Here is a 48493-nt window from a genome sequence, read left to right on the forward strand (position 1 = left end):
GGAATAAAAGGTAATGTAAAATAATTACAAATATTCAAATTAATAACAGCTGTGCAACGCTAGTGGGACTGACCCCCAATATATTAAAGCGTTAAAGCGATGGGGGACTGACCCCCAGTGGTTTAACGCGCGAAAGGATGTGATTTGTTTGGATAAGAAATTTTTGCATGAGCACCCTAGTCAGCCTAGGACGAAAGATGAGAAGCAGGCGATTACCAACCGATTGAAGAGAATTGAGGGTCAGGTTCGCGGCATTCAGAAAATGGTGGAGGATGATCGCTATTGTGTTGATATTTTAGTGCAAATCAGTGCCATTCAATCAGCCTTAAAACAAGTCGGCTTTTCCATTACTGAACGTCATATTAAGCATTGTGTTGTTGATTCGATCAAAAATGGTGAAGGGAACGAATCCATTGAGGAATTAATGACGGTCCTTAAGCAGTTTTCAAAGTAGGAGGGGAGTAAGATGAGTGAGGCAAAGCATGCAACGCTTGGTGTAACAGGGATGACCTGTGCTGCCTGTTCCAATCGGATTGAAAAGGTTTTAAATAAAATGGATGGTGTCGAGGCTCAAGTTAATTTAACTACTGAAAGAGCAACCGTTGACTATGATCCAGAGAAGGTTTCTATTGAAGATATTTCGAAGAAAATCGAAAATATTGGTTATGGCGTTCTCACAGAAAAAGCTGAATTTGATGTATTCGGGATGACTTGTGCTGCTTGTTCTACCCGCATCGAGAAGGTCCTGAATAAACAAGAGGGAGTCAAGCAAGCTACTGTTAATCTAACGACGGAAAGTGCAATGATTGAATATAACCCAGGGTTAACAGATGAGAAAGCTCTCATCCAGAAAATCCAAAACATCGGCTATGATGCAAAACCAAAAGCCGAAGCTGAGGAAAAACAAACCTATAAAGAAAAAGAGCTGCAGCACAAAAAAATTAAGCTAATTATATCCGCGGTTCTTTCGGCACCATTATTAATTACGATGCTTGTTCATTTATTTGGCATGAGTTTACCAGATATCTTTATGAACCCATGGTTCCAATTTGCCTTAGCTACTCCTGTGCAATTTATCATCGGCTGGCAATTTTATGAGGGAGCCTACAAGAATCTGCGCAATGGCGGAGCGAATATGGATGTGCTTGTAGCCTTAGGTACAAGTGCTGCTTACTTTTACAGTTTATATGAAGCATTCAAGACCATTGGCAATCCGCACTATATGCCGCATTTGTATTTTGAAACCAGTGCCGTATTAATTACATTGATCTTGTTTGGCAAATATTTAGAGGCAACAGCCAAAAGCCATACAACCAATGCGATCTCTCAATTGCTTAATTTACAGGCAAGGGAAGCTCGTGTGATTAGAGACGGTAAAGAAGTGATGATTCCTGTTGAAGAAGTAACCGTCGGGGATCATCTAATAGTCAAACCCGGTGAAAAAATACCAGTAGACGGTATAGTGGTAAAAGGAAGAACATCTGTAGATGAATCCATGCTTACCGGCGAATCCATTCCAATCGAAAAAGATCCTGGAGCAAAATTAATTGGCTCTACGATCAATAAAAATGGTGCGATCGAAATGGAGGCCACAAAAGTCGGCAAGGATACAGCACTTGCATCCATTATCAAAGTAGTGGAAGAAGCCCAAGGATCAAAGGCACCCATTCAGCGACTGGCGGATATCATTTCCGGATATTTCGTTCCGATTGTTATCGGTATTGCCATCCTAACCTTTATCATCTGGATTGCTTTTGTCCAGCCTGGGCAATTTGAACCTGCCTTAGTAGCAGCTATTGCAGTGCTTGTAATTGCCTGTCCATGCGCTTTAGGCTTGGCAACCCCAACTTCTATTATGGTTGGTACAGGAAGAGCGGCAGAAAGCGGAATCTTATTTAAAGGCGGAGAGCACCTGGAACGAACACATGAAATCAAGGCGATTGTTTTAGATAAAACGGGAACGATAACAAAGGGAAAACCGGAAGTAACCGATTTTTCTGGCGATAAAGAAACATTGCAGCTTTTAGCTAGTGCAGAGAAAGGATCTGAGCACCCGCTAGCCGGAGCCATTGTTGCCTATGCGGAGGAAAATGATATCAGCTTTTTGGAAGTAGACGATTTTTCAGCAATACCTGGCCACGGAATTGAGGCGAAGATTTCTGGAAGACATGTCCTTGTTGGCAATCGGAAATTAATGATGGACCATCTCATTATCACCACAGGTGCTGAAGAGAAATTAGCTGAGTATGAAACACAAGGAAAGACAGCTATGCTGATCGCCATAGATGGAAAGTATCGCGGAACGGTTGCTGTAGCAGATACGGTTAAAGAAACGGCACCAGAAGCTATTAAGCAATTAAAAGAAATGGGTATTGAGGTCATCATGCTGACAGGCGATAACGAAAGAACGGCCCAGGCGATTGCGAAGCAAGTAGGAATTGATCAGGTGATTGCTCAAGTGCTGCCTGAGGAAAAAGCCGATAAAGTAAGAGAAATTCAATCACAGGGTAAAAAGGTTGCCATGGTTGGCGATGGGGTAAATGATGCTCCTGCACTTGTTACCGCAGATATTGGGATTGCCATTGGCACAGGTACAGAAGTGGCCATAGAAGCAGCCGACGTCACGATTCTTGGCGGAGAACTGCTGCTTATTCCAAAAGCAATTCATATTAGCCATGCAACCATTAAAAATATCCGGCAAAACCTTTTCTGGGCATTCGGATACAATACAGCAGGAATCCCCGTGGCCGCACTCGGCTTGTTAGCCCCATGGATTGCTGGTGCAGCCATGGCGTTGAGTTCAGTAAGTGTAGTGACAAACTCTCTTCGCTTGAAGCGGGTTAAGCTTTAATAAATGGATGTGTTAAAGTTTAAGGTTGATAACACCGCTTAGTTGATTGGAACGGAAATCAACGGCAACGTTTAAATCATCCCATATTAAGGAGGTGAAAAAGTCATGGAAAAGAAAACATTGGATGTTCAAGGCATGTCATGCGGCCACTGCAAAGCAGCAGTTGAAGGCGCATTGAAAGAATTAGATGGCGTATCAGGTGCTGAAGTAGATTTAAAAGCTGGCAAAGTAGATGTTACCTTTGATGAAGCAAAAGTAACTGTTGCTGCCATGAAGGAAGCAATTGAAGAACAAGGCTATGATGTTAATGCCTAATTTATTAGCTTCATAAATCCATATAAAAAGCTCACAAATGTTGATAAGACCAATGTTTGTGAGCTTTTTTATATAAGATGTTTATTAGAAATTACATAGGGAAATCTATTAGTAAAAACGAAGAGTAAGCAATATAGGAGGTTCATGGATGAAAAACAAACTGATATTAGTAATGTTGCTTTTATTTACTTTCTTGATTCTTGCAGCGTGTGGTGGAACTAATAATGCTGGCAATGCTGAAAATGAAGAAACTCAAGCCCAAAGTGAACCAGCGCAAGATGAGTCAACGCAGGAAGATAATCAGTCTGAAGGCAATATGGAGGGAATGGACCATTCAGCAATGAACCACACTAGTTCTGGAGAGGTTCCAGAAGGGTTAAAAGAAGCAGAAAACCCTAAATTCCCAGTAGGAAGTCATCCCATTATTCAAGCTGATCATATGCCAGGTATGAAAGGTGCGGAAGCTACAATTGTTGGAGCTTATGATACAACGGTATATACAGTTACCTATACCCCTACTACAGGCGGGGAACCAGTTACTAATCATAAATGGGTTATTCATGAGGAATTGGAAGGTGTAGGCAAGGAACCTTTGGAGCCAGGTGCTAAGGTAACACTTAACGCAGACCATATGCCAGGAATGAAAGGAGCAGCCGCCACCATCGACTCCGCTGAGCATACAACTGTCTACATGGTTGATTATACTTCAACAACAGGAGAGCAGGTAAAGAATCATAAATGGGTTACGGAAAGTGAATTAACAGCCCCATAAATTTCCATTAAGGTGCCCAAAACCGGGCATCTTTTTATTTTTGGCTTGAATGTCCTTTTCCTTTTAAAAAATAATAAATTACTGCAAACAACAGAAGGAAAAGCAGGCATAAAAGCTGCCATTCTGGACTAAGTGATAGCAGTTGGTCAACTGAGTATGCTTCAATAAGTAAAGAAGGGATCTTCCCTAATGTACTGGCGGTACTAAATGCGAGCAACCCCATTTTACTATATGCTGCAGCTAAGGTAACAGCACCTGAGGGGACAAACGGCAATACTCTGAGAATAAGTACAAGAAACACGGCTCCAGCGCCTTTGGTGTCTTTTAATTTATTTAAAAGTTTAACCTGTTTGTTAAAATTCCCTGATGACAATCGACTAAGGCCCTTTCTATATAAGATAAAACTAATAATTGCTCCAGCTGCCTCACCCGTAATAGAGACCAGCAGTCCAGCTTCAAATCCAAAGAGAATGATGTTTACTGCAGTAATGGCTGCACTTGGTAAAACACCTGAAATAGCAACTAATATATTCAAAAAAATACTAATTAAAAATGCCAAAATCAGGTTAGAAGGAAACCACTCTATTAAAAATGACTCCATGTCTTACATCCTTTCCAAACTGTTGTTTTTGAAGATTCTTATTCTGATTGACTGCCAAGCAATAGGCTGTTTAAAAGGTTTTCATTCTCCAGTAAGCTTCATAAAAGTGATTTATGTGATCAGTCAAGGATCAATATCTATTTTTTAGAATAAACTTTTATGATAAACTTCAAAAGATCAACTAATAGTTCTTTAAGTTTGTTTAATAACGGGAAGAATGTTTTTATGTGGGGTGTTTTGATAGAAAAACTAAGAACCCCTATAATACAAATTTTACCATAGAGGAAATTATGAATATAGAAACCCTTATAGATTATCTTAATATGTATGGCTATCTGATTATTTTTGCTTTATTATTTTTAGGTATTGTTGGAATTCCAGCTCCAGAAGAGTCATTGCTTTTTTTAATTGGTGTGTTAATTGACCAACACAGCCTAGAATTCTTCCCTGCTTGTTCGACGGCTCTTTTAGGAGCTTTTTCAGGCATGCTTTTTGCTTATGTCATGGGAAAATACATAGGAAGTCCATTTATCCATAAATATGGTAAATACGTGGGGATAACGGAAGAGCGCTGGGCCAAGGTGAAAAATAAGTATATGAAAAATATGCGTAAAACGATTATATTCGGATTCTATATGCCAGGAATACGGCAAATCAGCCCGTATTTTGCTGGAATAAACAACATTCCTCTTTTGGATTTTCTTCTTCTATCCTTTATTGGAACTGTTTTATGGATAAGTCCATTTATTTTAGCCGGATATTATACTGCAAGTTCCATACAAATTAACCCGGAGTATGTCCCATATTTAGGACTGATCTTTTTACTAATTTTCTTATTTTTTATCTTGGTGAATTTCTTTAAAAAAAGAAATGTATAACCTATAAATAAGCTGACTTCAGGTGTCAGGTTCCATGTGAAAAATTCACAGGGACCTGACACCTTTTAATTTTGGGGATTATTTAAAATTTCCTTTTCGTTTCATTAAAAATCAATGAAAATGGGAAGCTTTTAAAAAATTGGTGTTAAATTTAGAGCGTAGATTTACTATCCCAAATCCTCTTAATAGGAGATGAAATAGATATGAAAAAGATTGTATTCTTACCTTTTTTGCAAATGCGGTCAGGGCATCATCAAGTGGCTGAGGCATTAATGGATATTGTTAAAAAACAAACAAAAGGAATTTTAGTGAAGAAAATTGACCTTATAAGCTACGCGAGTCCAACCCTTGAGAAAATGATTACTAGCTGGTATTTAAAATGGATTCGTTACGCACCCGAAACATATGACTTTGCTTACAAAAGGTTTTTCTACTCCGCATCACATAATGATCATTCATTTAAATGGTACTCTTATTTTTTCTTAAAAAAAATGGAGCAGCTGCTCCTGGCAGAGAAGCCTGATTTAATTATTTGCACCCATGGTTTTCCATCCTATCTATTAAACCAATTAAAAAGAAAGGGAAAATGTGAGGTTCCAGTAATAAATGTTTACACAGACTTCTTTATTAATAATGTTTGGGGTCGAGAGGAAATTGACTATCATTTCTTCCCTAGCAAAGATACAAAAGATGAATTTAGTAAAAGATACCAAATGTCTGAAAAAAGGATGGTTGTTACCGGAATTCCAGTACATCAGGAAATTACAAAAAACACAAAGGCAAAAAAACGAGGAGATAGACCTAAAATATTAATTTCTGGTGGAAATAACGGTTTGGGTGGGATTATGAAACTATTAAGCAGATCTAAGGAACCTTCCCAATCTGATTTCTATGTGCTATGCGGGAAAAATGAAAAGCTTTACAACGAAATTCTTTCATGGAAAATTGATCACATCAAACCGCTGCCTTATATTTCATCTAGAGCAGAAATGAATCATTTATACGAAGAAATGGATGCAATTGTTACAAAACCAGGCGGGGTCACCATTAGTGAGGTTCTGCGAAAAAGGCTTCCTGTTTTTGTTCAATCCGCTCTTCCTGGACAGGAAGAGGTCAATTTGCGGTATTTAACAAAAAAGGGTCTGGTTTTTAAACTTAAGCAGCAAGAATCGCTGGAACAAGAATTAATAAGCATATTAAAGGATGATGAACAAATGAGTCAATGGGAACAATCTATTCAATCTTTTCAAGACGGTATAAAGGTGGAAGACCCGTTGGAAATGGCGGAAATCCTCGGTGGGATTCTTGACCAAAAGCAACTCAAGCCTTCTGGCCAAATGGAACATTTAAAAGTTTACCATTTGGCAAGAGCTTAGATATTACGGGAGGAGAAATTAGTATGGGTGCTATTTTGTTAGTGATCGTTTTTTTAATTTTATTATACACTGTCATCCCCTATATTCTTTCACGTGGTTTAGGGCTAAAAGTATGTAAGAGAGGGAGTGACCAGGAAAAGATTGCTTTCACATTTGATGATGGACCGGACCCAAATTATACCCCAATCCTTCTTGATTTGTTGAAGAAAAATAAGGTAAAAGCAACCTTTTTTGTAGTAGGATACAAAGCGGAAAAGCACCCTGAGCTAATTAAGCGAATGCATCAAGAGGGCCATTTAATCGGGATTCACAATTATATTCACCGTTCAAACTGGCTTATGTCTCCTTGGAAAGTTCGCAAGGGGCTGGAGGATACAGCGAAAATTATTGAACATTTCACTGGTGAAAAGCCTATTTTTTATCGTCCGCCATGGGGTATGCTCAATCTTTTAGATTTTATAAAAAAAGGTAAATATAAAATTATTCTTTGGTCAATTATGGCACAAGATTGGCGGACCTCTGGGGGCAGTGACAAGATTAAGCATCGTCTATCAAACATTAAAGGCGGAGATGTCATCCTGCTGCATGACTGCGGAGATACACTAGGAGCGGAAATAGAAGCTCCACGAAATACCATTAATGCATTAAAGGATGTATTAAAGACAGTGGAAAAAAGGGGTTTTACTTGTGTACGTGTAGATGATTTAGTTAATGATAATTAAGTAGGTGAATTAGTGGTGAGTTACGCGGGGCTTGTCTTTCAGGGGAAAAAGAATGATTGGACTGTGGTGCATTACAGCCATGACAATGAATCATATTTTTATTAAGCAGGAAATTATTTAATTCTTAGGCGGGAATTAACTATGCAGCATATAGATTACCTGATTGAGCATTTTGGATATTTGGGAATTATTGTGGTGTTAATTGGGGGTATTGTTGGTCTTCCGATACCTGATGAGGTTCTTTTAACATATGTTGGCTACAATGTTTCCCAAGGTAAATTAACATACATAATGTCATTATTAAGTGCATTTACAGGTGCCATAGGAGGAATTTCCCTTAGCTATTTTATTGGCTATAGGTTCGGCTTACCTTTGTTGAAAAAATTTGGCCCCAAATTTCATATCACTGAGCAGAAAATAGGTTTGACAAAGAATCTGTTCCAAAAAATTGGACCTACAGTTTTAATTATTGGCTATTTCATTCCTGGAGTTCGTCATCTCGCTGCCTATATAGCGGCAATAAATAAATATCCTTTTAGAAAGTTCATTGTTTTTGCTTATACTGGAGCATTTATATGGACTTTTACTTTTATCACTGTAGGCAAGAAGCTAGGGCAGGATTGGAAACAAGTTGAAACATATGTATCAAAATATAGTCTTTATTTCATTTTGTTCTTTTTAATCCTGTTCATTTTCTTTTATTATTTCTGGAAGAAAAGGAGCAAGCCCGCTGGCAATTGATCTGAAACTCGCAATCCTTTTAAAAATAATGATAAAAGAGATAAACAAAAACACCGGTTTAATCCGGTGTTTTTGTTATTTGTTCAATGTTTTCATGTCTTTATTTTCTGTTGTTTTCGGAACTATCGGAATCAGATTATAAATATGGATGATCCTGTTTGCGATTGGTTCAAGAAAGGGACGAAGCTTAAAAACAATATAACTAATGACTATTGAAATAATGAAGCTTCCTAAGATATCTAACGGGTAATGATGCCCAACATAAACTCGGGAAAGGCCTGTTAAGAGGGCAAACAGGAACATCCCAATTCCAATTTTTCGATGAACGAATAAAACAGCTAGTGCAAGGGCGAAGGCTCCAGTTGTATGGTCACTTGGAAACGAAGCATCCGCTGCATGTTCAACTAATAAGTTGACCGAGTGGGAAACAAACGGCCGAGGTTCAAAATATATATGTCCGATGATGAAGTTGATGAATAGTCCCAGGATGCCAGTAATCGCAGCGTAAACGACCGTCTTCTTATACTGTTCTTTTCCAAGTAACCAAATGAGAAGCAAAACTATGGCATAGATGTATAATGCGTAGTTCGTCACACCAGCCATTAATCCATCTAAAATCGGGTGATGACCTGCTAAGTTATTTATTGCTTTAAAAAGATTGTCATTCATATTGATCTCCTCATGCTTTGTCAGTATACAAGTACTTTTAATCCCAAATGGGTACCTTAACTATAAAAAATGAATCTAAACAGGTGATGAAAAAAACATTAATAAACCATTAAAAATGAGAAAATATTGCTATGTTGTGCTAAAGTGATGAAGTTAAAAGATATTTAGATAATAAGTCGGGGCAACAGCCTGGAAGTAATTTCGGAGGCTTCAATATACCTCTTAAACGTTGGAATGTAAAAGGGGGCAGTGCAGGGTGAAGACCCATATTTTAGTGGTAGAAGATGAAATTCAAATAGCCCGTGTTTTAAAGATGGAGCTGGAATATGAAGGATACAGCGTGACAGTGGAACATAATGGTAAGGATGGTCTTGAAGTGGCTTTACATACGGAAATAGACTTAATTTTATTAGATGTGATGCTGCCAAAATTAAGCGGGATGGATGTGTTAAGAAGATTAAGAAAGGAAAAGAAAAACCTGCCAGTAATTCTTCTGACTGCAAGAAATTCAACCTTTGATAAGGTTGCTGGACTAGACCAAGGTGCGAATGATTATGTAACAAAACCATTTGAAATTGAAGAGTTATTAGCAAGAATTCGTTCCTGTCTCCGCCATTCTTCTAAAAATGAGCACCTTGAGGAGGATTCTATTCTTTCTATACAGGATCTCGTAATCAACACTGATACACGGGAAATTGTAAGGGCTGGTACGACGATTAACTTAACTCCAAAGGAATACGACTTATTGGTGTATTTACTTTTAAATAAAAATAAAGTGGTAACTAGAGAAAATATCATTTTAAATGTTTGGGGCTATGACTACGAGGGAGAAACCAATGTGATAGATGTGTTTATCCGGCATTTGCGGAAAAAAGTAGAAGAAGACTTTTCTGCCCCATTAATTACTACTGTTAGGGGTATCGGCTACACCATAAAGGAGAACGCAGATGAGGATTACCATAAAAATTAATCTATTAACAACCGCTTGGATGCTGTTCATCTTAATTTTGATCAATTTTGTAGTATTTATACTTTTTATGACAACGACCGTTAATATGGAAGAGGATAGGGTGTTTCAAAAAGCAGTGGATATTGAGAAAAACATCCGCAACAATGACCGGGCCGATCAAATTAAAAGTGATTTGAAGAATCATTTAACAGAGAAATCCTATATTCGAATTGTGCTGCCCGATGGGCGCATTCTTTATGAAATAACCAATGATAAAGAACTTTCTAAAAAAGTGAAAGGAAAGTATGTACATACTAAGGAAGCTACAAGACGTGCCATTGTGATAGATCAGAAGGAAAAGCAAGTGTTAATTGTACGTGTTCCAATAGAAAACACACCCCACCTTAAGGGAAGTATCGAGATTGGAGAAGAACTGGAAGGGTTGGAAACAAGGAAAGATATTCTTTTGTGGATTCTTGGTGTTAGCACGATTTTAGCTGTTATTTTATCATTGCTTAGCGGAAAATGGATATCGAATATAATTATGCGGCCAATTTCAAATATGATCAATACCATGGAGGATATTGAGAGAAGCGGTGTACCAAAGAAAATCATCATTTTGAATGATACGAAGGATGAGCTTCAAACATTAGCCAATACGTTTAACCGGATGATTGACAGGTTAGAGGATAATTTTGCAAAGCAGTCTCAGTTTGTCTCTGATGCCTCCCACGAATTGAAGACGCCATTAACAGTTATAAAAAGCTATGCGAATTTGTTAAGACGACATGGGCTAGAAGATAAAGAATTGGCTGATGAAGCGATCCAGGCTATTCACTCTGAAGCAACAAGAATTCAAAAAATGACAGAAACCTTTTTGGATGTGGCTTCATTAGAAAAAGAAGTTGAGTTGGATCTAGAGGTAATCAATCTTGTATTATTATGTCAAGATATTTTAAAGCAAATGAAAGAGGTTTATAAAAGAGAAATCACCCTGCATTTTGAGCAGTCGCCTGTCCTTATTGTGGCAGATGAATTAAAAATAAAGCAGGTAATCATAATTTTGCTCGATAATGCTATTAAATATAGCAGTGGCAGAATTGATATTTTTTTAGAGAAAAATGATGTAAATGCCATCATTCGGGTGAAAGATTACGGTATTGGGATTCCAGAGGAAGAGATTGAGAATATTTTTGAACGATTTTACCGTGTGGATAAAGCAAGAAGCCGGGAAACTGGAGGTTCTGGTTTAGGCCTTCATATCGCTAAAAAGATTATAAAATTACACAAAGGGGAAATAAAAATTAGAAGTAAAGAGGAGGATGGAACGGAGGTAGAATTGTTTTTACCTGCAAGCTTCGGAATAGAATAAGAAAAAAACACGGCAGAAGTCGTGTTTTTTCTTGTTTTTGCAGTACAATCTATTAATCTTTAAATTTTTCTATTTTGTCTTTAACGCAAGCCTGACGGCAAAGTACACAACAAATCCTGTAACGGCGAGATTTAATAGCCACCCAATCAGTCCAAAACCCATCATCCCAAATCCATGTCTTCCCATCATGGCAGATCACTCCTGGTTAAAAGTTATTCATCATGTCTTGAGGGCTTGTGTTTTCCATTATGCCCCCTTCACCATGGCATGCTTGGTACATATCTTTCAACTCGTTTTCAGAGAAATTAGGATGCATTTTTTCCATAAACGGCTTCATTTGTTCAAAGTTTAAAATTCCTTCCTCATTTCCTTGGGCAAATGCATAGGATCCTGCTCCAAGAATAAATGCAGCGCTTAATATCCCAATCATAAATTTTTTCATTTATAACATCCCCTTTCTTGCTTTAAGATTACAAAAAATCTATGCAGAATTTATGAAGAATCTTTGAGAAACGTGTGAATGTTTATCGGCACTTAAGCGAAAGGCGGATTACTCCTAATTTTTATCAACCCATTTATATCCAACACCCCAAACAGTCACCAGGTGTTCGTCTGCAGGAAAACCTGCCTTTCGAAGCTTATCCCGTAAATTACGGACATGGGAATCAATGGTCCGGTCTTCAGTCGAAACCCCATACCCCCAGATGGAGGTAATTAAATGTTCGCGGGAGAATACTTTGTTCCTATTTTTTAAGAACATCTCCATCATGGCAAATTCCTTCGGAGTTAATGGGATCAGCTTTCCGCTATACTGAAGGACAAAGGAATTTAAATCCAGCTCTAGCCCTAAGAATGTAAACTTGTCATGATCACTTTGATTTCTCCTTAAAACTGCTTCAATTCTTGCCAGCAATTCTTCCTCATCAAAGGGTTTGGAGATATAGTCATCCGCTCCGATTTTTAATCCTTTGACAATATCAGGTTTTTCGCCTAATGCGGTAAGCATAATGATCGGAATGTCCCAATGATCTCTTATCTTTCTGCATGCTTCCCAGCCATTCATGTCAGGCATCATTACATCAAGCAAAATGAGGTCAGCGTGATGGGATTCTAAGTAGTCTATTGCCCCAATGGCTGATGTCATTTTTAAACAATCATAGCCTGCTGGAGATAAGTAAAGAGCTAGCAAATCCAGCATAAGTGGTTCGTCATCTACTAATAAAATGGTTTTCATCGTTTACTGCCCCTTAAAAGATAATAAAAATACTGTGCCTTTTCCGATTTCACTTTTAACAGCAATTTCTCCGCCATGCATATCTACAAGTTCCTTCACAATGGCTAGGCCAAGTCCAGTACCTCCTAATGATCTGGTTCGTGCCTTATCTACACGATAAAAACGGTTAAATATATATGGAAGATCTTCAGCCGGGATTCCTTTTCCTTCATCCTTAACAGCAATTTGCACAGAATGTTTATCCTTTGCAGCATAGATGGCTGTTTTGGTACCTTGTGTGGAATACTTCATGGCATTATCCAAAAGATTTAGGATGATTTGTTCCAATCTGGAGGGGTCCGCCAAGATATAAATATTTGAAGGACTGCTGATGCTTAAACTCATACCCCTTTCAATAAAAGCCGGTGATAATTTTCTCTCTATGGCTATGAGAAATTCATGCAAATGAATCTGTTCCTTTTCAATAGCAAAGGTGTTTTTATCAATCTTCGCTAAATCAAATAAATCCTTAATAAGTAATGAAAGCCGATTACTTTCCTCAAGAATAATATTTAAATATTTTTGCTGCTCCTCTTTTGGCAGGTTTCGTTTAAGGACAATATCAGCATATCCCTTTATATAGGTTAGCGGTGTACGCAGTTCATGGGAAATGCTTGCCAAGAATTCATTTCTCTCTTTCTTTAAATACTTTAAATCGTTTGCAAGTAATTGAATGGATTTAGATAAATCGCCTAACTCATCATTTCCTCCCTTTGCCAAAGTAACTTCAAAGTTTCCTTTGCTGATTTGTGAAGTAGCATCCTTCATCTTAATCAGGGGCTTTGTTAAAGCCTTTGATAAAAAGAAAATAATAATAACAGTCAGACTAACGGAAATGAATGCAGCCAATAAAAAATGTTCATTCAGACGATTGATTAACGCATGAACAGATTTAGTATCTTGAAACATAAAGACATAGCCTAGGATTCCTCCATTTTGTTCGATGGGGCTTACAGTGGCGATCAGCGGCTCCTTCTTCCAATGAGCCTCCACAACACGCCCACTTCTTGGGATAGAAGAACGGATTGCCATCACGTATTTGTCCAGATTGCGAATTTGATCTGAGGAGTCAAGAACCTTTCCCGAATGATCTGTAATCACAACATCCGTGTTGGCTTCCGATTCCATCAAGGTGACATGGGAGATAGTATCAGAGCTAAAACGTTTCTCTAGGATATCTCTGTGGGAATTTCCTCTTGCCTGCAAGGCCGAAAGCTCTTCTTCAACCCTTGAGTCAACAATGGCAGTATGTAAAAAGAAAAACATAAAGGTTTCCAGGCCAAAAATAATGATGAAAAATAAAATCCCGATTTTTATAGAAAGTTTGTTCATTCGATCACCTTTTGCCAGTGCAATAAATTTTCTCATCCTTACCTTACAATAAAAGTTTGAAGAAACTTTGCAGATTATAACATTTAGTTTGGTTTACATGGGATTGAGTTAAGTAAAAGACTCATTTTATTTGATAACTTTGCAGATTTTATGGATTTTCAAGGAATTGTAAAAAATTCGTTTGCTTTATTTTCTAAAGTGAAGTTAATCACATGATCCTTGATCATGCATCATTAAACTAATTTTGTCATTCAAATTCGAGGAGGTAACCTTCATTATGAATAAAGTAAAAGCAAGTTTATTTACAGTTCTGCTGATCGTGGGACTGATTTTGACAGGATGCAGTGATGCCAGCCAGGAGGGAAAATCAGATGAACCGACTGAATCACGGAACCAAACATCTGATTCAGCTCCTGATAAGGAACAGAATACGGAAAAAGAAATGGCTGCCTATTATTTTACAGCCGATGAAGGCGGCAGCATAACAAAAATAGATGCAAATACAAATCAAGTAGATTCCACTATTAAGGTTGAAGGTACTGCCCATAATGTACAGGTTTCACCAGATGGAACAATGCTTGCAGCCACGATTGTTCCGAAAATGGATCACGGCCATGGAGATGCCATGGATATGGACATGCCGGGTACAGCATTGTTTCTGGATACAGCAACCAATGAAGTTTTAAAAACAGTTGAGGTTGGAAACCATCCGGCTCACATCGTATTTACAGATGACGGAAAGTATGTCCTTGTTACAAATAATGAGGACAATACCGTGTCTGTGATTGATATAGCAAGCTTCGAAGTGACAGCAACAATAGGGACAGGAAAAGGTCCGCATGGCTTTAGGATCTCATCTGACAGTTCAACGGCCTATATTGCTAATATGGGTGAAGATACTGTAAGTGTTGTTAGTCTTAAGACAATGAAAGAGGATAAGAAAATAAAGGTTGGCAAGGCCCCGGTCACAGCAGCGATATCCTCTGATGGGAAAACACTTATTGCAACCCTTAATTCTGAAAATGCTTTAGCCGTTATTGACCTTGAAACTGAAAAAGTTGATATGGTTCCTGTTGGAATTGGACCAGCACAAGTCTATCTAGACGGTAATGATCAATTTGCCTATGCAGCAAATCAGGGTACAGAAGAGAATCCATCCAATACAGTGACAGTTGTTGATATACATTCTAAAAAGGCAACAGCAACAATTGAAACAGGAAAAGGGTCTCATGGAGTAGTCACAAGCCCAGATAATAAGCGTATTTATGTAACAAATATGTTCGACCATACAGTCAGTGTGATTGATGCAGAGCAGAATAAAGTCATCGAAACGATTCAGGTTGGTAAAACGCCTAATGGTATTAGCATCATGAACTAAATAAAGTGTTATCACAATTAATGCCTCTAGTTTATCCTAGAGGTATTTTTATTGCACAAATTCTTGATATTTATATCTTATAATGAAATTACATTTATTCTCGTTAGAAGGGGAAGAAGGTATGTATGAATTCTTTAGCCAAATAAGCAATTTATTTTCTCAGCCTTTGATCAATATCGGAATTAGTACGAAAGGAATCCCGATTTTATCTGCTTTTGTATTAGGCATTGTTGGTGCTGTTGCACCGTGTCAGTTCACAGGAAATTTAGGAGCTATTACGGTTTATGGCAATCAATCTGTTCAGCAAAAGGTTGCCTGGAAGAACGTCTTATTTTTTACATTAGGAAAGATCGCCGTTTTTTCTGGGCTGGGTCTTTTAGTTTGGATTGTTGGCAGTGAGGTAAGAACATCATTAATTACATACTTTCCATGGGTAAGGAGAATTGTCGGCCCCATGTTTATTGTCATCGGGCTGTTCATGTTAGGCATCATTAAAGTATATAAGACCATTTCCTTAGGAAGCGCCTTGGAGAGATTCCAAGCAAAGGGGAGCTTAGGTGCATTTTTAATGGGGGTAAGCTTTACGCTTGGATTTTGTCCAACCATGTTTACGTTATTTTTTATTACTCTCATGCCAATGGCCGCAGCTGTCAGCTACGGGGCTGTTCTCCCTGTCTTTTTCGCCATTGGCACATCTTTGCCATTGATCATTGCGATATTCCTAATCTGGTATTTGGATTTAGGGGGATCATTAATTAAAAAGAAAGGCCGGAAACTGGGAGCGGCCATTCAAAAGGCAGCTGGGATTGCCATGATAATTTTAGGGGTTCTTGATACCATTACCTACTGGAGTATTTAAAAAAATGCTCAAAGAAGTAATCCGAAAGCTAGCTTAGGTTGTTAATGCGTTATTTTCGGCTTCATCATTTTACATAAAAGCTCACAATGTTGATGAAATCAATGTTTGTGGGCTTTTTATTTTTAAGGTTGATTTAAGGTTAAGACAATGGAGCTTTAAGGTACGGTGGTTAGAATGACTGTAACGAAATATTATATTGGAGGAAAAATTGATGACATACATTATTGAAACAACAAATCTAACGAAAAAGTTTGGTAAGTTTTTGGCTGTAAATCAGGTGAACTTACAAGTACCGAAAGGGGGCATATATGGATTTCTTGGCCCTAATGGAGCAGGAAAATCGACAACCATTCGCATGCTTCTCGGTCTGATTAGGGAAACGAAAGGGGAAGTGAGGGTGTTTGGCCAATCAATCAAAAAAGACCGTCTGGATATTTTAAGACGAGTAGGCTCCATGGTAGAATCACCATCCTATTATGGACATCTGACGGCCTTTGAAAATTTGGAGATTACTAGAAGAATCCTTGGTGCAGACAAAAGTGAAATTATAAGGGTATTAGAGATTGTAAAGTTGACAGATGTTAAAAATAAAGTGGTGAAAAAGTTTTCACTTGGCATGAAGCAGCGGCTTGGAATCGCACAGGCCTTGCTCGGCAAGCCTGAACTGCTTATCCTTGATGAGCCAACGAATGGCCTCGATCCTTCAGGCATTATCGAAATTCGTGAGCTAATTAAAAGACTGCCAAAAGAATTCGGCATCACTGTATTAATTTCGAGTCATATTTTAAGTGAAATGGAGTTAATGGCTACCCATGTTGGGATTATTAGTCGTGGAAAGCTGCTATTTCAAGGGACGATGGATGATTTAAGGAAAAAACAGAAGGCGCAAATTCAATTAGAGGCTGAGCCTAAAAATGAGGTTGAATCATATTTTACGGAAATAGGCATTCCTTTTACTAACGATAGGCGATTTATTTATCTGGACCCAAGCCTTGGACCGGCAAAGATCAATCGTGAGTTAATCATGAATGGCTATGATGTGCACCAAATGATGATGAAAGAGCATTCCTTAGAGGAAATCTTCTTGGAGATTACCGGCAAGGAGGAGATTGCATGAAGCTCGTCACATTGATTCGGCTGGAATTCTTCAAGCAGAAAAAAGGCTGGGTCTGGTTATTTTTACTTGTCATTCCGGCAGGAACTACGCTTGCGATGTTTTTGGATTTTAGCATCCGTTATGATTACTTGTTAAAAACGGCAAGACCAGGATACAGTTCGTGGGATCTGCTTTTATTAGAGAATCATCGTGTACTGGGGTGGGGGATGTTTCTGCCAATGTTTATCGGGATTATTTTTGCCTTACTTTATCAAGTGGAGGATAGTCAAAATAACTGGAAACAAATGCTGAGCCTGCCTGTCCGTCATGAAGGGGTGTATGTATCAAAGTTCCTTACAGGGCTATTGTTAAGTGCCATTTTAATTCTATTAAATATGCTGGGGCTTGTTCTCGTTGGCTATGTGATGGACTTTCCCGAAACGGTTGAATGGAGCAGTTATCTCACATACGCAGGAAAACAACTCCTGATGGTTCTAGCCATTGCTGCTATCCACAATTGGTTTAGCTCTTTCTTTAAAAATATGATTATCCCGATTGTCATTGGGTTTGCTGGTGTTATTCTTTCTTCGATTGTGATATTTCAATTTCCCGAGGGTGCTAAATTTTTTCCGTATGCCTTTGTCTTTATGGTGGATGGACTTGTGAATCAGGAGTTTAAAGAGTTATTAACAAGCAGCGTAATTCTTTTGCTTGTTTCTATCATTGCTGGAATGTGGCAATTTAAACGAAAAGATGTCTTGTAAGGAGGTCAGGCAAATGAAACCATTGATACACGCTGAAATATATAAGTTAAAACGCTCAAGAATCCTGCTGACAACAACGATTCTAACGCTGTTAGCTCTTTATCAGGGATGGGATTTTGCGAAAATGGGCTTATCAGAAAATGAGGAGGAAATCTTTCGTGGATTTCTATATCAAGGCAGTATGGCGGTATATAGCTGGCTAGTTCTGCCGCTCATTTGTACCATTGTCCTTGTGATGATGGCGAGAATGGAGCATAGTACCAACAGCTGGAAACAATTACTGGCAATGCCGGTTAGAAGAAGACATGTTTATCTAACCAAATTATCGGTTGGAATGGGGATCATCCTCTATAGTTTGATTCTGCTGTTTTTAGGCATGGTTGTGGTAGCTTTTTCACTTGGCCTTGAATCCATTCCATTTTTATGGATGGCAAAGCGGTTTGGTATTTTGTTTATATCAGCTTTGCCTATAGTGGGCGTGATTTTTTACTTCTGTTACCGGTTTAGCCATTTTGCTGTTCCCGTTCTTATCGGTGCGGGCCTGGCTTTCCCATCCATGCTTGTCGCCAATTCAGAGAAATACTGGATTTTTTACCCATGGGATTATCCGATTGTTTCGTCGATGAATGATGTGTTTGATATGGGCAGCATGAATATAATCATGATGATTATATCCTTAGTCATTTTTATAATGGGAGTTTCTATCGGTCTTTTGCGTTTTCACACAAAAGATGTACTATAGCCATATAGGCTGTAAGGAAAGGGTTCGAAAATCATGTCATTTACGGGACTTGCGGACAAGAGAATTTTATTGATAGATGATGAGGCTGATATATTAAATTTACTAGAAACCGTACTGAGAAAAGATGGTTTTGAGCTGATTGACAAGGCAGTAACAGGCCAAGCTGGCATTGAACTTTGTCAAAAAAATAACCCGGATGTGATCGTTCTCGATATTATGCTTCCGGATATGGAAGGCTATGAGGTCTGTCAAAGAATGCGAAACCTAACATATGCCCCAATTATTTTTCTATCAGCAAAATCGGATGAGGTTGATAAACTTCTTGGCTTGGGAATTGGCGGCGATGATTATGTCACAAAGCCATTTAGTACAAAAGAGGTCTTATTTCGAATTAAAGCGCAGCTGCGTAGAAATGAATATGCTTCACAAAGAATGGATGATCATGAACAATTTTCGTTTGGAGATGTTTCAATTTTTCCGAAAACAGGCGAAGTTAGAAAAGGCAAGGAATCTATCTCACTCACAGCAAAGGAACTTCAATTACTTCTGTTATTTGCCAAGCATCCTAACCAAATTTTTAGCAAAAGTAAAATTTGCCAAGCAGTTTGGGGGGAGGACTATATTGGGTTTGACAATACCATCATGGTCCATATCCGCAAGCTTCGGGAGAAAGTTGAAGATAACCCAAGTCATCCAAAGTGGATTAAAACGGTTAAAGGGTTAGGGTATAAACTGCAAACTAGAGGGAATCAATCATGAAATGGAAAATCACCGCCCAATTTCTGGCATTCATGGTTTTTACATTGTTACTATCCTTTTTTGCCTTTCTAACGATTAATGTTTTACTATTCTATACAAATTTTAGAAATCAAGATCAATTCTTGCCCTATCAAAATCCAAGCTATTATACATTAGATTTTGAAAAAAATATTCAAATGGAAAATGGACAGATTATTATACCGGATCAAAATTTGACAGAGCTAAAAGAAAGCGATGTTTGGATCCAGATCTTAGATGAAAATGGCACAGAAATCTATAGCCGGTATAAACCGAAAAATGCTCCTGTACATTATACGGCTGCGGATTTAATTCATTATCATAAGTTTACAGGTGCATTAGAAAAATCCACTATTTTTGTAGGAAAGCTAGAAAGGGAGAATCGCGACTTAAGCTATATCATGGGTTTTCCGGAAAAGGTCATAGGAAAGGCTACTATTTATTACCGATCGGAAACACTTATACGGGATGTTATTTTAGTTGTTGCCATAGTGGTGACTGTTATTTTAGGGATTGCTCTGATGTTTGGCTATTTCTTCAGCAATCAGCTGGCTAAGCCAATTGTAAAAATCATTGAAGGGATCCAAAGTTTAGCTAAAGGTCATTTCAATGGTGAATACAAACCAAAGGGAATATACAAAACGGTTTTTCAGCATTTAAATGAATTGTCTGCTGCTCTTAAGTCAAATGAAATAGAAAGAAATAAAATAGAAAAGACAAGGGAAGAGTGGGTCACAAATATTAGCCATGATATTAAAACGCCGCTTGCTTCCATCCGGGGGTATACAGAGTTAATTGAAGAATACGATTTGGACGACTCTGAAAGAAAAAGATACGCTGAAATTATTTTAGATAAATCGGATTATATTGAACGTCTGATTAACGACTTAAACCTGACTTATAAATTAAAGAATCCATCCTTCCCCCTTAAGAAGCAAGAGGAAAATTTGATTGAAGTGATTAGGGAGTCGGTTATTCAGATTTTAAATCATCCTTTATATGAGGAAACCAACATTGACTTTTTGACCGAAATAGAAAACTACCCATTTAAGTGCGATAAAATCTTGATGCAAAGAGCTATGATGAATTTGCTGTATAACGCAATCGTTCATAATCCTCCTGATACTCCAATCCAAGTTCTCATAAAAAAGGCAGATGGACAAATCCAAATTTTAATTGAGGACCATGGTGCGGGAATAGCACAGGAAGAATTAGAAAACTTATTTATTCGCTATTATCGCGGGACGAATACAGGGGAAGCCCATAAAGGCAGCGGCCTGGGGCTTGCAATTGCCAAGCAGATCGTCGAAGCTCATGGCGGGAAAATACATGTGGAGACAGAGTTAGGCAAAGGAACGAGAATTTGTATTCTTTTTGATTGAATAAATTTCAGCTTTAATTACGATAATGGTTAAAGGAATTTGAACTCGCATATAGAAATTTACATAGTTGGGTTATTTTAAAGGTCTAAAATTTGGAGGTTATGATGGGAAGATTAATTCATTTTGAAATTCATGTGGATGATATGGAGCGGGCTAAAACGTTTTATGGTGAGGTATTTGGCTGGACCTTCCAAGATTGGAGTGATTATGCGGGTATGCCTTACTTTGGTGCAGTGACGGGTAATGATGATGAACTTGGAATTAATGGCGCATTGATGCAGCGTCAAGGTCCTGCCCCAGAACCTGGCCAAGCGATGAATGGCTATGCTTGTACAATGGGTGTGGAAGATTACGATGCTGCTGAAGCAAAAATTCTAAACAATGGCGGTAAAGTTGCAATGGCTAAGCATGCGCTGCCTGGCATGGCGTGGCAGGGGTATTATATCGATACAGAAGGAAATATCTTTGGCATTCATCAGCCCGATGAGAACGCTAAATAAATTATTTAAAAAGTAAATAAGCATCGAAAACGCCTTTAGCCCATTTTTAGCTAAAATCTAATAATGGACTAAAGGCGTTTTTTATTCTATCATAGTATGATTGAAGGCGGGTGAATCCATGGGTTCTTATTGGTTCATGCTCATTTTTTGTATTTCAGTCGTCCTTTTGGCTATTATTGTGATTCCATGGATCATTATATATCTAATAGTTGAAAGTATCCAAGAGAGGAAGAAGAAGAAAACGATTGAGAAGGGCAAAAAAAGCTTGTCTTTTGAAGACATGAAGGCGGCCGCAAAGTTTACGGGCGCAGTACTGGCATTTGCACTAGCAGCGGTTTTTCTAGGTTTCGAGAGTGTTCCATATATTAAAGATTTCCCACATGTAATCAAAGGGACTTATAAATTAGAGGAAAATTTTATCGAATATGTAGTAGATGGCGGTAAAGATCCTGAGAATAAAATAAGAATCGGCGGAGAAGATTATTATTCGACTAAAATTAAACGGAAGCACGAAGGAAAATACATTATTTTCGAGTATTTGCCCAATACTAAAATTATTATTTCATTTGAAATAAGAGATTAAGAGGGAGAAGATGACAGCAAGATGAATAAAAAGGAAAGTGGCTACAGATGGATAGTGTTTGCCACTGTCTTATTGGCTTACTATATCATCATCAGCCAAAGAACAGCTCCAGGGATCATTACGGATCAATTAATGAGCGATTTTCATGTATCTGCCGCGACCATAGGCCTTATGAGCAGTGTTCAGTTTTTTGCCTATGCCGGTTTTCAAATTCCAGTGGGTTTATTATCTGATCGATATGGGCCGAATCGATTTCTTATGATCGGTACAATTCTGACTGGACTTGGATGTCTGGTCTTTAGTTTTTCTCCTAGCGAGCATGTTTTGATCCTTTCCCGCTTTGCTGCTGGGATAGGGGACTCGATGATTTTTATTAATTTGGTTTTAATATTAAATCAGTGGTTTAAGGCAAGTGAATTTGTCAAATTGATGGGCGGCGTTTCATTAGTTGCCAGCTTCGGCTCCTTAACAGCTACGGTGCCTTTTTCCATATGGATATCATCTGCAGGCTGGCGGCAGCCTTTTTCTATTATCGGTATTATTTTAATCATGTCGTCCATATTGTTATATATTGTTCTAATTAGAAAACCAAAACAAATATTTAATGAGGGCCTTAAGCCAAAGAAAAATCAAACCCGTCAAAGGGAAAAGGTATGGACTACTCTAAGCCGAGTGATATCTGCCCGGCAAGCCTGGGCAACCTTTCTTTGTCATTTTGGATTAGTGGGGACTTATGTTGGGTTCATTGGTTCTTGGGGCGTTCCATACGGAATCCAAGTATTTGATTTGTCGCGTTCGGGGGCCAGCCAGGTTATGATGTATGGCCTTATTGGGGCGATGATCGGCGGTATTTTTATTAGCCGCCTGACAAATGAACTGCATTCCATTAAGAAAATCTATAGTATTGTTCACCTTATTACGTTTTTAAGCTGGTTTGGATTATTTTTATCTGGTGAGAATCCCCCATTTATGATGGTCGTAGGTCTGCTTGTACTCATTGGCTTTGGGAATGGAGCCAGTGCATTAACTTTCACAGTGGTTCGTGAATCCTTCTCTGCCCAAGAGGTGGGGGTTGTCACTGGATTTGCCAATATGGGCGGTTTTATAAGTGCTGTTTTATTACCGATTGTTTTCGGGAATGTACTCGATCTATTTCCACATTCGGTCAATGCCGGCTATCATTTCGGATTTATCATCCCAGCCCTGTTTTCATTTATAGGATTGTTAGGTGTTAGTTTAATAAAAGTGGGAAGCAAAGAGCGGAAGAGAGTTCTTAGCACTCCATAAAATAGGTAACCACTCATGAACGTTTTTAAATAAACGTTTGTGGGTGGTTTTTTCTTATTTTTTGTAAGTAAATATTCAATTTATTGTAAACATTATTACGGACATTTTTACAATTGCTATGAAAAGAAAACAAACTTTCGCGACTTTTTTCCTGCAAGTTTCGACTTTTAACCCCATTTCATGATGAAATCTGAGGAAAAACTTCATTTGTAACCATAATTTGAGTATATTTACCTATTATTCTTAATTTACAAAAAACATAGGGTTCTTTCACACCTGCTTAACAGTCTGCATGCATAATTTAGGTGTAATCAAATTATAGTTACTTTTTTTAAAAAGGAGCGGATAATGATGGATCGTCGCAAGTTTTTAACTTACATGGGAAGTGGAACAGCGGCTGTAGTAGCAGCATCAACAGGTGTTGGTGTTATGGTACCTGAAGCAAATGCAGCTACAGCAAATCATTTAATGGATGGGCAGCCAGATGGAAAAGGCAAGCCCTTAACAGTTCCATTTAAAGAGATAGACCGTACATGGGAAAATGATGTCGTGCTGCCAAATGGATATCACTATAATATAATTGCTTCCTACGGCGAGGAAATTAATTCAAAAGGGGAAAAATTTGGGGATGCCGCAGACCTTACCGTTTATTTTCCAATCGATGCTTTAAAAGGCGGAACGAACTCTGAGGAAGGCTTAATCTGGGTAAACCATGAGTTTCCTGAACCAGAAAACTATATGAATATATTAGGAATTAATCCAGATACATATAAGAAAGAAAATCTTGCTCAATATCCAGCGTTTTTGAAAATGCAAAAAGAAGCCGTTGGCGGTTCAGTTATCCATGTGAAAAAGGAAAACGGTAAATGGGTACTAATTAAGGATGATCAATACAATCGCCGTGTGGATGGGACAACCTCTATCCAATTAACTGGCCCAGCAGCTGGAAGCTCGGCTGTAAAGGGAGCAAAAACAGTCGAAGGTTCACTGGGAAATTGCAGCGGCGGACGCACACTTTGGAATACCGTTCTTTCATGTGAAGAAAATACCGAATATGGCGATGATTATGGCTGGCCAAACTTTACTGATGAACATTATGGCTGGGTAATGGAAGTGGATCCTTTTAATCCTAAGGCGGCGGTTCGCAAGCATACTGCCCTTGGGCGTTTTGCCCACGAAAATGCCGCAATGGGACAAACTAAAGACGGAAGAGTTGTCGTTTACATGGGAGACGATTCCCGAGGTGAATGCTTCTATAAATTTGTCAGCAAAAAGAAGTTCAACCCTAATAACCGTCAAGCAAACTTTGATATTTTAGAAGAAGGTACTTTGTATGCAGCAGATCTGAAAAATCAAAAATGGGTTGCGCTGGACTATGAAACAAATACAAAACTGCAAAACTATGAAAAAGACGGGAAAAAGTTTTTTGCCGGGCAAGCAGATGTATTAACGTATACCCGTGAAGCAGCCGCTGCTGTAGGAGCAACAAAGTTAGATCGCCCAGAAGACGTAGAAATTCATCCGCTTGATGGAAGTGTATTTTTAGCACTAACTAATAACTCGAATCACGGAAACTTCCACGGGCAAATTTATCGTTTTGTGCCTGCAGACGGTGACCATGGCAGTGAAAAGTTTACGTTTGAAGTATTTATTTCTGGCGGACAGCAAAGCGGCATTACTTGCCCGGATAACCTTCATTTTGACAGCAAAGGGAATTTGTGGGTAGTGGAGGACTTCGGTGCTACTGAAGAAAATGTGTACGCAGCCTATAAAAACTGTGGTGTATTCATGGTTCCTACTGATGGAAAAGATTACGGCGAACCATTCCAATTTGCATCAGGTCCACAAGGCTCTGAATTAACTGGGCCTTGGCTGACTCCTGATGAGCGTACATTATTCTTGGATGTTCAGCATCCTTCTACATGGAATCCATACCCTGGTAAGACATTTGGCCGTTCTTGCTTAGTTGCGGTTCAAGGCGGATCATTTAAATAACTTTTACATGAATGAAGAAGGTGTAAACAATGAAGATACGTTTACACCTTCATTGAAATGACAAGAGGTGTATTTTCATGATCATGGTGTGCAAACAACATGTGAATCAAGGATTAAAAATGATTTTTCTGCCGCATATCCAGCCTATCACCATTGAAATGAAACAAATTTGTGAGTTTGATTGTCAAATTTGTGGAAATGAAGCTGATTTTAAACTATATAACTTTGAGTCTCAAAGGAAACAGAATATCAAACAAGCGATGTAAAAAGGAGGAATTACTGATGCTGCAAAATATTGGAATACCGGGTCTCATTTTGATCCTTGTCATTGCCCTAGTTATTTTTGGACCGAAGAAACTGCCTGAAATTGGCCGTGCATTTGGAACAACGTTGAAGGAATTTAAGAAATCAACACGCGAGTTAGTCGCGGATGATGAGGATCAGGCAAAAGAGGAAGCTGCCAGTACTGAGACGAAAAAGCCGAAAGCTGTGTAATCAAGATAGCAAGCTTATGAAGGCCAAAATGCTGGGAGCAATGGCCTTCATGAGTGCGATTCTAAGTTTGCATCTTTTCAAATGGAGGTGAGCCTGTGGAAAGCAAAGAGATGAATTTAGTCGATCATTTAAGCGAAATGCGCAAACGCCTTATTATCATTCTTGGGAGCTTTTTGCTTCTGCTGATCCTTTCTTTTATCTATGTGAATGATATATATAATTGGATCATCCAGGATTCATCTATCAAGCTGGCGGTTTTGGGGCCGAGTGATATTGTCTGGGTATATTTGATGTTATCTGCGGTTGTTGCAATCGCAGGGACCATTCCGATTGCTGCTCATCAAATCTGGCTATTTGTCAAACCAGCCTTAACGGAAAAAGAACGGAAGATTACATTAGCCTATATCCCATCTTTATTTCTTTTGTTCATAGCAGGAATTAGTTTTGGCTATTTTGTTATTTTTCCCATTGTTTTTGACTTCCTGCTCTCTTTGTCTGGTGATATGTTTATGAGTTTTTTTACCGCGGAAAAGTACTTTCGATTTATGGTTAATATGATTCTTCCTTTTGGGATATTATTTGAAATGCCCGTCATTATTATGTTTTTAACTAGTCTAGGAATCTTGAACCCTCATCGTTTGCAAAAAATGAGGAGGTATTCTTATTTTGGATTAATTGTCACCGCTGTCTTAGTTACACCGCCAGACTTTGTGTCAGATGTTCTGGTGATTATCCCACTTGTATTCTTGTATGAATGCAGTGTCTTGCTTTCTATGGTTGTATACCGGAAAAAGCAGAAGCGGGAATTGGCGGTGGCTTAAAAAGGTTTTCATTTGCGTTTTTTAACAGGGTATCCGTCATCCACCCCTAATGACTGATATATATTAGTAAGTTTTGAGTCCTCACTATTTGTTATAACAACAAGTAAGTGGGGATTTTTAATTTATGGGAATGCATATGTAAAATGAGCAATAGGTTATTATAGAATCGAAAGTTTAGGAGAGATAATATGAAAGCATTTATTCGAATAGCTGAAATTCTCCTGGGAGCCATCTTTTTAGGTGCAGGATTAAATGGTTATGGTGTCCTTTTTGGTTTTGAGCCTTTTGCTCCAACAAGTCCTGCTGCAATGGAATTCCTCGGGAACGGTTATTTATTAGCACTTGAAAAAGGTGTTGAAATCATAGCAGGATTCTTATTACTCATTTGCAGGTTTGTACCTCTGGCATTAACCGTTTTGGCAGGCATCGTTGTCAATATACTAGCCTTTCATATTTTTGTAGATTCTGAGCTTCTTGCATTAGCCATCCTAGTTGCGTTTTTAGAAGGGACAATAGCCTGGCACTATCGTGATAGCTTCAAGGGGTTATTGGAAAGCAAGCCAAATGCCGCAAAGGGGAAATTTTAACATCTTCGTATATTCAATCCCGGAAAACAAAAAGGCTTGGTTCCATTATTGTGGAATCAAGCCTTTTCAACGATATTAGAGCTCATTCTTCAACTCTGCCTGCTCATTGACTGCAAAGTAATCCTTTAATTCATCCTCTGCACTTGTTTCGGTTAACGGGACATTCGCACGGTATGCAGAGCGGCAGATCACATGGGCTGCAACTGGCGCTGTAAGAAATACAAAGAAGATCCCCAGAATTAAACGGATACTGAAATATCCCTCAGAAATGACAAAATATAGCAGGGTTCCTATCAGAATACTCAATACCCCAACGGTTGAGCTCTTTGATGCAGCATGTGAACGAGTGTATACATCAGGTAATCGAATTAATCCGATAGAACTAAATAAACTGATTAAGGTCCCAAGAAAAATAAAGATACCGGCAATGACCTCAGCGCTTTCGTTCAATGACTACACCTCTTTCAATAAATCTGGCAAAAGCGATCGTCCCAATAAACGATAAAATGCCGATTAACAAGATTAATTCAAAAAATGCATGTGTATCAAGAAATACCGAGAAAATTGCAATGCCTGCAATTAGGTTAATTCCAACCGAGTCTAAGGCCTGAACACGATCGGCATTTGACGGTCCCCGAACAACGCGAAAGATGTTTAATAGAATGGACGCGGTTAATATGCTAAGGGATAAAATCATCAATAGATTAAACATATTTTCTTGTCACTTCCTTAATAGCACTTTCAAAGATCTTTTGCGATTTTAAAACAGACGTTTTTGACTCAGGAATATCCATGGCATGAACGAACAGGCTTTTTTGATCAGGGGTCACTTCCATGACGACGGATCCAGGAGTCAAACAGATCAGCAAGGAAAGCAGGGTAACCTCTAAATCACCTTCCAAATCCGTATCAAGCCTGAATATTCCCGGGGTGATATTTATTTTTGGACGGAGCACCTGCTTAATGACTAAAAAGGCTGAACTGATTAATTCCCGGTTAAAAACCCACAGCAGCTTTAACACAGCCCAGACTAACAAAAGATAAAAGGACTTTTGAAAAAAGCGCCTTATAAAGAATAAAATGATAATGCCGACAATATAGCCGCTTAAAAAGGACAGGAATCTCCATTCATCCTGAAAAAACATCCATAGAAAGGCAATTAGGATATTAACTAATATTTGAAAGGGCAATTTGGCTCCTCCTTTCTTCTAAAAATGTCTAGCCTACGGAATCTTATTTCCGGCAAAAACGGCGTCAATGTAGTTTTGCGGATTTATTAATCCTTCTGCCGCCAGTTCCACATAGGTATTGATAAATTGCGGCCCAATCCCAAGGGCAATGGTTAGCATCGTTAAAATGGAAATGGGAAGAATGATTCCTTTTGTTGAGCCTTTTTCTTCTTCCTCACTAAGGACAGTTTCGCCCCAAAAGGCATTCATGAAAATTTTCATAACCGAGTACAAGATCATCAAGCTTGAAAGTAAACCAATCCCGCCAAGCCAAAAATAACCTGCCTCAAAAGTTCCTCTTGTTATAAAGACTTTCCCGATAAATCCGCTAAGTGGCGGGATTCCGATTAAAGACAGGGCTGCAATAAAGAACATCCAGCCTAAATATGGATGGTTGCGGATTAATCCGCTCATCTCCTTTAAGTCACTCGTTCCAGTTAAATAAACAATAACCCCGCCAATAAGAAAGATAAGTGCTTTAATGATCATGTCATGGATCAAATAATAGATGGAACCCATAGCACCATATGTGGTGAAAGCTGCCACACCGGCTAAAATAAATCCGGCACCAATGATGACATTATAAGTTAAAATTTTATTAATATCCCAATAGCCAATGGCACCGATGCCTCCCAGGATCATCGTTGCAGCAGCAAGGATTCCAATGAACAAATGGGTGGTTTCCGGTTCGTGATAGAAAATTAGGGTAAACATACGGATGATTGCATAAATACCCACTTTCGTCAGTAAAGCAGCGAATAAAGCCGAAATGGCAGCTGGAGGAACACTGTAGGAACCAGGCAGCCAGTAGAATAAAAACAATCCTGCTTTAATTCCAAATACGAGCAAAAACATAATGGCAACAGTTGTTATAAAACCATCCTGTCCCGCTTCAGCAATCCTGACTGAGAGGTGTGCCAAATTCAATGTGCCAGTCATCGAATACATATAGGAAATGCCAACAAGGAAAAATGCCGAAGACAATACATTGATAATGACATATTTCATCGTTTCCCTCAGCTGAATCTTTTTACTCCCTAAGGAGATTAGGACATATGAGGCTACTAGGAGTACCTCGAAAAAGACGTATAAATTAAATAAGTCCCCCGTAAGAAATGAACCATTTACCCCAGTGATGAGGAACAGAAATAAGGCATAGAAATAATGTTCTTCCCTTTGTCTGCCAATGGTTGAAAAAGAAAAAAGCAAACAGCAAATAGCAATTAAGCTTGTTGTAAGAACAAGCAGGGCCGAGAACATATCGGCTACCAGCCCTATCCCATAGGGTGCCTGCCATCCGCCTAACTGCAGGGTCTGGATTCCGTCCCTGGCAATTTGATTGATGATTACAACAGATATACCTGCGGAAAGGGCCATTACGGCAATGCTCAATGCCCGCTGCAGCCTAATTTTATAGCGTAATAGGATAAATATTAGACCCGTTATTAACGGCAAAATAACCGGCCAAATTAATAAATTATTCATTTTCATTACCTCTTAGTTGATTCATATCATCTGTTCCATGCTTTTTATAGGTTCGGTAGCTTAAAACAAGTAAAAGGGCAGTAACGGCAAAATTTATGACGATAGCAGTTAAAATTAAAGCCTGCGGAATCGCGTCCGTAAAGGTGGTTAATTTTTCAGTAAGCAGCGGTGGCCCGCCTGTCTTAAGGCCACCCATAACTATAATCATCAGATTAACTGCATGGCTGATCAGCGAAAGACCTAGAATGATCCGAAGCATTTGGTTTGATAAAATTAAATAAGTGCCGATGGTGAACAGGATACCGATAACAATTGAAATGAAAGTTTCCATTACATTCTATCCTCGCTTATGCTTGAAATAATGGTTATAGCAGTACCGATGACAGCAAGGGCCACACCAACATCAAATAATACAGCTGTAGCCAACTCAGTTCTTCCGAAAATCGGAATGTTAAAATAGCCAAATGCCTGTTCCAAGAAGGCCCCGCCAAACACCATGCTGCCAGCTCCGGTAAGGACAGACAGCAAAACGCCAAAGGCCGCCATCTTCTTATAATCGATCGGCAAATTCTTCTTAATTGTTTCAATATCAAATGTTAAGTAAAGCAGGACAATCCCGGCCCCAGTGGTTAAACCTCCGATAAAACCTCCCCCAGGATAATGATGACCTGCCCAAAAAAGATCAATGGAGAAGGTAAAGATGATAATGGAGGCAATCTTTGTGACCGTATGCAATATAACATCATTCGGTTTTGGTTTCATCGATATCACTTCCTTTGGACTCAAGCTTGATTAATGTGAAGACCCCTATTCCAGCTATGAGCAGAACCGATATTTCCAGCATGGTATCAAAGCCTCTGAAATCAACTAATATCGCATTAACAATGTTTTTTGCTCCTGCTAATTCATATGCGTTCTCAAAAAAGCTTGTAATTGGCTGAAATAGCTTATGGCCAGATGCTGTCAGCGTCAAAATGGTTACAACAATGCCCACACTAATGGAGACAAGCAAATTCATTAATTTGAACTTTATTTTCTCCAGTCTTTTTCCTAACTTTGGAAGGTGGTAAAAGCATAGCAAAAATAAAGCAGTCGTCGCTGTTTCAACAACCATTTGGGTTAGAGCTAAATCAGGCGCGCGCAAAATGACAAATAACATGACAACTAGGTAGCCGACAGCACCTAAGGAAACAATGGCCGTAATTCTGTTATTCGTCAAAAGTGTTGTCAGAGCGGCAATAACCAAGGCCGCTAATATTCCGGCGTCATAAATTGAAATTGGAGCATCATCTGAAAAATTGAATGCAGCTGCATCAAATAAAATAATAGATGCTGCCAAAACAGCGGAAAGAAATACAAAAATATAAATTAAATAGTGCCTAATAGACCCTGTCATATAACGGTTGGTCATAGAAACGGATTTTTGCTCCATTTTTTCCAAACCAGCATTATATAAATAATTGAGGCTTAATTTTTCAGGATAAAATCGAAAGGCTAGATTCCATTTCCTGATAGAAAGGAATAACAAAAGCCCTGCTGCCACAACCCCAAGCGTCATAAATAGTTCCATATTCCAGCCATGCCACGCTTTAATTTCAACTGCGGTCTGATCTAAAGACATCGAGGGAATAACAGAAACCAAAGCCGGATTTAAGATATATTTAGCGAGAACATTTGGGAAAAAGAAAATCAGTACAACCAGAGAAGCTAATATGACTGGCGGTACAAGCATCCCAGCTGGAGCTTCATGAACCTTTTCCTTGGGGAGCTTTTCAGGATGAAATGATCCTAAAAAAGGTCTCATTACCAGTACCAAACAATAGATAAAAGTAAATACACTTGCTATCCATGCAATAACCGGAAAGGCAATGGTCAAAAATTCAAGTCCAAATACATTTACCTGTGAAGCATTCAACATCCCGGTAAAAAACATCTCTTTACTTAAAAAACCATTAAAAGGCGGTAAACCTGCCATCGAAAAGCTTCCAATTAATGCAATGGAGAAGGTAATTGGCATGATGGACATCAGGCCGCCTAACCTGCGAATATCACGGGTGCCAGCTTCGTGGTCAATGATTCCCACGACCATGAACAAAGCGCCTTTAAAGGTTGAATGATTAAACAGATGGAAAAGGGCAGCAAAAATAGCGCCAGCGTATACTTCCTGCTGGTTTGCTATGCCAAAATGTAAGGCTGCAGAGCCAACCCCTAACAAACTCATGATTAATCCTAGCTGGCTAATTGTCGAAAATGCCAGCAAAGCTTTTAAATCAGTTTGTCTGACAGCTCTGACAGAACCATAGATTAAGGTAATGATGCCAATTCCTGAAACAATCCAGAACCATACCGCGCTGCCGCTGAAGATGGGGGTCATACGCGCGATCAGATATAGCCCGGCTTTAACCATTGTTGCAGAATGCAAATAAGCACTTACTGGCGTCGGAGCCTCCATTGCATCCGGAAGCCAAATACTGAATGGAAATTGGGCTGACTTGGTAAACGCCCCGAGCAATAAAAGAACCATTGCTGGAATAAAAAGAGTACTATCCCTAATGAGGCTGACGTTACCAATCATTTCTCTCAGGCTATAGGTATCAGTGGCCATGGTCAGCATAATTAGGCCAGCCAGCATGGCAAATCCGCCGAATACAGTAATTAGCATTGCTTTTAAAGCACCGTAGCGTGACCCTTTGCGTTCATACCAGTAGGCAATCAATAAAAAAGAAGATACACTTGTCAGTTCCCAAAAGGCGTACAGCACTAGGATATTATCAGAAAGAACGACACCTAGCATCGCTCCCATGAACATAAGGAGATAAATATAAAAATTATGGAGGGCCTCACGCTCTTTCGACATATAAAAGATGGAGTAAATAACTACTAACGACCCAATTCCGCTAATAATCAGCGCAAACATAAGTGCCAGCCCATCCATATAGATGTCAAAATTGATTCCTAACATAGAAATCCATGGCATAGAGGAAAAGATGGTTTCTCCGTTTGAAACTTTGGGTAATTTCCTAAGTAAATTGATAAAAATAAATAGCGGTATAAAGAAAACAAACCATCCTGTATGTACTTTCACATTCCACTTCTTATATATAAAAGGAACGAGGAAAGCCGCTATAAAAGGTACAAGAATGATAAAGTGCAAAAAGCTCAATATGTCCACTCCCTGTATATAAATGTCTGCTTATCCAGCAAAAAGTAATGATACCTGTATTATTTTCAAGTATTGGATTGACTCTTTTGACAGCATAAGATACAGTCATACATAGTCTAATAAGAATCATAGGTTTTTATTAAAATTTTGAGGTGAATAGATTCATGGAAAGCATAAAAGGTCGTTTAGATGAAAGCATACTTGTATGTGTGTACTACGGCCCAAATGGTGAGCGCCTGATTAAGCGCGGATGCAAAATAGCCAATATGCTTGGGTGTCCGCTATATATTCTAACTGTCGATTCGAAACCATTTGATGAAATGGATGCGGAAAAAACTTTTTATATAGATCGATGGAAACAGTTAGCAAAAGAACATAATGCCGTTGAATTTATCATATTGGATAATGAAAAACGACCTGTATCTAAAGTTATCGCCGATGTAGCCAGAGATAAACATATTACGCAAATTATACTTGGCCAAACCGCCCAAAGCCGCTGGGAGCAAATTACAAAGGGTTCTTTAATTAATACGCTGCTTCAAGAAATTCCATTTGTTGATTTGCATATTATTTCTGTTGCCCGATATATTCGTGATGATAATGGCCAGTTTCAAAGAGGTTGCAGAGCCTACCTGACTAAGGAAGGTGAAGCATACCGACTGTCTTTCAAACATTCTAAGTCTGTTGACTTTGAAGGGATCTTTTTTAAAGAACAAGGCACAGACTTTGATAATGGAATCTTTAAGTTTATGAAAGACAGGGAAATGTTTAAGGTTCAAGTAACCGATGGGATTGTTAAGGAGTTAAAAAAAGTTGAAATAAATGTAAACTATGAAGAGGAAGAAAGTAATTCATAGTTTTATGCAGACTCTCTAATTGGAGGGTCTTTTTTTTGTTTAATACTATAAATTGCAATCCCACTAGGTCAGATCATTTAATGGATGTTACATAAAATTATGGTATCATACATTAAGTAACATCACAATTATTTTGTCTTTTTTCAGATTTTTTTTGGGGGGCCAAAGAGTCTCGTCAAAGTGTTACAATAAAATCCGTAATGGAGGTGGAAGAATAAACTCAAACTATATGTAGAATGGAGGAAAACAAATGGATTTAATAAATAATCGGCTTTTAAAATATGACATAGATCCTGATCTGTCCAGGTATCTTTCCATCATGATCATGATCTTCTTTATAGCTTTTCTGTGTATCGTGGCAAATTTTATCACCAAAAAGGTAGTCATAAGAGTGATTACACATTTTGTGACAAAAAACAAAATACAATGGGGTCATATCCTTTTGGAGCGAAAGGTTTTTCGTAAATTATCACATATTGTACCTGCCATCATCATCCTTTCATTTTCGCGAACCTTTCCAGCTTATGATGATTTAATTGTAAAAGGTGCGGGCACTTACATAATCATTGTTGGAATAACGGTGCTCAATAGCTTATTAAATGCGGTTAATGACATATATCAAACCTTTGAAATATCAAAAATCCGGCCGATTAAAGGGTATATTCAGGTGGTTAAAATTATTTTAATTACCGTTGGAAGTATCATTGTGATCGCCAATTTGATAGGAAAAAGCCCGCTGATTTTCTTAAGCGGAATTGGTGCTCTCTCGGCTGTCTTTATGCTGGTTTTTAAAGATTCCTTATTAGGACTTGTTGCAGGAATTCAGCTGACGGCCAATGACATGGTTCGAGTCGGTGACTGGATTGAAATGCCGAAATATGGGGCAGATGGAGACATAATCGATATCTCGCTAAACACAGTCAAGGTACAAAACTGGGATAAAACCATTACATCGATCCCAAGCTATGCGCTGATATCAGATTCCTTTATTAACTGGCGGGGGATGCAGACCTCTGGGGGCCGCCGGATTAAGCGGTCTTTATGCGTCGATACAAACAGCATTTCCTTTTGTACTGAAGAGATGATTGAGAGATTTAAAAAAATACATTATCTCTCGGATTATATTATCAGCCGGGAACATGAAATAGAGGATTTCAACAAGAAAAACGAGATCAATCGGAGCAATCCCGTGAATGGAAGGGCCCTTACGAATATTGGCGTATTCAGGGCTTATATCAGCAATTATCTGCAAAACCACTCTGGCATCAATCAGGAAATGACCTTGATGGTAAGGCAGCTGGCACCAACTGAACACGGTCTTCCATTAGAAATTTATGCGTTTTCCAATGATGTTAGATGGGCTGTATATGAAACCATTCAAGCGGATATCTTTGACCACCTCTTCGCCGTCGCACAGGAATTTGGCCTGCGCATTTTCCAAAATCCAACCGGGCATGATTTAAAGGCTGCAGTGGAGGATTCGAAAGAGGATGAGCTTGTCAGGGAATTTGGTCATTAAAATAGCTGCAAAAAAATCTGTAATCCTTTTTTATAAGGTCATTACAGATTTTTTTTGTTTATAAATACCATGGAGAACACGATAAACTGGCAAGTTATAGAAATAACCCAATATATTATAAGGAGGTTAAATTGGGGGTGAGCAATTGTGAACATTATAGGGAAAAGTGTAATCCGAAAAGAAGCATTTGATAAGGTGACTGGAAGAGCAAAATATACTGCTGATGAACTTTCTGTCAATACGCTCCACGTAAAAATGGTTACTAGTGCCTATGGGCATGCGAAAATTGTATCCATTGATGACTCGTTAGCCAGACAAATTTCAGGTGTGCGGGCGATTATCAAAGGAAGTCATGAGCTCCCTCTAACAGGTGAAGAAATTAGGGACCGGCCTCCGCTTGCCGTTGATAAAGTCCGATACTTCGGAGAACCGATAGCTCTTGTTGTGGCGGATCGGCCCGCTATTGCCAAACAAGCTGCAGATCTTATTCAGGTTAAATACGAGCCCCTTTCAGTAATTCAATCTCCATCAGAGGCTCTTAAAGCAGATGCTCCCATTATCCACGAAAACTTACTATCTTATGACAAATTAGGATCCGCCTATCCAGTTCCCAATTCGAACATAGCGAATGTGACAAAAATCAGAAAGGGAAATATTGACCAAGGCTTGAAACAGTCTGATGTCACCGTTGAGGGCACTTATCGTCTATCGCCAGCAAGCCATGCAGCCATGGAAACGAGAAGCGCTGCAGCGGAAATCAAGCCAGACGGTTATGTGCATATAACAACATCATCACAAGCTCCATTTATGGTGAAAAAATTGATCAGTATTTATTTTAAAATAGATGTCGGAAAAATCATTGTCGAAACCCCTTTTGTCGGCGGAGGGTATGGCGGAAAGGCGCCTATTCAGTGGGAAATACTCGCCTATCTAGCCTCTAAAGCGGTGGGAGGAAGGCGGGTGACGATTACCTATACAAGAGAAGAAGATTTAACAACAGCCCCTTGCAAAGTAGGCCTTGAAGCAAAGGTGAAGATTGGCAGTACGAAAGAAGGGATCATTCAGGCAGCAGAAATTCTGTATTTGTTCGATGGTGGTGCCTATTCCGATAAGTCTATTGATGTAAGCAGAGCTGGCGGCGTTGATTGTATCGGTCCTTATAACATTGAGAACGTTTGGTGTGATTCCTATTGTATTTATACCAACCACCCGTATGGCAGTCCGTTTAGAGGGTTTGGCCATTCAGAGGTGTTATTTGCGTTTGAACGGACCATGGATCAATTAGCGAGAAAGCTCGACATCGATCCCCTTGAGCTTCGAAAAAAGAACGCGATTTTACCTGGGCATACCACACCGACACAGGTGCTGTTAAACAGAAGCAGTGTAGGAAATTTACCCGCTTGTATCGAACGCCTAAAGGAACTCGTTGGCTGGGAGGAAGGAAAGCAGGTAGAAGAGATCGATGACCGAAGGGTCCGGGCAAAAGGGATTGCTTGTGGCTGGAAAACCTCAACAATTGATACAGATGCAAGCTCGGGTGTTATTTTAACATTTAACCCAGATGGAAGTATCAACTTAATATCCGGAGTCGTTGAAATCGGCACAGCCACAAAGACCGTTCTGGCACAGATCCTTGCAGAAAAAATGAAAATGGAAGTGGAACAAATTCATGTGAAAATGAAGATTGACACACAAACAACTCCGGAACACTGGAAAACTGTCGCAAGCCGCGGAATCTATATGGCCGGAAGAGCTGTGTTAGCGGCTGCTGAGGATGTAATCAGGCAAATTAAAGACATGGCAGCACAGATACTGAGGGCATCAATGAGAGACCTTGATATTGCAAATGGCAAAGTATTTTTACGCGACGATCCGAATATTAGCTTGGATTTTAAAGATATTGTATATGGTTATAAATTTCCGAATGGACATTCTATCGGCGGACAGATCATCGGCTACGGCAACTATATTTTACGAAGGCTGACAAAATTAGATCCTGAAACGGGGGCAGGACAGCCCGGGCCTGAATGGACAACAGCTGCTTATTATGTGGAGGCAGAATTTGATAAAAGGGATTTTACTTATCGATTGCAAAAAGCCGCAATGGTTGTGGATATCGGCCAGGTTTTAAACCGTAAAGGAGCCATCGGCCAAGTGATGGGAGGAATGAGCATGGGATTATCTCATGCTGGGAGGGAGACCTTCGTTTTTGATGAACTGGGAAGAGTAATGAATCCACAGCTTAGAACCTATCGGCCGATTCATTATGGTGAAAATCCTGATTATCTTGTTGATTTTGTAAAGACACCTGATATTAACGGCCCTTATGGTGCGAGAGGTGTTGGAGAACACGGATTATTAGGTATGCCTGCAGCCCTTGCCAACTGTCTGTCCGCTGCTGCTGATGCCAATCTGAATGAACTGCCTTTAACTCCAGAATTAATTTGGAGAAGTAAGGGGGCAGAGCTTTGAGTTCTTATAACTTTGAGTACTATAAACCAAAGTCGATAGAAGAAGCCGCATCAATATTCGATCAAATGGATCAGCAGGGGAAAGACCCGATGTATTTTTCAGGGGGGACCGAGATTATTACACTCAGAAGATTAAACCAGCTGAAAACCGGTGCGGTTATTGATATAAAAGCCATTCAGGAATGCAATGTTTTTGAGTTTCATGAAGATTCATTATTAACCGGGGCAGCGCTTACGCTAACCAAAGTGGAAGAATTAAATTTATTTCCTCTATTAAGTCAAACAGTCAGTGAAATTGCTGATAAGACAGCAAGGAATAAAATTACTGCAGGAGGCAATATTTGCGGACAGATATTTTATCGTGAAGCCGTACTGCCATTTTTGCTGACAGACAGTGAATTGATGATTGCTGGCAGTGATGGAAGAAGGAATGCTCCCATTAAAGATGTCTTTAATAAGCAGCTTTTATTAAATCGCGGCGAGTTTCTCGTACAGATGAAGACCAATCGAAAATACACGGAAATGCCGTTTGTTAGTATAAAAAGGAGACGTCAATGGAACACAGGCTATCCGCTTCTAACGGTTGCGGCTCTTAAGGCTGAACAAGGAATTCGTGTAGCGATTAGCGGTTTAACCCATTTTCCATTCCGGTCAGCACAAATGGAGGATGCCTTAAACAGAACGGATCTAGCATTCGAGAAAAGGATTAATCTTGCTCTTAGCCTATTAGATGTACCTATTTTAAATGATACGGAAGGTTCGGCACGATATCGGCTGTTTGTTTTAAAAAATACCCTATATGATATTTTCCAAGAACTGGAGGGAGATAAGCTTGCCAGTATCGAAGAGCACTAAATTACTGATTAATGGGGAAGAAAAGGAAGTTACTTTTTATAATGCAGAAACTCTGTTGAGTGTTTTACGGCACAAATTAGGCTTAACAGGTGCAAAACCAGGATGTCTAAATGGGGATTGCGGGGCATGTACAGTAAATATAGATGGGCAAGCGCAAAAGTCCTGTCTTACTTTAGCCATCGAGGCCGTTGGCAAAGACATTCTGACAGTTGAGGGTCTTGATTCTCCTATTCAGGGCGCATTCGTTGATCACTTTGCTTTTCAATGCGGCTATTGCACATCAGGCTTTCTGATGAATTGCCATGCTTTGCTGACTGAGAAAAAAAACCCATCAGATCAGGAAATCACAAAATGGCTGGAATCTAACATTTGCCGCTGTACGGGGTATAAGGAAATTGAGGAAGCCGTGAAATCGGTGATTAATTTTTCGAATAAACGCTAGTTCAAAAGGTATTCCCTTACTAAGGGGCTCTTTGTTTATTAAAATAGGGAGCCCAGACGTCAACTTAGTCTACAGGTGAAAAAATTTATAACTGACCTGCACGAGAAGGTAGAGTGCGGGAATAGTAAGCATGCATAATACAGTTGTGAGAATGACTCCGAGTGAAGCGAAAAACGTATCGGCCCCAAATTTCTGAGAATAAAGGGAGATCGTTGGTGCACAAGGCATTCCTGAAACTAAGATGGCAATCATTAAGACAGGAAACGGAATGGAAAATGCAAGAAAGGGGAGCAGCAGCATTGGCAGGAATAACAGCCTGAAGAAAGCTGCTATCCATAAATATTTATTTTTAAATGAAGAGAGAAGGTCCGTACCCTTTATATCAGCTATTAAAACTCCAATCATGATCATCGACAGCGGGATTGTCATGTTACCTGTGCTTTCAAGTCCCTTTGCAGCCGGAACCGGCAAGCTGACCGGTGACAGTAATAATAATAGCCCAAAAAGGGTTGAAATAATTCCTGGGTTTAAGAAGATTTTTCCCCATGGAATGGCTTCTCTTGTTCTCGTAAAAAGATAGATCCCATAAGACCAAATATGAACAATATAGCAGGCATTAAAGATCGTTAAGTAGACGATTCCTTCCTGACCAAAGAGTAAAGAGACCACAGCAAACCCGACATAGCCTTGGTTGCCGAATAATATAAGACTTTCATATACAGCTTCTTGTTTCATTAGCAAATTGGCCTTTTTTCGCATCCTATTAGCTATAATGCTTGAAAGGACTAAAATATAAACTGACATGATAATGAGCCAGCCAAAGTACCGAAACAGCTCAAAAGTAAAAGGCATATTTAATGAAAAAATGATGAGGGCAGGTAAGGTGATATATAATACAAGCTGCGTAATGACATCATTTGCGCTGGCATCAAGAATTCCTTTTTTTCTTGCCGCAAACCCCAATAGCCCCATGCCGTATAGGACCAGCATCTCCTGCAGAAAAAATCCCCCAGACAGCATAAAACCCCCTCCTTTAATTTAACAATATGTAAAAGAAAGGAGGGGGGCGCCTGTCCTTTATTCAAAGTTTCAGGATGACAATAACCCATAGGAGGAGTTTAATAAATTTTGTATTCTCTCCTCCCCGGCAAGTGCCCATCTGCTTTTATCATGAATCTGACCGTCTTGATCGATTGGGTTTTGGAATTGATCAAGTCCTGTTGTTCCTGTGATTAAGGAATTTTGATCATAATCCAAGCCTAAATTGACTACATGCTTAATAACGTACGGTGTGCCAAACTCGATAATAGTATTGCTTGAATCAAGTACGCCCTGCACAACATTAAATGGTATTCGCAAATAAATCGTTTCTCCGCCTTCACGATAAAGAATGGTATCGAATTTTCCCTGATCATATTCGAAATTACTGCAGAAGCTGCAACCGTGCTGCAGAAAACTATTGCGCAGCTGACCAAAATGGCCTCTTTTACCCTCAATTTCAGACTGCAATTGTATCATGTGCTACTCTCCTCTTAAGGCATATTTTTCATTAGTATTTACATTATTAAGGAATCTAATTCCAATTAGGATGAAATGATTTTCCTAAAAAAGGAATTCATTATTTTTACTTTTGATAGGAAAAATGATAGAGAAAAATAATTGATGAAAAAGGTGATGTCGGTGGAGTTGGGGAGCCATGAGCAAGACTATAAGGCTGGGGATATTGTATATGTTTTTTACCGCAATCCGCATACACAAAATGTTGCCAATATCCAGGAGGCAGCTGTGGTGAATAATCCTGAAAGACCAGGGGAGTTAGCGATATTCCTATATGAAACCTATTATCCGCTTTCAAGTGATATGGCTGTGTATGCAACATCTGAAGAGGCTGAGCAAGCCTATCACTATTACTTTGATGATGTTTCAGAAGGGACTTTTTTCGAATGAAGCCTTTTACTCCAAAGCTTGTTTATTTTGAGCCGGCCGCATTAGAATATCCCCTCGGAAAAGAATTAAAGGAAAAGTTCGAGAAAATGGATGTGGAGATTCGCTATACAACCTCACATAATCAGGTTAGAAATCTGCCTGGGGAAAATGATTTTCAAAGATACCGAGTGGCGAAGTCTACTCTTGTCGTCGGGGTGCGAAAAACTTTAAAGTTTGATACCTCAAAGCCTTCTGCCGAATATGCGATTCCCTTTGCGACAGGCTGTATGGGGCATTGTCATTATTGTTACTTACAGACGACAATGGGGAGTAAGCCGTATATTCGCACCTATGTAAATGTAGACGAAATCTTAGAAGCTGCTGACAAATATATGGCTGAACGGGCACCAGAAACCACAAGGTTTGAAGCCTCATGTACCTCCGATATTGTTGGTGTTGATCATTTAACCCATACGTTAAAGCGCGCAATTGAGCATTTTGGCCAGTCTGAGCATGGAAAGCTCCGCTTTGTGACTAAGTTCGAGCATGTTGATCACCTTTTGGATGCCAAGCATAACGGGAAAACAAGATTTCGGTTTAGCATTAACGCAGATTACGTCATTAAAAATTTTGAACCAGGTACATCGTCATTAGAAAAGCGTTTAGAAGCTGCAGGCAAAGTGGCAAGAGCAGATTATCCGCTGGGATTCATCGTTGCGCCCATTTATCTTCATGAAGGGTGGGAAGAGGGCTATCTGCATATGTTTGAACGCCTTGATGCCGAGCTGCCTCCGGAAGCAAAAAAGGACTTAACATTCGAATTTATTCAGCACCGATTTACAAAGCCGGCTAAAAGGGTTATTGAAAAAAACTACCCTATGACGAAACTGGAGCTTGATGAAGAAAAGCGCAGATACAAGTGGGGGAAATATGGCATTGGAAAATACATTTATCAAAAAGAACAGGAAGAGGATATAAAAAGCCATCTCCATACCTATATGAAGAAGTTTTTTCCTGATGCGAAGCTTGAGTATTTTACATAGGGTTGGCTCATAATAATTTTGATGTTCAAAGTAAAATGAAATGGAGCTGATGATATCTTGGAAATGCAAACTGGGAACTCAACTGAAACCGCTCTTTTAAAATATAAAGAAGGACTTGGCACGTTTACTAAAAAAATGCCTGAATTCACAAAGCAATATAATGCATTCACCGAAGAATGCTTTAAAGAAGGGGAATTATCAAAAAAACAGAAGCAATTAATTGCATTAGGCATTAGTATCCATGCCCAGGATGAGTATTGTATTATCTATCACACCAAAGGATGTCTAGACCAAGGATGCTCCGAACAGGAAATTCTAGAAGCAGTTGGGGTGAGCGCAGCGTTTGGCGGCGGGGCATCGATGAGTCAGGGAGTAACTCTTGTTCAGGAATGTATGCAAGAAATGAATCAAATGAAACAATAGGATGGTGTAAGGGTGAAATGAAGTGATTTCACCCTTTTTATTATTCCTCTGCCTACTTTAAGCGAAAAGACGAGCCATCTATGATTTCAGCGTCTTCTCTTGTTTTGATTTCTTCCATTAATTTAAAAAGTGCCTCATCTTTTCTCTTTGCCTCTATCATACAGTCAATTTGCGGAATACTGCCCTTAATTGTATTTAAGAACGAAAAAAACATATCAATGTCCACATAATCTGAGTGGTGGCGAAACGCTTTATCGCTTTTAGGGCTTGATATATGCATTTTTATTGGGAGCGGAGAATGTCTCCAAGTTTGAACCACTCTTTCCCAATGGATCTCCCAATTTGCGTTCTGATGATGGGCAAGATGATGATGATAATCAAAGACAAGAGGAATATCAAGCTTTTCACATATGTAAAGGGTATCCTCTAAGGTAAAGGAAGTATCATCATTTTCTAGCATGATCATTTTTTGGATAGATCTTGGGACAACCATCCAGTTATCAATGAAACGTTCAAGCGATTTTTCTGTTTCTTTATAATTTCCGCCAACATGCATGACACAGCGATGGGTTCTGTCAATTCCCATCGCTTTTAAAAGCAGATAATGCAGCTTTAAGGTGCTTAATGAATTTTTCAGGATGTGCTTCTGCGGAGAATTTATAAGCACAAAATGGTCGGGATGAAAGTCAACTCTCATCTGATGTTCTTTGACGAAATCCCCAATCTCACGAAGCGGGTCCTTTAAGGGCTTTAAATAATTCCAGTCAAGAAGCTCCTCGTGATTAGCTAAAGGAATCAGCCTGGAGGTTAATCGGTAAAAATGAATATCGGAAGCTGCATTATGTTTTAACAGCCTTAGTGTATTATGCAGATTTGACTGCGCTATACGCTCCAATTTCCGTATAGCAGCATCCCGGTCGGTTATTTTTTGAAATTGGGTAAAGGTCATCGTTTTAGATGGCGAAGCGTTTTTAAGTTCCATACTCATGGCCACATAACCAAGGCGTACAATCGTCATTAATTCCACCTCATCTAATTAAGAAATCTCCTTTATTTAAGGCAATTACCATTCAACAGATGAACTCGATATTCGCTTTACTCCCCGGATAGACGCTATGTCCTCTATAAGCTTGTGCATGGCAAGGTTCTTCTGTTTGGCTTCTATCATAATGTCAAAATCTTGATTGAACGTTTTTGCCATTTTTAAAAAAGGGAGAATGAAATCAATCGAGACATAATCGGCGTGGGAACGAAAGGCTTTATCTGATTTCGGTGAGGAAATATGGACCTTTGGCACAATGTTGCGTGTCTTCCAAGTGTTAAATATTCTTTGCAAGTAAAGAGAGAGATCAAGTTCACCCGTATTTGCCATATAGTGATGATAATCAAGGATCATGGGGATGTTTTCCTTCTCACAAGCAATAAGTGTTTCTTCCACGTTATACGTTTTATCATCATTTTCAAGCGTCATATGCTTTTTTATTTCATCGGGCAAACTTTTTAGATTTTGATGGAATCGCTCTAACGTTTTAGTCTTGTCCCCATAGGCTCCGCCAATATGGATATTAATGATCCCTTTTTCCAGAGCGTTCATGGCCTGAAGCATTCTATAATGATAGTCCATATCCTTAACTGAATTCATTGTTACTTCCTCTTTTGGACTTGTAAAAAGGGTAAATTGATTTGGGTGAAAGCTTACCCTAAGCTTGAACTTCTGTACTAATTGTCCAAGTTCTTCCCATTCGTTTTTGAATGGGGTGATGAAATCCCACATGACTTCCGGATGTGTGGCCAAGGGGACTAGGGAACTTGATAACCGATATAACTCTATCTCATGGGCGATATTGTAATACAAGATTCTTTTCGTATGGTGCAGGTTTTGCGCGGTAATAGATTTTAGTTTTTCCAATCGCTCATATTTGGGGAGAGCGGAATACCGTGTAAAAGTCAAAGTCTTTGAAGGGCTTGCATCCCATAAGCCTAATGCGTTTGCTACATAGCCAAACCGAATCTTCATTTTTTTATCCCCTTGATATAGTACATAGTATATAAGCAACATCAAATATTTTTATGTTTTACATCAACCGTTTTGATTATGCATGTATGGAAATTCGCCACAATTTTTAACATTAAATGTCACTGTATGTTGATAGACACTGCAAGATACCTTATATATATTTAGTTTATAGGAGTTGAAAAATATGATTGGTATGAATATTCGTATATTGCGAAAAAAGAATAAATTGAGCCAGGAAACCTTGGCGGAGAAGGTAAATGTCTCGAGGCAGACGATTGCAAAGTGGGAAAATGAGGAGGCGCTGCCTGATATTCATAAATGTAAGATGCTGGCAAGTATTTTCCAGGTGAGCCTAGATCAATTATCGGGTGATATGAATGAAGAGGAAGTTAACCAGCTAGGCCCAAAGGGAAAACACTTTTTTGGAGTTGTTAAGGTGGGGGAGCGAGGGCAGATTGTCATCCCAAAGCAAGCAAGAGAATTATTTGATATACATTCAGGTGATAAGCTTGTTGTTTTGGGGGAAGATGCCACAAGAGGGATAGCCATTTTAAAAAGTGAGAGTTTTCTAGAATTTGCCGATATAATCCGCAAAGCTGAAACATCGGCAGAGGAGGAGTTAAATGAGTAAAATTGTTTTCTTTTCCATCCCCGCCCATGGTCATACAAACCCGACCATTCCCGTAGTTTCTGAGTTAGTGAGCGGGGGTCATGAAGTATGGTATTACTCCTTTAATGAATTTAAAGAAAAAATAGAAGGGGCAGGCGCTAAATATATTTCTTGTGATGAATTTTTGCCGCCAATAACTGAACAGGAATTGAACCGAAAAGCTGGAAAAGATTTTGCTGCACTAATTGAAATGGCAGCAGATACAACAATTGCCTTGGAAGATAAGGTATGTTCAGAATTAAGGGAAATTCAGCCAGACAGTATAGTTTCCGATTCTATATGCTTTTGGGGGAAACTGTTTGCAAAAAAATTGGCCATTCCTTATATTTGTTCGACAACAACTTTCGCATTTAACCAGTATACGGCAAAGCTGATGAAGCGCGGGATAGGTGAAATGATAAAAATGGTCATGGCAATGCCCAGAATTAACAAAAAAATGCAGCTGCTGGCATCACATGGATACGAAGCAGATTTTGTATCTATTATTCAAAATGATAACGAAACTGACACCATTGTCTATACATCGAAGGAATTTCAGCCTATGTCTGAAACATTCTCAGATAAATACTCCTTTGTCGGACCCTCAATCAGGAGGGAGCAAGAGGCAGAGGAAAAAGGAAAAAGTAAAAAAGTCATCTATATTTCATTAGGAACGGTCCTCAATCAAAATAAGGATTTTTATCGAAATTGTATCAAAGCTTTTGCTGATAGCGAATATGAAGTAATGATGTCAGTTGGAAATAAAACTGATATTGCTGCTCTTGGTACTATACCGGATAACATTAAAGTAAGAAATTATGCAGACCAAATTGCCATCTTGAAGAATGCAGATGTTTTTATTACTCATTGCGGAATGAATAGTGTTAACGAAAGTTTGTATTTTGGGGTTCCGATGATTTTGTTTCCTCAGCACAGTGAGCAAAGGGCTGTAGCTGAAAGAGTGGCTGAGCTTGGAGCGGGAGTCAAGTTAAAAAGGACTAAGCCTGCACTTTTAGCAAAAACAGTGGAAGCTGTGATGACGGATCAAAGGTATCGTAACAGTGCGTGCAGGCTGTCAGAAAGCTTTAAGAACACTGGCGGGGCAGCAGAAGCAGCTCAGGTGATCTTAGAGAAAAGTAAGAAATAAATTTTCATGAAAAAACACTCATAAATATTGTTTTTTCAACATTTATGAGTGTTTTGCGTGCTATCTAATTATTTTATTGGCCCTTTATTTATTAACGTTAAGGGCTCATTCGCCTTAAAAATTTTCCCGCGGATATCTTTAATTCCGAAACTTGTTAACCGTTCAGTGTGCATCGCTAAATATTTTTCAGCCGCTTCATGTGTTTCAAATAGATAAATTCCTCCAGCTTCATTGGCGTCCGAATTCTCTGTCCAAATTTTCCAGATAAATCCCGTCTCTTCATTAATGCTTTTCGCCAGATCAGCGAATGCATTAGACATTTCCTCGCCAAACGGCCCCTCCATTTTAAAATCTACTTGCAAGAGATAGCTCATCTGATTTCCTCCATAAGGTTATTTTTTTATTAGGTATGTTTCGCCAAGCAGCTCTTTTTTATCATAAGTATCTAGGCTTAACTGCTCTTCAATAAAAGCAGCAAGCTCAGAAGGAGCTACATCATACATGACTTCAATTTCTTTTGCAAAAAGCAGCTTTTCCCTTTCAAGTAAGACTGATAGAGCTGGAAGCTGCTGTGGTTCTGGGTCTTCCCCGGATAGAATTTGAGATAATCCGGAAACATAGCTTTCCAATGAACGGCTGCCGACAATTTTAACCCCTTTGTTATCCTCATTTATCATGATAATGGTTGGAAAACCACGGGCACCAAGATTTCTTGTAAGGGTGAAATCTTCTGCTAGTAATTGATGTCCGATTGGTTCCTCTGCTTCTTTTACAATGGCTTCCCCATTAAGGCCAAGACTAGTTACCAAATCAGTCATGATTGTTTTTTCGGCTATATTTTGATTAAACGCAAAAAGGGATTCTCTGGTCCGCCGTAAATATTCATTTGCTTTTGCTTCCCCGTGATTTTTTTGAATCACTTTATATACGCGGGATGGCGGGAAAGAGGATTGGACCGGATTGTCAATCATGAGTGATCCGTCGATAGGCATGCGTGAATAATTCCCGACTTCTCTCCAATGTCCGGCAACGTCGGCTGGTCCGAAAATTCCGTTTGCAGGATCGACTGGTCCTCCATCCCACTTTTCAAGCAAGCCGCCCATTACTGTGTGGAAATTGAAATAGTGACCATATTGTTCAATAAAACGACGGAATACGGGTTCGAGAGCCCAGCAATGGGAACAGATTGGATCTGTCATATAATATAAATTTATTGTTTTGTTTGTAAGGCTGAAATCAATGATCCCCGTTTCTTCCTCTTTGCCGGGAATTCCGCATACCCCTGTCTCTAAATCACAAATGAGATTATTTTTGCTTGTCATATCATTCACTCTCTTTCTTTATAATTAGTTATATTGAGCATCGCATTTGCTGTACGGTTCAAATTTAATACATAATAAAAATAAACTATACCAATAGTTCATCGTTTTTGTCGGATATCCAACACTTTTGATAAATTGTTGAAAAAGAGAGGAGGGACATTCGATTATGACACAGGCAAAAATTGATCCAAGAATCCTGCGTACTCGTAAATTAATTATGAATGCTTTTATTGAGCTCTCTGGCAAAAAGGAGTTCAAGGATATAACTGTGAAAGATATTACAGCCGAAGCTATGATTAACCGTGCTACTTTTTATTATCATTTTGAAGATATTTATGATTTGCTTGAGAAGGTGTTATCAGAAGAGCTGCTCATTAATTTAGATCACGAGATATATCAGAATAGCGAGCTAAATGAGGAAGGACTTATTAACATTTTTCATTCTATAACCAATTTTCAAAAGTCCTTATCCAATCGCTGCCATCGAGGGTATGAAGATACGATAGCCCGAATTATCCGGGAACAGCTTGAAGTGATTTTTTTCCATATGCTTGCAAAAAGGCATTCAGGCGAGGATGAGGAGGCTCTAAAAGTTACAGCAGTTATATTAAGCTGGGGAATTTATGGTGCCTCTGTGGAATGGAGAAGAAAGAGTGATGTCATTTCTTCAGAAGAGTTTATTAAAGCAGCTATCCCGTTTATTAAAAATGGCATCGATTTGCGTTCTGTTAACGATAGAATCTAATAAAAAAAGGGGCTGTCCAGAAAGTAAGTTTCGATTAACTTTCTGGATCCCCCTTTTTTTATTTCTGGCTCTTTGAAATTTGG

Annotated in this window: 54 protein-coding genes; 36 read left to right on the plus strand and 18 right to left on the minus strand. The window is 39.0% G+C overall.

What is annotated here, in order from left to right:
* The first annotated feature begins 148 nt into the window (after window positions 1–148).
* The 4 genes from AC1Q59_RS22770 (at window position 149) to AC1Q59_RS22785 (ending at window position 3938) form a co-directional block, all read left to right on the plus strand.
* Window positions 149–454, plus strand: a complete 306-nt coding sequence (locus tag AC1Q59_RS22770) for a metal-sensing transcriptional repressor (protein WP_492368160.1) — start codon at window positions 149–151, stop codon at window positions 452–454.
* A 12-nt stretch (window positions 455–466) separates the two neighbouring features.
* Window positions 467–2851 carry a heavy metal translocating P-type ATPase gene (locus tag AC1Q59_RS22775; RefSeq protein ID WP_492368161.1) on the plus strand — a complete coding sequence of 795 codons (2385 nt, stop codon included), beginning with the start codon at window positions 467–469 and terminating at the stop codon, window positions 2849–2851.
* Window positions 2852–2956: 105 nt separating this feature from the next.
* Complete coding sequence (gene copZ / locus AC1Q59_RS22780) at window positions 2957–3166, plus strand: copper chaperone CopZ (protein ID WP_492368162.1); 210 nt, start codon at window positions 2957–2959, stop codon at window positions 3164–3166.
* Between the two features lie 148 nt (window positions 3167–3314).
* Entirely contained in the window at window positions 3315–3938 is a 624-nt protein-coding gene (locus AC1Q59_RS22785; protein ID WP_492368163.1) for a YdhK family protein, read from the plus strand.
* Between the two features lie 34 nt (window positions 3939–3972).
* On the opposite strand, the gene AC1Q59_RS22790 is transcribed toward AC1Q59_RS22785, so the two are convergent.
* Entirely contained in the window at window positions 3973–4539 is a 567-nt protein-coding gene (locus AC1Q59_RS22790) for a TVP38/TMEM64 family protein (protein WP_492368164.1), read from the minus strand.
* Window positions 4540–4829: 290 nt separating this feature from the next.
* Here AC1Q59_RS22790 and AC1Q59_RS22795 point away from each other — a divergent pair, with 290 nt between their 5' ends.
* From AC1Q59_RS22795 to AC1Q59_RS22810, 4 genes are all read left to right on the plus strand, one after another.
* On the plus strand, window positions 4830–5417 hold the full coding sequence (locus AC1Q59_RS22795) for a DedA family protein (protein ID WP_492368165.1): 588 nt from the start codon (window positions 4830–4832) through the stop codon (window positions 5415–5417).
* Between the two features lie 203 nt (window positions 5418–5620).
* Window positions 5621–6793: an MGDG synthase family glycosyltransferase gene (locus AC1Q59_RS22800; protein ID WP_492368166.1), complete on the plus strand. Its 1173-nt coding sequence runs from the start codon at window positions 5621–5623 to the stop codon at window positions 6791–6793.
* A 23-nt stretch (window positions 6794–6816) separates the two neighbouring features.
* Entirely contained in the window at window positions 6817–7515 is a 699-nt protein-coding gene (locus AC1Q59_RS22805; RefSeq protein ID WP_492368167.1) for a polysaccharide deacetylase family protein, read from the plus strand.
* 141 nt (window positions 7516–7656) lie between these two features.
* Window positions 7657–8256 (plus strand): DedA family protein, encoded by a 600-nt coding sequence (locus AC1Q59_RS22810; protein ID WP_492368168.1) that lies wholly within the window; start codon window positions 7657–7659, stop codon window positions 8254–8256.
* A 75-nt stretch (window positions 8257–8331) separates the two neighbouring features.
* On the opposite strand, the gene AC1Q59_RS22815 is transcribed toward AC1Q59_RS22810, so the two are convergent.
* A complete protein-coding gene (locus AC1Q59_RS22815) occupies window positions 8332–8925 on the minus strand; it encodes an undecaprenyl-diphosphatase (RefSeq protein WP_492368169.1) in 594 nt (197 codons plus the stop codon).
* A gap of 256 nt (window positions 8926–9181) precedes the next feature.
* Between AC1Q59_RS22815 and AC1Q59_RS22820 the strand changes: the two genes are divergently transcribed.
* Together AC1Q59_RS22820 and AC1Q59_RS22825 are read left to right on the plus strand one after the other, a co-directional pair.
* Complete coding sequence (locus AC1Q59_RS22820; protein WP_492368170.1) at window positions 9182–9895, plus strand: response regulator transcription factor; 714 nt, start codon at window positions 9182–9184, stop codon at window positions 9893–9895.
* Window positions 9873–11246, plus strand: a complete 1374-nt coding sequence (locus AC1Q59_RS22825; RefSeq protein ID WP_492368171.1) for a sensor histidine kinase — start codon at window positions 9873–9875, stop codon at window positions 11244–11246. The genes AC1Q59_RS22820 and AC1Q59_RS22825 overlap by 23 nt, the downstream gene beginning before the upstream one ends.
* Window positions 11247–11451: 205 nt before the next feature.
* Here the strand turns inward: AC1Q59_RS22825 and AC1Q59_RS22830 are convergent, their stop codons facing one another.
* From AC1Q59_RS22830 to AC1Q59_RS22840, 3 genes are all read right to left on the minus strand, one after another.
* Complete coding sequence (locus tag AC1Q59_RS22830) at window positions 11452–11688, minus strand: hypothetical protein (RefSeq protein ID WP_492368172.1); 237 nt, start codon at window positions 11686–11688, stop codon at window positions 11452–11454.
* Between the two features lie 114 nt (window positions 11689–11802).
* Window positions 11803–12480: a response regulator transcription factor gene (locus AC1Q59_RS22835; protein WP_492368173.1), complete on the minus strand. Its 678-nt coding sequence runs from the start codon at window positions 12478–12480 to the stop codon at window positions 11803–11805.
* Between the two features lie 3 nt (window positions 12481–12483).
* Window positions 12484–13851: a HAMP domain-containing sensor histidine kinase gene (locus AC1Q59_RS22840; RefSeq protein WP_492368210.1), complete on the minus strand. Its 1368-nt coding sequence runs from the start codon at window positions 13849–13851 to the stop codon at window positions 12484–12486.
* A 277-nt stretch (window positions 13852–14128) separates the two neighbouring features.
* Here AC1Q59_RS22840 and AC1Q59_RS22845 point away from each other — a divergent pair, with 277 nt between their 5' ends.
* From AC1Q59_RS22845 to AC1Q59_RS22915, 15 genes are all read left to right on the plus strand, one after another.
* On the plus strand, window positions 14129–15229 hold the full coding sequence (locus AC1Q59_RS22845; RefSeq protein ID WP_492368174.1) for a YncE family protein: 1101 nt from the start codon (window positions 14129–14131) through the stop codon (window positions 15227–15229).
* 121 nt (window positions 15230–15350) lie between these two features.
* Window positions 15351–16088 (plus strand): urease accessory protein UreH domain-containing protein, encoded by a 738-nt coding sequence (locus AC1Q59_RS22850; protein ID WP_492368175.1) that lies wholly within the window; start codon window positions 15351–15353, stop codon window positions 16086–16088.
* A 211-nt stretch (window positions 16089–16299) separates the two neighbouring features.
* A complete protein-coding gene (locus tag AC1Q59_RS22855) occupies window positions 16300–17205 on the plus strand; it encodes an ABC transporter ATP-binding protein (RefSeq protein ID WP_492368176.1) in 906 nt (301 codons plus the stop codon).
* Entirely contained in the window at window positions 17202–17948 is a 747-nt protein-coding gene (locus AC1Q59_RS22860) for an ABC transporter permease (RefSeq protein WP_492368177.1), read from the plus strand. The genes AC1Q59_RS22855 and AC1Q59_RS22860 overlap by 4 nt, the downstream gene beginning before the upstream one ends.
* A 13-nt stretch (window positions 17949–17961) precedes the next feature.
* Window positions 17962–18690 (plus strand): ABC transporter permease, encoded by a 729-nt coding sequence (locus AC1Q59_RS22865; RefSeq protein ID WP_492368178.1) that lies wholly within the window; start codon window positions 17962–17964, stop codon window positions 18688–18690.
* A gap of 33 nt (window positions 18691–18723) precedes the next feature.
* A complete protein-coding gene (locus AC1Q59_RS22870) occupies window positions 18724–19449 on the plus strand; it encodes a response regulator transcription factor (RefSeq protein WP_492368179.1) in 726 nt (241 codons plus the stop codon).
* On the plus strand, window positions 19446–20849 hold the full coding sequence (locus AC1Q59_RS22875) for a sensor histidine kinase (RefSeq protein WP_492368180.1): 1404 nt from the start codon (window positions 19446–19448) through the stop codon (window positions 20847–20849). Before AC1Q59_RS22870 ends, AC1Q59_RS22875 begins: the two co-directional genes overlap by 4 nt.
* 104 nt (window positions 20850–20953) lie before the next feature.
* Window positions 20954–21349, plus strand: coding sequence for a VOC family protein (locus AC1Q59_RS22880; RefSeq protein ID WP_492368211.1), 396 nt, complete (start codon window positions 20954–20956; stop codon window positions 21347–21349).
* Window positions 21350–21467: 118 nt separating this feature from the next.
* Entirely contained in the window at window positions 21468–21932 is a 465-nt protein-coding gene (locus AC1Q59_RS22885) for a hypothetical protein (protein ID WP_492368181.1), read from the plus strand.
* 21 nt (window positions 21933–21953) lie between these two features.
* Window positions 21954–23219, plus strand: a complete 1266-nt coding sequence (locus tag AC1Q59_RS22890) for an MFS transporter (RefSeq protein ID WP_492368182.1) — start codon at window positions 21954–21956, stop codon at window positions 23217–23219.
* A 348-nt stretch (window positions 23220–23567) separates the two neighbouring features.
* Entirely contained in the window at window positions 23568–25214 is a 1647-nt protein-coding gene (locus tag AC1Q59_RS22895) for a PhoX family protein (RefSeq protein WP_492368183.1), read from the plus strand.
* Between the two features lie 77 nt (window positions 25215–25291).
* A complete protein-coding gene (locus AC1Q59_RS22900) occupies window positions 25292–25480 on the plus strand; it encodes a hypothetical protein (RefSeq protein ID WP_492368184.1) in 189 nt (62 codons plus the stop codon).
* Between the two features lie 16 nt (window positions 25481–25496).
* A complete protein-coding gene (locus AC1Q59_RS22905) occupies window positions 25497–25709 on the plus strand; it encodes a twin-arginine translocase TatA/TatE family subunit (RefSeq protein ID WP_492368185.1) in 213 nt (70 codons plus the stop codon).
* A gap of 95 nt (window positions 25710–25804) precedes the next feature.
* Window positions 25805–26530, plus strand: a complete 726-nt coding sequence (gene tatC, locus AC1Q59_RS22910) for a twin-arginine translocase subunit TatC (protein WP_492368186.1) — start codon at window positions 25805–25807, stop codon at window positions 26528–26530.
* A gap of 188 nt (window positions 26531–26718) precedes the next feature.
* On the plus strand, window positions 26719–27117 hold the full coding sequence (locus tag AC1Q59_RS22915) for a hypothetical protein (RefSeq protein WP_492368187.1): 399 nt from the start codon (window positions 26719–26721) through the stop codon (window positions 27115–27117).
* A 75-nt stretch (window positions 27118–27192) separates the two neighbouring features.
* On the opposite strand, the gene mnhG is transcribed toward AC1Q59_RS22915, so the two are convergent.
* From mnhG to AC1Q59_RS22950, 7 genes are read right to left on the minus strand one after another with little or no spacing between them, the layout of a single operon-like run.
* Window positions 27193–27567, minus strand: a complete 375-nt coding sequence (gene mnhG / locus AC1Q59_RS22920; protein ID WP_492368188.1) for a monovalent cation/H(+) antiporter subunit G — start codon at window positions 27565–27567, stop codon at window positions 27193–27195.
* Window positions 27551–27829, minus strand: a complete 279-nt coding sequence (locus AC1Q59_RS22925) for a Na(+)/H(+) antiporter subunit F1 (protein ID WP_492368189.1) — start codon at window positions 27827–27829, stop codon at window positions 27551–27553. Before AC1Q59_RS22925 ends, mnhG begins: the two co-directional genes overlap by 17 nt.
* A complete protein-coding gene (locus AC1Q59_RS22930; protein ID WP_492368190.1) occupies window positions 27822–28307 on the minus strand; it encodes a Na+/H+ antiporter subunit E in 486 nt (161 codons plus the stop codon). Before AC1Q59_RS22930 ends, AC1Q59_RS22925 begins: the two co-directional genes overlap by 8 nt.
* Window positions 28308–28340: 33 nt before the next feature.
* Complete coding sequence (locus AC1Q59_RS22935) at window positions 28341–29831, minus strand: Na+/H+ antiporter subunit D (RefSeq protein ID WP_492368191.1); 1491 nt, start codon at window positions 29829–29831, stop codon at window positions 28341–28343.
* A complete protein-coding gene (locus AC1Q59_RS22940; RefSeq protein ID WP_492368192.1) occupies window positions 29824–30162 on the minus strand; it encodes a Na(+)/H(+) antiporter subunit C in 339 nt (112 codons plus the stop codon). The genes AC1Q59_RS22935 and AC1Q59_RS22940 overlap by 8 nt, the downstream gene beginning before the upstream one ends.
* Window positions 30162–30593, minus strand: coding sequence for a Na(+)/H(+) antiporter subunit B (locus tag AC1Q59_RS22945; protein WP_492368193.1), 432 nt, complete (start codon window positions 30591–30593; stop codon window positions 30162–30164). Before AC1Q59_RS22945 ends, AC1Q59_RS22940 begins: the two co-directional genes overlap by 1 nt.
* Window positions 30574–32994, minus strand: a complete 2421-nt coding sequence (locus tag AC1Q59_RS22950; RefSeq protein WP_492368194.1) for a Na+/H+ antiporter subunit A — start codon at window positions 32992–32994, stop codon at window positions 30574–30576. Before AC1Q59_RS22950 ends, AC1Q59_RS22945 begins: the two co-directional genes overlap by 20 nt.
* 164 nt (window positions 32995–33158) lie before the next feature.
* Between AC1Q59_RS22950 and AC1Q59_RS22955 the strand changes: the two genes are divergently transcribed.
* The 5 genes from AC1Q59_RS22955 (at window position 33159) to AC1Q59_RS22975 (ending at window position 39138) form a co-directional block, all read left to right on the plus strand.
* Window positions 33159–33851, plus strand: a complete 693-nt coding sequence (locus tag AC1Q59_RS22955) for a universal stress protein (RefSeq protein ID WP_492368195.1) — start codon at window positions 33159–33161, stop codon at window positions 33849–33851.
* 250 nt (window positions 33852–34101) lie between these two features.
* Window positions 34102–35370, plus strand: coding sequence for a mechanosensitive ion channel family protein (locus tag AC1Q59_RS22960; RefSeq protein ID WP_492368196.1), 1269 nt, complete (start codon window positions 34102–34104; stop codon window positions 35368–35370).
* 147 nt (window positions 35371–35517) lie between these two features.
* Entirely contained in the window at window positions 35518–37842 is a 2325-nt protein-coding gene (locus AC1Q59_RS22965) for a xanthine dehydrogenase family protein molybdopterin-binding subunit (protein ID WP_492368197.1), read from the plus strand.
* Window positions 37839–38696 carry an FAD binding domain-containing protein gene (locus AC1Q59_RS22970; RefSeq protein WP_492368198.1) on the plus strand — a complete coding sequence of 286 codons (858 nt, stop codon included), beginning with the start codon at window positions 37839–37841 and terminating at the stop codon, window positions 38694–38696. The genes AC1Q59_RS22965 and AC1Q59_RS22970 overlap by 4 nt, the downstream gene beginning before the upstream one ends.
* Window positions 38641–39138: a (2Fe-2S)-binding protein gene (locus AC1Q59_RS22975; protein WP_492368199.1), complete on the plus strand. Its 498-nt coding sequence runs from the start codon at window positions 38641–38643 to the stop codon at window positions 39136–39138. The genes AC1Q59_RS22970 and AC1Q59_RS22975 overlap by 56 nt, the downstream gene beginning before the upstream one ends.
* A gap of 69 nt (window positions 39139–39207) precedes the next feature.
* Here AC1Q59_RS22975 and AC1Q59_RS22980 read toward each other — a convergent pair whose 3' ends face one another.
* Together AC1Q59_RS22980 and AC1Q59_RS22985 are read right to left on the minus strand one after the other, a co-directional pair.
* On the minus strand, window positions 39208–40158 hold the full coding sequence (locus AC1Q59_RS22980; RefSeq protein WP_492368200.1) for an AEC family transporter: 951 nt from the start codon (window positions 40156–40158) through the stop codon (window positions 39208–39210).
* Between the two features lie 69 nt (window positions 40159–40227).
* The gene (locus AC1Q59_RS22985; protein WP_492368201.1) at window positions 40228–40656 is read right to left on the minus strand and encodes a YugN family protein; all 429 of its coding nucleotides are present in this window, start codon (window positions 40654–40656) and stop codon (window positions 40228–40230) included.
* 144 nt (window positions 40657–40800) lie between these two features.
* Here AC1Q59_RS22985 and AC1Q59_RS22990 point away from each other — a divergent pair, with 144 nt between their 5' ends.
* The 3 genes from AC1Q59_RS22990 (at window position 40801) to AC1Q59_RS23000 (ending at window position 42530) form a co-directional block, all read left to right on the plus strand.
* Window positions 40801–41085, plus strand: coding sequence for a transcriptional regulator SplA domain-containing protein (locus tag AC1Q59_RS22990; protein WP_492368212.1), 285 nt, complete (start codon window positions 40801–40803; stop codon window positions 41083–41085).
* The gene (gene splB, locus AC1Q59_RS22995) at window positions 41082–42107 is read left to right on the plus strand and encodes a spore photoproduct lyase (protein WP_492368202.1); all 1026 of its coding nucleotides are present in this window, start codon (window positions 41082–41084) and stop codon (window positions 42105–42107) included. Before AC1Q59_RS22990 ends, splB begins: the two co-directional genes overlap by 4 nt.
* 63 nt (window positions 42108–42170) lie before the next feature.
* Window positions 42171–42530 (plus strand): carboxymuconolactone decarboxylase family protein, encoded by a 360-nt coding sequence (locus AC1Q59_RS23000; protein WP_492368213.1) that lies wholly within the window; start codon window positions 42171–42173, stop codon window positions 42528–42530.
* Window positions 42531–42582: 52 nt separating this feature from the next.
* On the opposite strand, the gene uvsE (AC1Q59_RS23005) is transcribed toward AC1Q59_RS23000, so the two are convergent.
* Window positions 42583–43548, minus strand: coding sequence for a UV DNA damage repair endonuclease UvsE (gene uvsE / locus AC1Q59_RS23005; protein ID WP_492368203.1), 966 nt, complete (start codon window positions 43546–43548; stop codon window positions 42583–42585).
* 45 nt (window positions 43549–43593) lie between these two features.
* Entirely contained in the window at window positions 43594–44547 is a 954-nt protein-coding gene (gene uvsE / locus AC1Q59_RS23010; protein WP_492368204.1) for a UV DNA damage repair endonuclease UvsE, read from the minus strand.
* 184 nt (window positions 44548–44731) lie between these two features.
* Between uvsE (AC1Q59_RS23010) and AC1Q59_RS23015 the strand changes: the two genes are divergently transcribed.
* The gene (locus AC1Q59_RS23015) at window positions 44732–45178 is read left to right on the plus strand and encodes a helix-turn-helix domain-containing protein (RefSeq protein ID WP_492368205.1); all 447 of its coding nucleotides are present in this window, start codon (window positions 44732–44734) and stop codon (window positions 45176–45178) included.
* Complete coding sequence (locus AC1Q59_RS23020) at window positions 45171–46343, plus strand: macrolide family glycosyltransferase (RefSeq protein WP_492368206.1); 1173 nt, start codon at window positions 45171–45173, stop codon at window positions 46341–46343. The genes AC1Q59_RS23015 and AC1Q59_RS23020 overlap by 8 nt, the downstream gene beginning before the upstream one ends.
* A gap of 68 nt (window positions 46344–46411) precedes the next feature.
* Here the strand turns inward: AC1Q59_RS23020 and AC1Q59_RS23025 are convergent, their stop codons facing one another.
* Entirely contained in the window at window positions 46412–46717 is a 306-nt protein-coding gene (locus AC1Q59_RS23025) for a monooxygenase (RefSeq protein WP_492368207.1), read from the minus strand.
* 18 nt (window positions 46718–46735) lie between these two features.
* Window positions 46736–47665 (minus strand): DsbA family protein, encoded by a 930-nt coding sequence (locus AC1Q59_RS23030; protein WP_492368208.1) that lies wholly within the window; start codon window positions 47663–47665, stop codon window positions 46736–46738.
* Window positions 47666–47831: 166 nt separating this feature from the next.
* Here AC1Q59_RS23030 and AC1Q59_RS23035 point away from each other — a divergent pair, with 166 nt between their 5' ends.
* On the plus strand, window positions 47832–48410 hold the full coding sequence (locus AC1Q59_RS23035) for a TetR/AcrR family transcriptional regulator (protein WP_492368209.1): 579 nt from the start codon (window positions 47832–47834) through the stop codon (window positions 48408–48410).
* The last annotated feature ends 83 nt before the right edge of the window (window positions 48411–48493 follow it).

It is taken from the genome of Cytobacillus sp. MT66, assembly GCF_058792595.1.

Coding starts and splice junctions, on each gene's coding strand:
- AC1Q59_RS22775 (WP_492368161.1), top strand. CDS start 467: ATGAGTGAGGCAAAGCATGCAACGCTTGGTGTAACAGGGATGACCTGT.
- copZ (WP_492368162.1), top strand. CDS start 2,957: ATGGAAAAGAAAACATTGGATGTTCAAGGCATGTCATGCGGCCACTGC.
- AC1Q59_RS22785 (WP_492368163.1), top strand. CDS start 3,315: ATGAAAAACAAACTGATATTAGTAATGTTGCTTTTATTTACTTTCTTG.
- AC1Q59_RS22790 (WP_492368164.1), bottom strand. CDS start 4,539: ATGGAGTCATTTTTAATAGAGTGGTTTCCTTCTAACCTGATTTTGGCA.
- AC1Q59_RS22795 (WP_492368165.1), top strand. CDS start 4,830: ATGAATATAGAAACCCTTATAGATTATCTTAATATGTATGGCTATCTG.
- AC1Q59_RS22800 (WP_492368166.1), top strand. CDS start 5,621: ATGAAAAAGATTGTATTCTTACCTTTTTTGCAAATGCGGTCAGGGCAT.
- AC1Q59_RS22805 (WP_492368167.1), top strand. CDS start 6,817: ATGGGTGCTATTTTGTTAGTGATCGTTTTTTTAATTTTATTATACACT.
- AC1Q59_RS22810 (WP_492368168.1), top strand. CDS start 7,657: ATGCAGCATATAGATTACCTGATTGAGCATTTTGGATATTTGGGAATT.
- AC1Q59_RS22815 (WP_492368169.1), bottom strand. CDS start 8,925: ATGAATGACAATCTTTTTAAAGCAATAAATAACTTAGCAGGTCATCAC.
- AC1Q59_RS22825 (WP_492368171.1), top strand. CDS start 9,873: ATGAGGATTACCATAAAAATTAATCTATTAACAACCGCTTGGATGCTG.
- AC1Q59_RS22830 (WP_492368172.1), bottom strand. CDS start 11,688: ATGAAAAAATTTATGATTGGGATATTAAGCGCTGCATTTATTCTTGGA.
- AC1Q59_RS22835 (WP_492368173.1), bottom strand. CDS start 12,480: ATGAAAACCATTTTATTAGTAGATGACGAACCACTTATGCTGGATTTG.
- AC1Q59_RS22840 (WP_492368210.1), bottom strand. CDS start 13,851: ATGAACAAACTTTCTATAAAAATCGGGATTTTATTTTTCATCATTATT.
- AC1Q59_RS22845 (WP_492368174.1), top strand. CDS start 14,129: ATGAATAAAGTAAAAGCAAGTTTATTTACAGTTCTGCTGATCGTGGGA.
- AC1Q59_RS22850 (WP_492368175.1), top strand. CDS start 15,351: ATGTATGAATTCTTTAGCCAAATAAGCAATTTATTTTCTCAGCCTTTG.
- AC1Q59_RS22855 (WP_492368176.1), top strand. CDS start 16,300: ATGACATACATTATTGAAACAACAAATCTAACGAAAAAGTTTGGTAAG.
- AC1Q59_RS22860 (WP_492368177.1), top strand. CDS start 17,202: ATGAAGCTCGTCACATTGATTCGGCTGGAATTCTTCAAGCAGAAAAAA.
- AC1Q59_RS22865 (WP_492368178.1), top strand. CDS start 17,962: ATGAAACCATTGATACACGCTGAAATATATAAGTTAAAACGCTCAAGA.
- AC1Q59_RS22870 (WP_492368179.1), top strand. CDS start 18,724: ATGTCATTTACGGGACTTGCGGACAAGAGAATTTTATTGATAGATGAT.
- AC1Q59_RS22875 (WP_492368180.1), top strand. CDS start 19,446: ATGAAATGGAAAATCACCGCCCAATTTCTGGCATTCATGGTTTTTACA.
- AC1Q59_RS22880 (WP_492368211.1), top strand. CDS start 20,954: ATGGGAAGATTAATTCATTTTGAAATTCATGTGGATGATATGGAGCGG.
- AC1Q59_RS22885 (WP_492368181.1), top strand. CDS start 21,468: ATGGGTTCTTATTGGTTCATGCTCATTTTTTGTATTTCAGTCGTCCTT.
- AC1Q59_RS22890 (WP_492368182.1), top strand. CDS start 21,954: ATGAATAAAAAGGAAAGTGGCTACAGATGGATAGTGTTTGCCACTGTC.
- AC1Q59_RS22895 (WP_492368183.1), top strand. CDS start 23,568: ATGATGGATCGTCGCAAGTTTTTAACTTACATGGGAAGTGGAACAGCG.
- AC1Q59_RS22900 (WP_492368184.1), top strand. CDS start 25,292: ATGATCATGGTGTGCAAACAACATGTGAATCAAGGATTAAAAATGATT.
- AC1Q59_RS22905 (WP_492368185.1), top strand. CDS start 25,497: ATGCTGCAAAATATTGGAATACCGGGTCTCATTTTGATCCTTGTCATT.
- AC1Q59_RS22915 (WP_492368187.1), top strand. CDS start 26,719: ATGAAAGCATTTATTCGAATAGCTGAAATTCTCCTGGGAGCCATCTTT.
- AC1Q59_RS22925 (WP_492368189.1), bottom strand. CDS start 27,829: ATGTTTAATCTATTGATGATTTTATCCCTTAGCATATTAACCGCGTCC.
- AC1Q59_RS22935 (WP_492368191.1), bottom strand. CDS start 29,831: ATGAATAATTTATTAATTTGGCCGGTTATTTTGCCGTTAATAACGGGT.
- AC1Q59_RS22940 (WP_492368192.1), bottom strand. CDS start 30,162: ATGGAAACTTTCATTTCAATTGTTATCGGTATCCTGTTCACCATCGGC.
- AC1Q59_RS22945 (WP_492368193.1), bottom strand. CDS start 30,593: ATGAAACCAAAACCGAATGATGTTATATTGCATACGGTCACAAAGATT.
- AC1Q59_RS22955 (WP_492368195.1), top strand. CDS start 33,159: ATGGAAAGCATAAAAGGTCGTTTAGATGAAAGCATACTTGTATGTGTG.
- AC1Q59_RS22960 (WP_492368196.1), top strand. CDS start 34,102: ATGGATTTAATAAATAATCGGCTTTTAAAATATGACATAGATCCTGAT.
- AC1Q59_RS22975 (WP_492368199.1), top strand. CDS start 38,641: ATGATATTTTCCAAGAACTGGAGGGAGATAAGCTTGCCAGTATCGAAG.
- AC1Q59_RS22980 (WP_492368200.1), bottom strand. CDS start 40,158: ATGCTGTCTGGGGGATTTTTTCTGCAGGAGATGCTGGTCCTATACGGC.
- AC1Q59_RS22985 (WP_492368201.1), bottom strand. CDS start 40,656: ATGATACAATTGCAGTCTGAAATTGAGGGTAAAAGAGGCCATTTTGGT.
- AC1Q59_RS22990 (WP_492368212.1), top strand. CDS start 40,801: ATGAAAAAGGTGATGTCGGTGGAGTTGGGGAGCCATGAGCAAGACTAT.
- splB (WP_492368202.1), top strand. CDS start 41,082: ATGAAGCCTTTTACTCCAAAGCTTGTTTATTTTGAGCCGGCCGCATTA.
- AC1Q59_RS23000 (WP_492368213.1), top strand. CDS start 42,171: ATGCAAACTGGGAACTCAACTGAAACCGCTCTTTTAAAATATAAAGAA.
- uvsE (WP_492368203.1), bottom strand. CDS start 43,548: ATGACGATTGTACGCCTTGGTTATGTGGCCATGAGTATGGAACTTAAA.
- uvsE (WP_492368204.1), bottom strand. CDS start 44,547: ATGAAGATTCGGTTTGGCTATGTAGCAAACGCATTAGGCTTATGGGAT.
- AC1Q59_RS23015 (WP_492368205.1), top strand. CDS start 44,732: ATGATTGGTATGAATATTCGTATATTGCGAAAAAAGAATAAATTGAGC.
- AC1Q59_RS23020 (WP_492368206.1), top strand. CDS start 45,171: ATGAGTAAAATTGTTTTCTTTTCCATCCCCGCCCATGGTCATACAAAC.
- AC1Q59_RS23025 (WP_492368207.1), bottom strand. CDS start 46,717: ATGAGCTATCTCTTGCAAGTAGATTTTAAAATGGAGGGGCCGTTTGGC.
- AC1Q59_RS23030 (WP_492368208.1), bottom strand. CDS start 47,665: ATGACAAGCAAAAATAATCTCATTTGTGATTTAGAGACAGGGGTATGC.
- AC1Q59_RS23035 (WP_492368209.1), top strand. CDS start 47,832: ATGACACAGGCAAAAATTGATCCAAGAATCCTGCGTACTCGTAAATTA.